46 protein-coding genes are annotated in these 53,298 nt (G+C 73.9%); 20 read left to right on the plus strand and 26 right to left on the minus strand.

Going from position 1 to position 53,298, the window contains the following annotated elements; all coding sequences use genetic code 11:
- Positions 1-130: 130 nt before the first annotated feature.
- The gene (locus tag ABTZ03_RS34220; protein WP_350517054.1) at positions 131-1,063 is read right to left on the minus strand and encodes an AraC family transcriptional regulator; all 933 of its coding nucleotides are present in this window, start codon (positions 1,061-1,063) and stop codon (positions 131-133) included.
- 172 nt (positions 1,064-1,235) lie between these two features.
- Between ABTZ03_RS34220 and ABTZ03_RS34225 the strand changes: the two genes are divergently transcribed.
- Entirely contained in the window at positions 1,236-1,994 is a 759-nt protein-coding gene (locus ABTZ03_RS34225) for an SDR family oxidoreductase (protein WP_350517055.1), read from the plus strand.
- Positions 1,995-2,049: 55 nt separating this feature from the next.
- Here the strand turns inward: ABTZ03_RS34225 and ABTZ03_RS34230 are convergent, their stop codons facing one another.
- The 3 genes from ABTZ03_RS34230 to ABTZ03_RS34240 all read right to left on the minus strand — a co-directional run bounded on the left by ABTZ03_RS34230 (position 2,050) and on the right by ABTZ03_RS34240 (position 4,323).
- Complete coding sequence (locus ABTZ03_RS34230) at positions 2,050-2,739, minus strand: GOLPH3/VPS74 family protein (RefSeq protein ID WP_350517056.1); 690 nt, start codon at positions 2,737-2,739, stop codon at positions 2,050-2,052.
- Between the two features lie 32 nt (positions 2,740-2,771).
- A complete protein-coding gene (locus ABTZ03_RS34235) occupies positions 2,772-3,305 on the minus strand; it encodes a hypothetical protein (RefSeq protein ID WP_350517057.1) in 534 nt (177 codons plus the stop codon).
- Positions 3,306-3,759: 454 nt separating this feature from the next.
- Positions 3,760-4,323, minus strand: a complete 564-nt coding sequence (locus tag ABTZ03_RS34240; RefSeq protein ID WP_350517058.1) for a universal stress protein — start codon at positions 4,321-4,323, stop codon at positions 3,760-3,762.
- Between the two features lie 257 nt (positions 4,324-4,580).
- On the opposite strand from ABTZ03_RS34240, the gene ABTZ03_RS34245 reads away from it, so the two are divergent.
- Positions 4,581-6,371, plus strand: coding sequence for an oleate hydratase (locus ABTZ03_RS34245; RefSeq protein WP_350517059.1), 1,791 nt, complete (start codon positions 4,581-4,583; stop codon positions 6,369-6,371).
- Between the two features lie 130 nt (positions 6,372-6,501).
- Here the strand turns inward: ABTZ03_RS34245 and ABTZ03_RS34250 are convergent, their stop codons facing one another.
- Entirely contained in the window at positions 6,502-6,795 is a 294-nt protein-coding gene (locus ABTZ03_RS34250; protein WP_350517060.1) for a hypothetical protein, read from the minus strand.
- A 150-nt stretch (positions 6,796-6,945) separates the two neighbouring features.
- Between ABTZ03_RS34250 and ABTZ03_RS34255 the strand changes: the two genes are divergently transcribed.
- The 6 genes from ABTZ03_RS34255 to ABTZ03_RS34280 all read left to right on the plus strand — a co-directional run bounded on the left by ABTZ03_RS34255 (position 6,946) and on the right by ABTZ03_RS34280 (position 13,391).
- On the plus strand, positions 6,946-7,293 hold the full coding sequence (locus tag ABTZ03_RS34255; protein ID WP_350517061.1) for a GntR family transcriptional regulator: 348 nt from the start codon (positions 6,946-6,948) through the stop codon (positions 7,291-7,293).
- Complete coding sequence (locus ABTZ03_RS34260) at positions 7,290-8,309, plus strand: DUF1648 domain-containing protein (RefSeq protein ID WP_350517062.1); 1,020 nt, start codon at positions 7,290-7,292, stop codon at positions 8,307-8,309. The genes ABTZ03_RS34255 and ABTZ03_RS34260 overlap by 4 nt, the downstream gene beginning before the upstream one ends.
- Before the next feature lie 197 nt (positions 8,310-8,506).
- Positions 8,507-10,240, plus strand: coding sequence for an ABC transporter permease (locus ABTZ03_RS34265; protein ID WP_350517063.1), 1,734 nt, complete (start codon positions 8,507-8,509; stop codon positions 10,238-10,240).
- 23 nt (positions 10,241-10,263) lie between these two features.
- Complete coding sequence (locus tag ABTZ03_RS34270; protein WP_350517064.1) at positions 10,264-11,586, plus strand: ABC transporter ATP-binding protein; 1,323 nt, start codon at positions 10,264-10,266, stop codon at positions 11,584-11,586.
- Positions 11,587-11,694: 108 nt separating this feature from the next.
- Positions 11,695-12,477 carry a hypothetical protein gene (locus ABTZ03_RS34275; RefSeq protein WP_350517065.1) on the plus strand — a complete coding sequence of 261 codons (783 nt, stop codon included), beginning with the start codon at positions 11,695-11,697 and terminating at the stop codon, positions 12,475-12,477.
- Positions 12,478-12,578: 101 nt separating this feature from the next.
- On the plus strand, positions 12,579-13,391 hold the full coding sequence (locus tag ABTZ03_RS34280; RefSeq protein ID WP_350517066.1) for an SAM-dependent methyltransferase: 813 nt from the start codon (positions 12,579-12,581) through the stop codon (positions 13,389-13,391).
- A 15-nt stretch (positions 13,392-13,406) separates the two neighbouring features.
- Here the strand turns inward: ABTZ03_RS34280 and ABTZ03_RS34285 are convergent, their stop codons facing one another.
- On the minus strand, positions 13,407-14,066 hold the full coding sequence (locus ABTZ03_RS34285; protein ID WP_350517067.1) for a response regulator: 660 nt from the start codon (positions 14,064-14,066) through the stop codon (positions 13,407-13,409).
- Positions 14,063-15,274, minus strand: coding sequence for a sensor histidine kinase (locus tag ABTZ03_RS34290; RefSeq protein WP_350517068.1), 1,212 nt, complete (start codon positions 15,272-15,274; stop codon positions 14,063-14,065). Before ABTZ03_RS34290 ends, ABTZ03_RS34285 begins: the two co-directional genes overlap by 4 nt.
- 125 nt (positions 15,275-15,399) lie before the next feature.
- Here ABTZ03_RS34290 and ABTZ03_RS34295 point away from each other — a divergent pair, with 125 nt between their 5' ends.
- The gene (locus ABTZ03_RS34295) at positions 15,400-16,311 is read left to right on the plus strand and encodes an ATP-binding cassette domain-containing protein (RefSeq protein ID WP_350517069.1); all 912 of its coding nucleotides are present in this window, start codon (positions 15,400-15,402) and stop codon (positions 16,309-16,311) included.
- Positions 16,308-17,129 (plus strand): ABC-2 transporter permease, encoded by an 822-nt coding sequence (locus ABTZ03_RS34300; protein WP_350517070.1) that lies wholly within the window; start codon positions 16,308-16,310, stop codon positions 17,127-17,129. Before ABTZ03_RS34295 ends, ABTZ03_RS34300 begins: the two co-directional genes overlap by 4 nt.
- A 13-nt stretch (positions 17,130-17,142) precedes the next feature.
- On the opposite strand, the gene ABTZ03_RS34305 is transcribed toward ABTZ03_RS34300, so the two are convergent.
- Positions 17,143-18,717, minus strand: coding sequence for an MFS transporter (locus ABTZ03_RS34305; protein WP_350517071.1), 1,575 nt, complete (start codon positions 18,715-18,717; stop codon positions 17,143-17,145).
- A gap of 160 nt (positions 18,718-18,877) precedes the next feature.
- On the opposite strand from ABTZ03_RS34305, the gene ABTZ03_RS34310 reads away from it, so the two are divergent.
- Positions 18,878-20,944, plus strand: a complete 2,067-nt coding sequence (locus ABTZ03_RS34310; protein WP_350517072.1) for an MDR family MFS transporter — start codon at positions 18,878-18,880, stop codon at positions 20,942-20,944.
- A 40-nt stretch (positions 20,945-20,984) separates the two neighbouring features.
- Here ABTZ03_RS34310 and ABTZ03_RS34315 read toward each other — a convergent pair whose 3' ends face one another.
- From ABTZ03_RS34315 to ABTZ03_RS34330, 4 genes are all read right to left on the minus strand, one after another.
- The gene (locus tag ABTZ03_RS34315) at positions 20,985-22,859 is read right to left on the minus strand and encodes a stealth family protein (RefSeq protein WP_350517073.1); all 1,875 of its coding nucleotides are present in this window, start codon (positions 22,857-22,859) and stop codon (positions 20,985-20,987) included.
- Positions 22,860-23,196: 337 nt separating this feature from the next.
- Positions 23,197-23,766: a Uma2 family endonuclease gene (locus ABTZ03_RS34320; protein ID WP_350517074.1), complete on the minus strand. Its 570-nt coding sequence runs from the start codon at positions 23,764-23,766 to the stop codon at positions 23,197-23,199.
- A gap of 77 nt (positions 23,767-23,843) precedes the next feature.
- A complete protein-coding gene (locus ABTZ03_RS34325; protein ID WP_350517075.1) occupies positions 23,844-25,127 on the minus strand; it encodes an MFS transporter in 1,284 nt (427 codons plus the stop codon).
- Positions 25,128-25,195: 68 nt separating this feature from the next.
- The gene (locus tag ABTZ03_RS34330; protein ID WP_350517076.1) at positions 25,196-25,840 is read right to left on the minus strand and encodes a GntR family transcriptional regulator; all 645 of its coding nucleotides are present in this window, start codon (positions 25,838-25,840) and stop codon (positions 25,196-25,198) included.
- Positions 25,841-26,064: 224 nt separating this feature from the next.
- On the opposite strand from ABTZ03_RS34330, the gene lysA reads away from it, so the two are divergent.
- Both lysA and ABTZ03_RS34340 read left to right on the plus strand, forming a co-directional pair.
- Positions 26,065-27,402: a diaminopimelate decarboxylase gene (gene lysA / locus ABTZ03_RS34335; protein WP_350517077.1), complete on the plus strand. Its 1,338-nt coding sequence runs from the start codon at positions 26,065-26,067 to the stop codon at positions 27,400-27,402.
- Between the two features lie 121 nt (positions 27,403-27,523).
- Positions 27,524-28,450: a LysR family transcriptional regulator gene (locus tag ABTZ03_RS34340; RefSeq protein ID WP_350517078.1), complete on the plus strand. Its 927-nt coding sequence runs from the start codon at positions 27,524-27,526 to the stop codon at positions 28,448-28,450.
- Between the two features lie 28 nt (positions 28,451-28,478).
- Here the strand turns inward: ABTZ03_RS34340 and ABTZ03_RS34345 are convergent, their stop codons facing one another.
- Positions 28,479-30,125: an N-acyl-D-amino-acid deacylase family protein gene (locus ABTZ03_RS34345; protein WP_350517079.1), complete on the minus strand. Its 1,647-nt coding sequence runs from the start codon at positions 30,123-30,125 to the stop codon at positions 28,479-28,481.
- 250 nt (positions 30,126-30,375) lie between these two features.
- Positions 30,376-32,793: a hypothetical protein gene (locus ABTZ03_RS34350; protein ID WP_350517080.1), complete on the minus strand. Its 2,418-nt coding sequence runs from the start codon at positions 32,791-32,793 to the stop codon at positions 30,376-30,378.
- Between the two features lie 215 nt (positions 32,794-33,008).
- Between ABTZ03_RS34350 and ABTZ03_RS34355 the strand changes: the two genes are divergently transcribed.
- On the plus strand, positions 33,009-33,890 hold the full coding sequence (locus ABTZ03_RS34355; RefSeq protein ID WP_350517081.1) for a hypothetical protein: 882 nt from the start codon (positions 33,009-33,011) through the stop codon (positions 33,888-33,890).
- A gap of 13 nt (positions 33,891-33,903) precedes the next feature.
- Here the strand turns inward: ABTZ03_RS34355 and ABTZ03_RS34360 are convergent, their stop codons facing one another.
- On the minus strand, positions 33,904-34,941 hold the full coding sequence (locus ABTZ03_RS34360; protein WP_350517098.1) for an aldo/keto reductase: 1,038 nt from the start codon (positions 34,939-34,941) through the stop codon (positions 33,904-33,906).
- Between the two features lie 127 nt (positions 34,942-35,068).
- Here ABTZ03_RS34360 and ABTZ03_RS34365 point away from each other — a divergent pair, with 127 nt between their 5' ends.
- Together ABTZ03_RS34365 and ABTZ03_RS34370 are read left to right on the plus strand one after the other, a co-directional pair.
- The gene (locus ABTZ03_RS34365; protein WP_350517082.1) at positions 35,069-35,689 is read left to right on the plus strand and encodes a TetR/AcrR family transcriptional regulator; all 621 of its coding nucleotides are present in this window, start codon (positions 35,069-35,071) and stop codon (positions 35,687-35,689) included.
- A gap of 124 nt (positions 35,690-35,813) precedes the next feature.
- Positions 35,814-36,491 (plus strand): C39 family peptidase, encoded by a 678-nt coding sequence (locus ABTZ03_RS34370; protein WP_350517083.1) that lies wholly within the window; start codon positions 35,814-35,816, stop codon positions 36,489-36,491.
- An 18-nt stretch (positions 36,492-36,509) separates the two neighbouring features.
- Here the strand turns inward: ABTZ03_RS34370 and ABTZ03_RS34375 are convergent, their stop codons facing one another.
- Together ABTZ03_RS34375 and ABTZ03_RS34380 are read right to left on the minus strand one after the other, a co-directional pair.
- Positions 36,510-37,604 carry a TerD family protein gene (locus tag ABTZ03_RS34375; RefSeq protein WP_350517084.1) on the minus strand — a complete coding sequence of 365 codons (1,095 nt, stop codon included), beginning with the start codon at positions 37,602-37,604 and terminating at the stop codon, positions 36,510-36,512.
- A 112-nt stretch (positions 37,605-37,716) separates the two neighbouring features.
- Positions 37,717-38,928: a cytochrome P450 family protein gene (locus ABTZ03_RS34380; protein WP_350517085.1), complete on the minus strand. Its 1,212-nt coding sequence runs from the start codon at positions 38,926-38,928 to the stop codon at positions 37,717-37,719.
- A gap of 69 nt (positions 38,929-38,997) precedes the next feature.
- Between ABTZ03_RS34380 and ABTZ03_RS34385 the strand changes: the two genes are divergently transcribed.
- Positions 38,998-40,323 (plus strand): pyroglutamyl-peptidase I, encoded by a 1,326-nt coding sequence (locus ABTZ03_RS34385; RefSeq protein ID WP_350517086.1) that lies wholly within the window; start codon positions 38,998-39,000, stop codon positions 40,321-40,323.
- Between the two features lie 36 nt (positions 40,324-40,359).
- On the opposite strand, the gene ABTZ03_RS34390 is transcribed toward ABTZ03_RS34385, so the two are convergent.
- Positions 40,360-40,845: an inorganic diphosphatase gene (locus ABTZ03_RS34390; RefSeq protein ID WP_350517099.1), complete on the minus strand. Its 486-nt coding sequence runs from the start codon at positions 40,843-40,845 to the stop codon at positions 40,360-40,362.
- Positions 40,846-41,013: 168 nt separating this feature from the next.
- On the opposite strand from ABTZ03_RS34390, the gene ABTZ03_RS34395 reads away from it, so the two are divergent.
- The gene (locus tag ABTZ03_RS34395) at positions 41,014-41,832 is read left to right on the plus strand and encodes a hypothetical protein (RefSeq protein WP_350517087.1); all 819 of its coding nucleotides are present in this window, start codon (positions 41,014-41,016) and stop codon (positions 41,830-41,832) included.
- A 47-nt stretch (positions 41,833-41,879) separates the two neighbouring features.
- On the opposite strand, the gene ABTZ03_RS34400 is transcribed toward ABTZ03_RS34395, so the two are convergent.
- From ABTZ03_RS34400 to ABTZ03_RS34420, 5 genes are all read right to left on the minus strand, one after another.
- Positions 41,880-43,748: a CocE/NonD family hydrolase gene (locus tag ABTZ03_RS34400; protein ID WP_350517088.1), complete on the minus strand. Its 1,869-nt coding sequence runs from the start codon at positions 43,746-43,748 to the stop codon at positions 41,880-41,882.
- The gene (locus ABTZ03_RS34405; protein WP_350517089.1) at positions 43,745-44,194 is read right to left on the minus strand and encodes a cupin domain-containing protein; all 450 of its coding nucleotides are present in this window, start codon (positions 44,192-44,194) and stop codon (positions 43,745-43,747) included. Before ABTZ03_RS34405 ends, ABTZ03_RS34400 begins: the two co-directional genes overlap by 4 nt.
- A gap of 139 nt (positions 44,195-44,333) precedes the next feature.
- Positions 44,334-45,125, minus strand: coding sequence for a Mut7-C RNAse domain-containing protein (locus ABTZ03_RS34410; protein WP_350517090.1), 792 nt, complete (start codon positions 45,123-45,125; stop codon positions 44,334-44,336).
- A 95-nt stretch (positions 45,126-45,220) separates the two neighbouring features.
- A complete protein-coding gene (locus ABTZ03_RS34415; RefSeq protein WP_350517091.1) occupies positions 45,221-46,534 on the minus strand; it encodes an MFS transporter in 1,314 nt (437 codons plus the stop codon).
- Positions 46,535-47,131: 597 nt separating this feature from the next.
- Entirely contained in the window at positions 47,132-47,293 is a 162-nt protein-coding gene (locus tag ABTZ03_RS34420; protein WP_350517092.1) for a hypothetical protein, read from the minus strand.
- 28 nt (positions 47,294-47,321) lie between these two features.
- Between ABTZ03_RS34420 and ABTZ03_RS34425 the strand changes: the two genes are divergently transcribed.
- Positions 47,322-49,331 carry a xanthine dehydrogenase family protein molybdopterin-binding subunit gene (locus ABTZ03_RS34425; protein ID WP_350517093.1) on the plus strand — a complete coding sequence of 670 codons (2,010 nt, stop codon included), beginning with the start codon at positions 47,322-47,324 and terminating at the stop codon, positions 49,329-49,331.
- 29 nt (positions 49,332-49,360) lie between these two features.
- The gene (locus tag ABTZ03_RS34430) at positions 49,361-49,825 is read left to right on the plus strand and encodes a (2Fe-2S)-binding protein (protein ID WP_350517094.1); all 465 of its coding nucleotides are present in this window, start codon (positions 49,361-49,363) and stop codon (positions 49,823-49,825) included.
- A gap of 542 nt (positions 49,826-50,367) precedes the next feature.
- On the opposite strand, the gene ABTZ03_RS34435 is transcribed toward ABTZ03_RS34430, so the two are convergent.
- The 3 genes from ABTZ03_RS34435 to ABTZ03_RS34445 form a co-directional block, all read right to left on the minus strand.
- On the minus strand, positions 50,368-50,979 hold the full coding sequence (locus ABTZ03_RS34435) for a hypothetical protein (RefSeq protein ID WP_350517095.1): 612 nt from the start codon (positions 50,977-50,979) through the stop codon (positions 50,368-50,370).
- A gap of 216 nt (positions 50,980-51,195) precedes the next feature.
- Positions 51,196-52,461: an alpha/beta hydrolase family protein gene (locus ABTZ03_RS34440; protein ID WP_350517096.1), complete on the minus strand. Its 1,266-nt coding sequence runs from the start codon at positions 52,459-52,461 to the stop codon at positions 51,196-51,198.
- A gap of 50 nt (positions 52,462-52,511) precedes the next feature.
- Positions 52,512-53,102 carry a TIGR03086 family metal-binding protein gene (locus ABTZ03_RS34445; protein WP_350517097.1) on the minus strand — a complete coding sequence of 197 codons (591 nt, stop codon included), beginning with the start codon at positions 53,100-53,102 and terminating at the stop codon, positions 52,512-52,514.
- Positions 53,103-53,298 lie beyond the last annotated feature (196 nt).

Below are 53,298 nucleotides of genomic sequence, written 5' to 3' on the forward strand. Positions count from 1 at the left end.
GCGCGCGGCGTCGGGGTGCGTGCATCGCAAGGCGGAGGAGGGAGTCCATGCGGAGCATCGGCGACCGACGACAACGCGGCGAGGTGCGTGCCCCGACGTCGCGCGCCCGGCGGGAATTGTCAGACACGCCCTAACGCTCCCGCCCGGCCCGCAGCCCCGCCGGGGTGAGGCCGGTGTGCACCCGCATGGTGCGGGTGAGGTGGCTCTGGTCGGCGAAGCCGCACAGCTGGGCGACGGCGGCGATCGGGGTGTCGGTGGTCAGCAGCACGCGGCGGGCACGCTCCAGCCGCAGCCGGACCAGGTACTGGTGCGGGGACTGCCCGGTGGAGGCGCGGAACGCCCGGGTGAAGTGGGAGGGGCTGACGCCCGCGACGGCGGCCAGCTCGGTCAGCGACAGCCGTCCGTCCAGATAGCCGTTCATGTGGTCGACGACCCGGTTCAGCCGCTTCGGGGTGAGCCCGCCCTCCCGCTCGGGCAGCCCGGGGCCGCCGGTGGCGGCGGTGCGGATCAGATGCGCGGCCAGGGCCTGGAGCATCGACTGGGCGTAGAGCGGGTCGGCGGGCCCGGGGCCCTCGTACTCGGCGACCAGTCGCTCGACCAGCATGCCCAGGAACGGGTCGGTGAGGTGGTAGAGCGGGGCGAGCTCCAGCGGGCCGGGCCGGTCGCCCTCGATGGCGAGCTTCTCCAGCCAGGCCGGTTCGAGGGCGACCAGCATCAGCTCGGCGTCCTGCTCCCAGCGCGGGCGGGAGGCCCAGCCGGCCGGGTTGACCAGGGCCTGGCCGCGGTGGAACCGCTCCCGGCGGGGGCGCCCGTCGGCGCTCCAGCTGAGGTCGGCGGAGCGGCCGGTGTGGACGACCACCACGTGCCGGGTGGGGCCGTCCGCCGCCTCGCCGCTGCCGCCGGCCCGCTCCAGGCCGCGCTCGACCACTCCCTCCTCCAGGTCGGCACCGCTGCCGGAGAGCCGGACCAGGCGCGGCTTGATCGCGGAGGTGGCGCCGGTGTCGGCGTCGGTACCGTTGCCGGGCTCGGGGGCGGATGCGGGGCGTGCGGGGGTTGTTCCCATACCGCCGATTGTGGTCCGTCCGGGTGCGGAACGACGAACGCCCGGAGCCCCGGCCCGCGGATCGTGAGCGGTTCGTTCCAGCGCCCGTCGGATTGTTCAAGCCCCGGAGGGCCCCCGCCCCGGACAGTGGTCGGGCGAACACTTCCACTCTTCCGGCAAGGAGCCGTAGATCATGAGCAACAACCACTCCCTGGCGGGCAAGGTCGTCCTGGTCGGCGCGGGCGCGAAGAACCTCGGCGGGCTGATCAGCCGCTCGGCGGGCGCGGACGGCGCCGAGGTCGTCGTGCACTACCACTCGGACGCGACCGCGCCCGACGCCGAGGCCACCGTGGCGGCGGTCAAGGAGGCCGGCGGCGAGGCCGTGGCCGTCCAGGGCGACCTGACCGTGGTCGCCGAGGTGGAGCGCGTCTTCGCCACCGCGAAGGAGACCTTCGGCCGGATCGACGTCGCGGTGAACACGGCCGGCATGGTGCTGCGCAAGCCGATCACCGAGACCACCGAGGCCGAGTACGACCTGATGCACGCGGTGAACGCCAAGGCCGCGTACTTCTTCATCCGCGAGGCGGGCAAGCAGCTCGCCGACGGCGGCCGGGTGATCACCGTGCTGACGTCGCTGCTGGCCGCCTTCACCGACGGCTACTCGACCTACGCCGGTGCCAAGGCCCCGGTCGAGCACTACACCCGGGCCGCGGCCAAGGAGTTCGCCGGGCGCGGGATCTCGGTCAACAACGTCGCCCCGGGCCCGATGGACACCCCGTTCTTCTACGGCCAGGAGACCCCGGAGCGGGTCGCCTTCCACAAGTCCCAGGCGATGGGCGGCCGGCTGACCCGGATCGAGGACATCGCGCCGATCGTGACCTTCCTGGCCACCGAGGGCGGGTGGATCACCGGACAGACGCTGTTCGCCAACGGCGGCTACACCACCCGCTGACCGGCTCTCCGGGGCCCGGGCCGGGTCGTCCGCCCGGGCACGGGCCCCGGAGCCCTCACCCGGTCGCCGCGACGGTGCTCGCCGCGGTCGCCGCGGTGATCACCGCGACCATGGTGGCCTGCATGTTCCTGATCGCCTCGCGGACCGACTCACCCGCCCAGTCGCCCTCGGCGATCTCGGCGCAGCGCGCCCGGACCTGCTTGGCCTGCTGGCGCGGCAGGGCGGAGAAGGCCGGCCGGTGCAGCCGGGCGGAGTGCAGCAGGGCGATCAGCACGGCGGTGCGCTGGTCCGGATCGGCGCCGTCCAGGACGACCGCGGCCAGTCGGCCGCGCAGGGCCCGCTCCACGCTGCCGTCCGCCTCCGGGTAGAGCCGGACCGGGAAGAGTCCGAGGACCCGGTGCCGCTCCTCGCGCACCAGGCCGCGCTCGCAGAGCCGCTGTTCGGCGTCCCGCACCACCGTGGACCGGTCCTTGGCCAGCCAGTCGGCGGCCTTGGCCCGGCCGGGGCGCCGCTTGCCGGCCCACTCGGCGAGGCGCTCCAACCGGCCGTCCAGCAGCGGGTCCCCGATCGGGGTGCGGTCGGTCACCGTGAGCCGGCCGTCGGCCACCTCGACCCGCCCGGCCAGCACGAGTTCGGCCAGCAGGCCGCCCGCCGCCGCCCAGGCGGTGTTCGTCCCCTCCTTCGACGCACCGGACTCGTCGTCCAGCGAGAGCAGCACCAGCTCCTCGGCGAGGGTCACGGGCATCGGGACTCCTTCCTCCTCCATCGACCCGGCGCTCACCGGCTCAGCGCCTCGACCAGGCGACGGGCCCGGGTCTCCTCCCCCAACAACGCCCGGAGCAGCGGCTCGGTGCCCCCGTCCGCCGCCGCGGCCGTCAGGTAGGCCTCGACCGAGCGCGGGTCGGCGGGCAGCGTCACCGTCGCGGCCTCCAGCGCGGCGAACACCCGGGCGTACCCGAGAGCCAGGCCGTCGAGCAGTTCGCCACCCACCCCCTCCGGAGCCAACTCCGGCTCCTGGAGCGCCACTTCGCGGACGGCCAGCAGGGCCAGCAGGACGTGCTCGGTGCCGGGCGTCCGACGGCCGAGCCGCTCGGCCTGGGCGTCCGCCTCCGACCGGATCCACGCCGGGCTCCCGGCCGCCCCCGGCTGCAGCAGCCGCTTCCAGCGCGGGGCCCGGCGCGCACCGCGGGCGAGCAGCGCCTCCCGGGTGGGGTGCAGCAGCGGGTCCAGGCCCTTCGCCGCGGCGGCGTCCGGCCGCGCGCCCTGCTCCTGCCCGCGCTCCTGCTCGTGCTCCTGCTCGGTCGTCTCCATCGGCCCCTCCCACGGATGCGGCTTTAGGCTTCGGGCTTTACGCGAACAATACTCGCACTTTTCCTGTTCTTTAGTTTTATCTGCGCGTCAAGAACGCGTCAGGAACGGCGGGTGACCAGGCAGAGCCTGAGTCCGGACGACCACGCCCGCGACCGGCCGGTGTCCCGGCCGAACTCTCCGCCGAGGACCGACTCCACGCCGCGCCCGACCGGGCAGGGGCGCCGGCCGGGGCGCGCGGCGCGGACGCGGCGGGACCGCTCCCCACGAACAGTCCCGTTGTCCGAACCGGCGCACACGACCGCGCGCCCCTTCACCTGTCTTCCACCGGTCACCGCGGGCCCCGGTGTACCGGCCGGGTCCGTGCGGGGTTCGGTGCGGTCCGCTCCACACCGGAGCGGACCGTTCATGGGCGGTGCGGGCGGACGGCCCGGACCGCGTCGACGGCTCGTCGGGATCAGCCCTTCGCCGCGAGCAGCTCGGCGGCGGGCAGGACCGGCAGGTGCCAGCGGGCGCGGCGGTGCAGCGCCTCCAGGTCGTGCAGGTCGTGCAGCAGGGCGGGCACCGGGACGGTGAGCACCGGGCAACCGGCCGCGCGGGCGCAGTGCGCCGACACCGAACGCCGGAACCGGCGGTGCAGCAGGCCGCCGCTGCGGCCGAGCACCAGCAGGTCGTCCGGCCGGTCGGCGACGTGCACCAGGGCGGGCCCGGTGTCGCCGCGGATCACCACCGGCTGCATGGTCACGCCCGGCCCGTCCGCGCCGAAGGCCGCTTCCAGGGCCTCGTCCAGACGCCGTTCGGCGGCGTCCCGGGCGGCCGCGAGCAGCGGCGGGCAGGGCGAACGCCGGTAGCCGTGCTCGCCGCCCGGGGGCTCCCAGGCGAGCACCGGCCAGAGCTCGGCGCCGCGGTCCCGGGCCTCGGCCACGCCGCGGTGCAGCGCCGCCAGGCTCCCCAGCGACCCGCTGACTCCGACCACCACCCTGGGTGCCGTGCCGTCCTGGTGCCGCCCGTTGCCGTGCATGGTCCGTCCTCGTGTGGTTCGGTCTTCCGTCGAGCTCCACCCAACCTCCGACGGACCGCTCCCCCGGGCGTCGTTGACGCCTCCCTGACGCCCCGGGCGGCGTTCCGTACGCACTCCATACACGGCGGCCCGCCCTCACCCGTCCGGCTCAGCCGACGGGCGCGGAGCAGGTCCGGATGGGTGGATGGGAGACGCCCACCGGGGACGGCCGTGCCCGGCGGGCCGTCCGGTGTCGGGCTTTCGAGGGAGTGCGGGCTTTGTACTACAGCAGCGGCAACTACGAGGCGTTCGCCCGGCCGAGGAAGCCCGAGGGCGCGGAGCGCAAGCGGGCGTGGTTCGTCGGGGCGGGGCTGGCCTCGCTCGCCGGGGCCGCGTTCCTGGTCCGGGACGGCCAGGTGCCCGGGGAGCGGATCACCGTGCTGGAGCGGCTGAAGCTGGCCGGCGGCGCGCTGGACGGCATCAAGGAGCCGGCGAAGGGCTTCGTGGTCCGGGGCGGCCGCGAGCTGGAGGACCACATGGAGTGCCTGTGGGACCTCTTCCGCTCGGTGCCCTCGCTGGAGATCGAGGGCGCCTCCGTCCTCGACGAGTTCTACTGGCTGAACAAGGACGACCCGAACTTCTCGCTCCAGCGGGTCACCGAGCGCCGGGGCCGGGACGCCGGGACGGACGGGCTGTTCGCGCTCGACGACAAGGCGCAGAAGGACATCGTCCGGGTCTTCCTCGCCACCCGCGAGGAGGTGGCGGGCAAGCGGATCGACGAGGTCTTCTCCCGGAACTTCCTGGACAGCAACTTCTGGCTGTACTGGCGCACCATGTTCGCCTTCGAGGAGTGGCACGGCGCGCTGGAGATGAAGCTCTACCTGCACCGCTTCATCCACCACATCGGCGGGCTGCCGGACCTGTCGGCGCTGAAGTTCACCAAGTACAACCAGTACGAGTCGCTGGTGCTGCCGCTGACCCGCTGGCTGATGGACCAGGGCGTGCGGTTCCGCTTCGAGGTCGAGGTCACCGACATCGACTTCGACCTGTCCCCCGGCACCCCCGACTCCCCCGGGCGCAAGCAGGCCACCCGGATCCACTGGCGGGAGGCCGGGCGGGACGGCGGGGTGGACCTCGGCGTGGACGACCTGGTGTTCACCACCATCGGGTCGCTGACCGAGAACTCGGACAACGGTGACCAGCACACCCCGGCCCGGCTGGACGAGGGACCGGCCCCGGCCTGGGACCTGTGGCGTCGGATCGCCGCCAAGGACCCGGCCTTCGGGCGGCCCGAGGTGTTCTGCGGCGACATCGCCCGGAGCAAGTGGGAGTCCGCCACGGTCACCACGCTGGACCCGCGCATCCCGCAGTACATCCGGAAGGTCGCCGGGCGCGACCCGTTCGGCGGCGGCGTGGTCACCGGGGGCATCGTCACCGCCCGGGACTCGGCCTGGCTGCTGAGCTGGACGGTCAACCGTCAGCCGCACTTCAAGCAGCAGCCCGCGGACCAGGTCGTGGTCTGGCTGTACTCGCTGTTCGTCGACCGTCCCGGCGACTTCGTGCACAAGCCGATGCAGGAGTGCACCGGCGAGGAGATCACCCGGGAGTGGCTGTACCACCTGGGCGTGCCGGTCGAGGAGATCCCCGAGCTGGCCGCCTCCGCCGCCCGCTGCGTGCCGGTGATGATGCCGTACGTGACGTCCTTCTTCCTGCCCCGGCACGCGGGCGACCGGCCGGACGTGGTGCCCGGGGGCGCGGTCAACTTCGCCTTCATCGGCCAGTTCGCCGAGACCACCCGGGACTGCGTCTTCACCACCGAGTACTCGGTGCGCACCGGTATGGAGGCGGTCTACCGGCTGCTGGGCGTCGAGCGGGGCGTGCCCGAGGTGTTCGGCTCCACCTACGACGTGCGCAAGCTGCTGGCCGCCACCACCCGGCTCCGGGACGGCGCCGAACTCGACCTGCCCGGGCCGGAGTTCCTGCGCAGGCGGCTGCTGAGCCGACTGGAGGCGACCGAAGTCGGCGAGCTGCTGCGGGAGTTCGGCCTGATCGAGGACGGGCGTTCCTGACGCCCCGCCGGACCGCCCCTGCCCCGGGCGCCCGCGCCGGTGGCAGCGGGCCCCGGACCGCCCCTGGTGCCGCGGCCCCGGACCGCCCCTGGTGCCGCGGCCCCGGGGGCGGGCGGGCGTTCCGGCCGGGTCAGGGGATGTAGAGGCTCTGCGCCTCGGTGACCCGGCTGTCGTCGCCGGCCTGGATGACGTCGAGGACGTCTCCGGTGCAGTCCGCGCCGGAGTGGATCTCCGCCGCCCGGTCGGTGAGGTTGTCGATGATGCTGGCGGAGTCGTCCAGGGCGTAGCAGCCGGCGGGGTCGGTCTGGGTCGTGCCGTTGATGGCCAGGTCTCCGGTGGCGGCGGCGGCCGGGCCGGCGGTCAGGGTCAGGGCGGCGGCGACCATCAGCGGGACGCCGAGAGCGGCACAAAGGTTGATCTTCATGCCATATGAATAACTGTTCGGCACTGACGCCGCGCCAGGAGCGGGCGGGGATTAGCTCCGGAGGGGGCGATGAGCTGGGCCGAATGCCCGCGCCGACTGCGAGGCCGACCCCTGGCACCACGATTGAATGGTGCTATCGTCACTAGCACCATGTTGCTGAAGCTGGACCTTGGCGACTCCCGCCCCCTGCACGAGCAGGTCGCGGGCGCGATCCGACGGGCCGTCGCGGAGGGCGAGTGCGCCCCCGGCGACAAGCTGCCGCCCGCCCGGGAGCTCTCCCGGGCCCTCGGCGTGAACACCAACACCGTCCTGCGCGGGCTACGCGCCCTGCGCGACGAAGGGGTGCTGGAGTTCCGCCGGGGCCGTGGCATCACGGTCGCCACCGACGCCGGCAGTCGCGCCGAACTGGTCGACCGGGTACGGCAGTTGGTCGCCGACGCGGCCCAGGCCGGCTACAGCAGGAACGATCTCGTGGATCTGATCAGGGGGATGTCGTGAAGGACGAGGAAACCGCCGGAGAACCCGTCTCAGACCGGCCGGTGCGCCTGCGCCCTGTCCGGGGAGCGCGGTGGGCGACGGCGGTCTGGGTCGTCGGGGTGGCGGCCCTGCTGGTCGCCCTGCCGCTGACCGCGCGCGACCGGCTGCCGGAGCAGGTGGCGACCCACTGGAGCGGGAGCCGGCCGGACGGCTCGATGCCGCTGACGGCGGCGGCACTGTTCCCGGCCGGCGTCTGGCTGCTGGTCGCGGCCGGTCTCGCCCTCGGCCTCCGGTTCCGGCCCGGTCGGACCCGCGGCTTCACCGGCCCGGTGCTGGCCGGCACCGGGGTGCTGCTGGCCGGGGCGCAGGCCTCCATCGTGCGCGCCAACCTGGACCGGGCCCGCTGGCAGGACGCCGCGCCGATGGGCGTCGAGGTGGTCCTGATCATCCTCGCCGCCGGAGTGGCGGGCGTGCTGACCTGGCTGGCGACCCGACCGGCCGCCACCGAGACCCCCCGGCCCGGGGTGCGACTGCCGGCCCCGGCGCCGGGCGAGCGGGTGGTCTGGCTCTCCCAGGCCGCCAACCACTGGATGCAGCTGGGCGCCGCCGTCCTCGGGCTGTTCTCCGCGGCCGGGCTGCTGCTCGCCGCGGGCGGGCGCACCGACTCCGTCGACTGGGCGTCGGTCGTCCTCTACGGCCTGGCCGCCGTCGTCCTGCTGCTCTGCTCCTCGGTGCGGGTCCGGGTGACCGACACCGGCCTGCACGTCGGCTTCGGCCCGTTCGGCCGACCCGTCCGACACCTCGCCCCCACCGAGCTGGTCTCGGCCCGGGTCGAGCGGCTGAGCGGCCGCCAGGCCGGCGGCTGGGGCTACCGGATCAACGGCCGGGGCACCACCGTGTTCCTGCGCCGGGGCGAGTGCCTGGTGGTCCGCACCAGGCGCGGTACGGAGTTCACGGTCAGCGTCGACGACGCCGAGCGCGGCGCCGCCCTGCTCAACTCGCTGATCGCCCGCACCGCCGACACCGCGGCGCACTGAGCCCGTCCGCACGCGGCTTCGCGACGCCGCACCCCGCCCGGCCCCTTGGGGCCCGCCACCCGTGAGCAGCCCTCCGGTGGCGGGCCCGGCCGTCTGAGGCGAGGCTGGTGCGCGGCCGGGCCGGTGCCCGGACCCGGTCGCCGAGCAGCGCCGGACGGCAGCGGGCAGCGGCGGACAGCGGACGGACGGTGGTGCGGGTGGCCGGCGGCGGTTTCCCCTCGCGCGGCGTGTGGCGCCGCCCCGAGCTGCGCTGGGTGGACCTGCTGGTCGCCGCCGCCCTGATCGCCGGACTGTACGGACTGCTGCGGCTGGCCCCCTCGCTGGACGCGCCCTTCCTGCCCGACCAGGCCCCCGCCACCGTCTCCACCGACCCGTCGAACCTGCCGTTCTACGCGGTCCGTTCGCTGCTGCGGATGTTCGTCGCCCTGATCGCCTCGGTGCTGTTCACCTTCGTCTACTCGACCGCCGCGGCCCGGCTGCGGCGGGCGGAGAAGGTGCTGCTGCCGATCCTGGACATCCTCCAGTCGGTGCCGATCCTGGGCTTCCTGTCGATCACCGTCACCGCCTTCATCAACCTCTTCCCCGGCTCCACCCTCGGCCTGGAGTGCGCGTCGATCTTCGCCATCTTCACCTCGATGGCCTGGAACATGACCTTCGCGTTCTACTACTCGCTGGTCAGCCAGCCGGTCGAACTCGACGAGGCGGCCCGGGTGATGCGGCTGACCAAGTGGCAGCGGTTCTGGCGGCTGGACGTGCCCAGCGGCATGATCCCGCTGGTCTGGAACGGGATGATGAGCTTCGGCGGGGCCTGGTTCTTCCTCGCCGCCTCCGAGTCGATCAGCGTGCTCAACCACCACTACGCGCTGCCCGGCATCGGCTCCTACGCGGCCACCGCGATCGGCAACGGCGACCTGGACCAGGTCGGCATCGCGATCGGCGTGATGATCATCATGGTGATCGGCGTCAACGTGCTGTTCTGGCGGCCGATGACGGCCTGGTCCGAGCGGTTCCGGGTGGAGGAGTCGGAGGCCGCCGACCGGCCGCGCAGCGTCGTCCTCGACCTGCTGCGCCGCTCCAGCCTGCCGGAGCTGGCCGGCCGCCCGTTCCGGCCGCTCGGGCCGGCGCTGGACCGGGCCACCCGGGTCTTCGGCCTGGCCGAGCACCCGCTGTCCCGCCCGGCCACCCGGGAGCGCACCGGGGACGTGTTCTTCGCCGGGGCGGTCGCCGTCGTGGTGGTCTACGGCGCCTGGCGGGCCTTCGACTACCTGCACACCACGGTCGGCCTCGGCGAGTTCGGCCACGCCTTCGCGGTCGGCGCGGCCACCTTCGGGCGGGTGCTGGTGCTGCTGGTGCTGGCCACCCTGGTCTGGGTGCCGATCGGGGTGTGGATCGGGATGAACCCCAAGGTCACCCGGTTCGCCCAGCCGGTGGTGCAGGTGCTGGCCAGCTTCCCGGCGAACTTCCTGTTCCCCTTCGCCACCGCCGCCTTCGTCGCCCTCGGGATCTCGCTGAACATCGGCTCGGTGCTGCTGATGGCGCTCGGCGCGCAGTGGTACATCCTGTTCAACGTGATCGCCGGCGCCTCCGCGATCCCCAGCGACCTGCGCGAGGCGATGACCGGCTTCCAGGTCCGGGGGCGGCTGCGCTGGCGGGCGTTCATCCTCCCGGCGATCTTCCCGTACTACGTCACCGGCGGGATCACCGCGGCCGGCGGCGCCTGGAACGCCTCGATCGTCGCCGAAGTCGTCGACTACGGCTCGCACCACCTCACCGCCACCGGGCTCGGCGCCTACATCGCCGACGCCACCGGCACCGGCGACTTCCCGAGGATCCTGGTCGGGGTGAGCGTGATGAGCGTCTACGTGGTCGCGCTCAACCGGCTGCTCTGGCGCCGCCTCTACCGGCTCGCCGAGACCCGCTACGCCCTCTGACCTCCAGTCCTCCGAGGAGCACCATGACCGCCGCCGCCACCCGCACCACGATCGTCGAGGCCGCCGACGTCACCAAGACCTTCACCACCCCGGACGGCCGGGCGCTGCCGGTGCTCGACGACATCAGCCTGGACCTGGCCGAGGGCGAGATCGTCGCCCTGCTCGGCAAGTCCGGCTCCGGCAAGTCCACCCTGCTGCGCTGCCTGGCCGGGCTGATCTCGCCCTCCTCCGGCACGGTCACCTACCGCGGCACCCCGCTGCGGGCGGCCAACCCGGGGGTCGCGATGGTGTTCCAGTCCTTCGCCCTGCTGCCCTGGCTGACCGTCCAGCAGAACGTCGAACTCAGCCTCCAGGCGCGCGGGGTGGACGAGGAGGAGCGGCGTGACCGGGCCCTCCGGGCGATCGACCTGATCGGCCTGGACGGCTTCGAGGGCGCCTACCCCAAGGAGCTGTCCGGCGGCATGCGGCAACGGGTCGGCTTCGCCCGGGCGTTGGTGGTGGAACCGGACGCGCTGTTCATGGACGAGCCGTTCTCCGCCCTCGACGTGCTGACCGCCGAGAACCTGCGCAACGAACTGGTCGGCCTCTGGGAGGGGCACGAGGCCCCGGTCAAGTCGATCCTGATCGTCACCCACAACATCGAGGAGGCGGTGCTGCTGGCCGACCGCATCCTGGTGCTCTCCTCCAACCCCGGCCGGATCCGCTCCGAGCTGACCGTCGACCTGCCCCGCCCGCGCGACCGCCGCACCCCGCAGTTCGAGGCCCTGGTCGACACCGTCTACGGCATCCTCACCGGCCGCGAGGAGCACGCCCCCGCCGAGCACCACGCCGCCCGGCCGGCCGCCACCCCGATCACCACCCCGCTGCCGCCCGCCACCGTCGGCGGACTGGCCGGCCTGCTGGAGATCCTGCTCGCCATGGGCGGCGAGGAGGGCCTGGCCGAGATCGCCGACGAGCTGAACTTCGAGGTCGACGACCTCCTCCCGCTGGTCGACGCCGCCGTCCTGCTCGACCTCGCCCGCACCACCGAGGGCCGCTTCGCCATCACCGCGGCCGGCCGCGAGTTCGCGGACGCCGACATCCTCACCAGCAAGCAGCTGTTCGCCCGCAACGCCGCCCACCGGGCGCCGCTGGTGCGCGCCATCGTCCAGGCGCTGGCCGCCACCGAGAACCACAAGCTGCGCGAGGACCTCTTCCTCGACCTGCTGCGCGCGGGCTTCGACTCCGAGGACGCCCGCCGCCAGCTGGAGACCGCCATCGACTGGGGCCGCTACGGCGAGCTCTACGACTACGACGCCGACGACGCCGAGTTCGTCCTCGAACCCGGCGCGGAGGCCGCGCTGTAGCGTCAACCCGGCACCATGGAAAACCACCTGATCCGGTGGTGGTCGATCTCCCCCGGCGGGTACACCAGTTGGCGACCGACCAGCGCGCCGACCTGCGAGGAGGCGTCCGTGACCGACGACCGGAGTGACCGGGGGACCATCGACTCAGCACAGACCACTCAAGCCGATCAGACCACTCAGACCGATCAGAGCACCCAGACCGTTCAGGACGAACGGACCATCACCCTGCTGCGCCTCGGCGTCGGGGCGATCGGCGTGCTGCTGCCACCGGCCCTGCCGCTGGGCAACTGGCTGGCGGCGGAGCTCACCGGCCGCTCCACGGAAGGGTTCTGGCCCGCCTCGATGAGCGCCGCGTACTACGGCAGCACCCGGAACGTCCTGGTGGGCGCCCTGTGCGCGCTCGGGGTGTTTCTGGTCTGCTACCGCTTCGACCGGCGGGACGACCGGTGGAGCACGGCGGCCGGGGCGTTCGCGCTCGGGGTCGCGATGTGTCCGACGGTGCCGTCGGATCCGACCGGGCTGCAGCGCACCGTCGGGGTGCTCCACCTGGTCTTCGCCTCACTGCTGTTCGTCATGCTGGCACTGTTCTGCCTGTTCTCCTTCCGCGATCCGCGCGCGGCGCAGCCCGCCCGGGTCTCCACGGCCTATCTGGCGGCGGGGGTGCTGATCGTGGTCGCACTGCTGGCGGCGGCGGTCAGCGGGCTCTCCGGCTTCGGGGCGGACTGGCCGATCCGGCCGATGTACCTGTGCGAGTGGGTCGCCACCTGGGCCTTCGGCGCGGCCTGGATCGGTGCGGCGGTGGAGGCGGCGGCCGGACGGCGCGGGCGGGGTGCGGTCCCCCGGCAGTCCGGGGCGATCGGGGTGCGGGGGGCAGAGGCGCCACAAACCTGAGCTTTCGTCAGTTCGTCGTACCGGTGAACCGTTACCATGCGCACCGAGGCCGGCCGCCCTGACGGCCGGCGACGGATGCCGACAGCAACGGGGAACGCGCGATGACGAACCAGGACCACCCGTCGGTCGACCTGCGGATGGACGTACCGCACTCCGCGCGGGTCTACGACTACCTCATCGGCGGCAAGACCAACTTCGAGGCGGACCGCACCGCCGCGCACGCCTCGGTGCGGGCCTGGCCGGCCCTGCCGGTCTCCATGCGCACCACCCGCGACTTCATGCAGCGGGCGGTGCGCCACCTCACCCGGGAGTACGGGGTGCGGCAGTTCCTGGACATCGGCACCGGCATCCCCACCTCGCCCAATGTGCACGAGATCGCCCAGGCGATCGCCCCCGAGGCCCGGGTCGCGTACGTGGACAACGACCCGATCGTGCTGACCCACGCCCGCGCCCTGATGTCCGGCACGGCGGTCGGCCGCACCTGCTACGTGGACGCCGACTTCCGCGACCCGGAGTCCATCATCGGCGACCCCCGGCTGCGCGAGGTGCTCGACCTCACCCGGCCGGTGGCGCTGTCACTGATCGCCATCGTGCACTTCGTGCTGGACGAGGACGACCCGCAGGGCATCGTGCGCCGCTTCATGGACGCGCTGGCGCCGGGCAGCTTCCTCGCCCTCACCGTGTTCACCGGCGACACCGACCCGGTCGGCGTGGGCGGCGTCGGCCGGGAGTACAACGCCCGCGGCATCCCGCTGCAGATCCGCGACAAGGCCGAGACCGAGGCCTTCTTCGACGGCTACGAACTGCTCGACCCGGGCGTCGCCCTGGTCCACCACTGGCGGCCGGACGCCGACGCCCCGGTGATCCGCGACCAGGACATCGCGATGTACGCGGGCGTGGCGGTCAAGCACTGACCGGCGGGGGCCGGCTCAGCCGGGGACGGCGACCAGGCCCGTCTCATAGGCCAGGATGACCAGTTGGACCCGGTCGCGGGCGTCCAGCTTGGCGAGCAGCCGGGTCATGTAGGTCTTCACGGTGGCGATGCTGAGCACCAGTTCGGCGGCGATCTCGGGGTTGGACAGGCCCCGGCCGACCAGGGTGAGGATCTCCCGCTCCCGGTCGGTGATCACGTCGAGCCGGTCGGCCGGCGGTGCCGGACTGCTCGGTCGCTGCGCCGCGAACGCGCCGATCAGCCGACGGGTGACGCTCGGCGCGATCAGCGCCTCCCCCGCAGCGACCACCCGGACCGCGGCCAGGATGTCGTCCAGCGCCATGTCCTTGACCAGGAAGCCGGACGCCCCGGCGCGCAGCGCCGCGTACACGTGCTCGTCCTCGTCGAAGGTGGTGAGCACCACCACCCGGGTCGGTCCGCCGGCCGCGGTCACCCGCCGGGTCGCCTCGATGCCGTCGGTGCCTGGCATCCGGATGTCCATCACCACGACGTCCGGCCGCAGTTCGGCGGCCAGCCGGACAGCCTCGGCGCCGTCGCCCGCCTCGCCGACCACCTCGACGTCCGCCGTCTCGGCGATGACCATCTCCAGGGCGGCCCGCACCAGCGGCTGGTCGTCGGCCAGCACCACCCGGATCACACCGTCACCGCCTTGCGGGCGACCGGGGTGACGCCCTCCGGGATCGGCAGCCGGGCGGCGACCCGGAACCCGCCGTCCGGGCGCGGCCCGGCCTCGAACTCCCCGTGCAGCAGGGCGACCCGCTCGCGCAGCCCGGCCAGGCCGAAGCCGGTGCCGGGCGTGCTGCCGCGGCCCCGGCCCCGGTCGGTGATCTCCAGCGAGAGCTCCCCCGCCGTCCGGTCCACCGTCACCAGGCAGTCGCGGACCTCGGCGTGCCGCACCACGTTGGTGACCGACTCCTGGACGATCCGGAACGCCGAGAGGTCGATCTCCGGTGGCAGCGGCCCCGGTTCGCCGGTGCGCCGCACCTCGACCCGGACGCCCGCCGCGGTGGTCGCCCCGGCCAGCCGGTCGAGGTCGGCCAGGCCCGCCGGGACGGTGTCCGACACCTCGCCGTCGGCCTGGCGCAGCGCGACCAGCATCCGGCGCAGCGCGGCCAGGGTCTCCCGTCCGGCGGTCTCGATCTCGCCGAGCGCCTGTTCGGCCCGCTCCGGTCGGCGGTGGATCACCCGGCGGGCCGCGCCGGCCTGGAGGGCGACGATGCCGATGCTGTGGGCGACCGTGTCGTGCATCTCCCGGGCGATCCGCAGCCGTTCGGCGGTGACCGCCTCGACGGCGGCCCGGCTGCTCAGCGTCTCGGCGTGCTCCCGGTTCTGCCGCACCGAGCGCCCGGCCAGCCAGGCGACCAGGGCGAGCAGCGCGGCGCCGTCGGCCTCGCCGATGTGGGTGCCGGTGAAGATGCCGACCGTGTTGCCGCGCACCAGGCCGATGTGCAGCACCAGGAACAGCGCCGCCAGCCCGAAGGCGGCGCGCGAACTGCGGCGCGGGCAGCGGGCGGTGATCAGGAACAGCGCGACGTCCACGGCGAGCAGCGCGCCCGGCGGGACTTGGGTCTTCGCCGAGAAGCCGTCGGTCTCCATCCAGGTGGCGAACAGCAGCAGGGCGACCGAGAGCACCGGCAGCCGCCGGACCAGCGCCGCTCCGACGAAGGCGATCGCGGTGTCGCCCAGGGTGAAGGCCAGGCCGCCGTGCAGGGCGGCGCCCTGGTGCAGCCGGGCGGTGCCGCCGAGCAGTACGGCGGGGTAGGCGACGGCGACGCACCAGGCGAGGGCAACCCAGGCCTCGGGCGGGACGCGCCGGAACAGCGGGGCTCTCGGTGTCGCGGGCATGATCGAGATCGTAGTGACGGCCCGCGGGCCCGGGCATCCACCCCAGGTTGTACGACCCGAGCCGACCTGCGGTGTCGACGGCGGTCCGATGCGGCGGGCCGGGCCGCTCCGGCACCGTGGTGGCCATGATCGAAGTCAATGAACTGACCAAGCGCTACGGCCGCCGGACGGTGGTCGACCGCCTCGACTTCACCGTCCGCCCCGGCCATGTGACCGGCTTCCTCGGCCCCAACGGCGCCGGCAAGTCCACCACCCTGCGGATGGTGCTGGGCCTGAACGCCCCCACCTCCGGCGCCGCCACCGTGGACGGACGGGACTTCCGCGGTCTGCCGCGCGGCCTGCGCGAGGTCGGTGCCCTGCTCGACGCCGGCGACGTGCACGGCGGCCGCACCGGCGGCGCCCACCTGCGGGCCCTCGCCCTCGGCAACGCCATCCCGCGCCGCCGGGTGGACGAGGTGCTCGCCGAGGTCGGCCTCGCCGACGCCGCCGGGCGGCGGATCGGCGGCTACTCGCTGGGCATGAAGCAGCGCCTCGGCATCGCCGGCGCCCTCCTCGGCGACCCGCCCGTACTGCTCTTCGACGAACCGCTGAACGGGCTCGACCCGGAGGGCGTGCTCTGGGTGCGCGGACTGTTCCGCCGGCTCGCGGCGGAGGGCCGGACGGTCTTCGTCTCCAGCCACATGATGGCCGAGATGGAGCACACCGCCGACCGGCTGATCGTGATCGGCCGCGGCCGGCTGATCGCCGACGAGAGCCTCGGCGAGTTCGCCGCCCGGGCCGGACGGACGGGTGTCGCCGTCCGCGCCGCCGAACCCGAGCGGCTGACCGCCGTGCTGCGCGCCGCCGGCGCCACCGTCCGCCCGGGGCCGGACGGGAGCCTGGACGTGACCGGTCTCGACCCCGGCCGGATCGGCGAACTCGCCCTGGAGCAGCGCCTGTTGCTGTACGGACTGACCGAGCGCGGCGCCTCCCTGGAGGAGGCCTTCATGCAACTGACCGCCGACAGCGTCGAGTACCTCGCCGGAGAGCCCCGATGAACGCCCGGACCCCTGTACGCCGTGCCCGCTTCGGTGACCTGCTCGCCGCCGAGTGGCTGAAGTTCTGGTCGCTGCGCTCGATCCCCTGGGTGCTCGCCCTCGGTGCGCTGGCCGTCCTCGCCGCCAACCTCAGGACCGCCCAGTACACCCACGACCACTACCTGCCCGGCGAGGGCGATCCGGTGGTGATGAAGCAGGTCGCGCTGAACGGCTCCTTCGACACCGCCTCCGCCGACATCCTGATGCTGCTGGCCGGCAGCCTCGGCGCCATCGTCATCGCGGGCGAGTACGGCACCGGCCTGATCCGCACCACGCTGGCCGCCGTCCCGGACCGCCGGGCGGTGCTGCTCGCCAAGGCGGCCGTGCTGACCGCGGTGCTGACCGGCTTCGGGATCGTCAGTGCGGGCGGGTCCTTCGGCCTCACCCAGGCGGTGCTGGCCGACCGGGGCATCGGGCAGTCCATCACCGACCCGACGGCGCTGCGGTACGTGGCGGCGGCCGCGCTGTTCGCCCCGGTGTGCGGGCTGGTCGGGCTCTGCCTCGGCACGCTGCTGCGGCACAGCGCGGGGGCGGTGGTGGGCACCGTGGTGGTGCTGTTCTTCCTGCCGTCCCTCGTCACCGAGCGCTACCGCTGGAGCGCCGACCTGCTGCACGCCCTGCCCTTCGCGGCCTGGCAGCGCCTGGCCCGCACCACCCTGGCGGGGATGCGGCCCACCGAGTACCCGGCCACGGTCGCCGGCTCCTGGACCACTTACGCGGCATGGGCGCTCGCCTCGGTGGTCCTGGCGACGGTGGTGATCCAGCGCCGCGACCACTGAACCCGCCGTACGGTCAGCGGACTCGGGCGGTCCGCTGCCGCCGGCCGGCCCACTCGTCGGCGAGTGCCACCAGCAGGGCCACCAGCACCAGCCCCGCCGCCACCGTGACGCCCAGTTGGAAGGCGAGCGCCCAGTCGGGGTGGGGGCCGGTCGCCCGGGCGAAGAAGACCGAGCCGACCACCGCGATGCCGACCGCCGAGCCGACCCGCTGGGCGGTCTGCAGGACGCCGCCCGCGCTGCCCGCCCGGGCGATCGGGACGTGCTGGAGGGTGAGCGTCTGGTTCGGGGCGATCACCAGCCCGCTGCCCACCCCGGCGACCAGCAGCGGGCCGAGCGTGGTCCAGCCCACCGAGGGCCCCGACCACAGCTGCACCGCCAGCGCCGAGGCCAGCAGGCCCAGCAGCACCAGCAGCAGCCCGAGCACCACCAGCCGCCGTCCGAACCGGCTGACCAGCCGTCCGCCCACCGCGGCCGCCACGCCGGAGCCGACCGCGAACGGAGTGATCGCCAGGCCGGCCGTCAGCGCCGAGTAGTGCTGGCCGGCCTGGAGATAGAGCGTGAAGATGAAGAAGATCGCGGTGAACCCGGCGAAGTACACCAGCGACAGCAGCACCCCCGCCGCGTACGGGCGCACCGCGAACAGCGCCATGCTGACCAGCGGTTCGCGCCGCCGCGCGTAGTACCGCTCCCAGGCCACGAAGGCGGCCAGCAGCACCGCCGCCAGCGGCAGCAGCAGCCAGCGGGCCGCGCCGTGCCACTGCTGCTCCTGGACGAAGGGCAGCAGCAGGGCGACCGTCCCCGCGCCGAGCAGCACCACCCCGACCGGGTCGAAGTCCCGGTGCCCGGCCCGGTCGGCGGCCGGGCGGGGCGGCGGGAGCAGCCGGTAGGCCACCGGCAGGGCGGCCACGCCGATCGGCAGGTTGACCAGGAACACCCAGCGCCAGCCGTCCTGCGGGCCGAACAGGTGGATCAACAGGCCGCCCAGCAGCGGCCCGACGGCGGTGGACAGCCCGATGGTCGCGCCGAGCGCGCCGAACGCCCGGCCGCGTTCGGCGCCCTGGAACAGGATCTGGATGAAGCCGGACACCTGCGGCACCAGCACCCCGCCCGCGGCGCCCTGGAACAGCCGGGCCAGCACCAGCCACTCCTGGTTCTGCGCCGCCCCGGCCAGCGCGCTGGCCGCGGTGAACAGGGCGAGCCCGGTGAGGAACACGGCCCGCCGGCTGCGGGCGTCGCCGAGCCGCCCGGAGGGCACCAGCACCAGGCCGAAGGCGAGCGCGTAACCGCTGAGCACCCACTGCAGGCCGCTGTCCGACATGTGCAGTCCGGCCCGGACGGTCGGCAGGGCGACGTTCACGATGCTGACGTCCAGCAGGGTCATGAACCCGGCGACCAGACAGACCGCCAGCGCCCGCCAGCGGCGCGCCTCGGCCCGCCCGCCGGACGCGGCGGAGGCGCCGCCTGTGGCGGGGGTGGTGGGCACGGCAGGGGTGGTGGGCACGGCGGGGGTGCTGGGCACGGCGGGGGTGCCGGGCGGCTGTACGTGCGGGTGCGCCGCGTCGCGGTCGTGGGCGGCTGGGGAGGTCATGGGAGCCTCTTCCCGGTGTCCGGGGACTGGTCCTGGCTCTGCTGCGGCTCATCCTCGCCCGCCCCGCAACGGGCCGCCACCCGGGCCCCACCATCCGCCCCGCTCACTCGAACGGACGAACCGGATCGCGACCGGCCCGCCCGGCCCCGAGGCTGGCGGCATGACTGTCGCCCCCGAGACCCAGCCCTCCGCCCCGCCGGTGCTCGACGTACGGCAGCGGAACGTCGTCTTCGCCACCATCGTGCTCGGCATGCTGCTGGCCGCCCTCGACCAGACCATCGTCGGCACCGCGCTGCCCACCATCGTCTCGGACCTCGGCGGCGCCGCCCACATGTCCTGGGTGGTGACCGCCTATCTGCTGGCCGAGACGGTGGCCACCGTGCTGGCCGGCAAGTTCGGCGACCTGTACGGGCGCAAGATGATCTTCCAGCTCTCGGCGGTCGTCTTCGTCGGCGGCTCGTTCCTGTGCGGCCTGTCCACCAACATGACCCTGCTGATCGCCTGGCGGGCGGTGCAGGGCATCGGCGCGGGCGGGCTGATGGTGACGGCCATGGCGCTGATCGCGGACGTCATCCCGCTGCGCGAACGCGGCAAGTACCAGGGCGCGATCGGCGCGGTGTTCGGCCTGGCCACCGTCATCGGACCGCTGCTGGGCGGGCTGTTCACCGACCACCTGTCCTGGCGCTGGGCGTTCTACGTGAACGTCCCGATCGCCGTCGTGGTGGTGCTCGCGGCGGCCCGGACCATCCCCGCGGTGCGCTCGGCGGTGCGGCCGGTGATCGACTACCTGGGCATCGCCCTGGTCTCGGTCGGCGCCAGCGCCCTGATCCTGGCGACCAGTTGGGGCGGCAACCAGTACGCCTGGGGCTCCGGGGTGATCATCGCGCTGTTCGTCGGCGGCGCGCTGGCACTCGGGCTGTTCTGCTGGGTGGAGACCCGGGCGGTCGAACCGATGCTGCCGATGCGGCTGTTCCGCAACCCGGTGTTCGCGGTCTGCTCGGTGCTCAGCTTCATCGTCGGCTTCGCGATGCTCGGCGCGCTGACCTTCCTGCCGACCTTCCTGCAGTACGTGGACGGCGACTCGGCCACCGTGTCCGGCGTGCGGATGCTGCCGATGGTGATCGGCCTGCTGATCGCCTCCATCGCCAGCGGCAACGTGGTCAGCAAGACCGGCACGTACCGGGTGTTCCCGATCGCCGGCACCCTGGTGATGGCCCTCGGCCTGTACCTGCTCTCCCGGCTCGAACCCGGCACCGGCACCGCGCTGGCCTCGCTCTACATGTTCGTGCTCGGCGTCGGCATCGGGCTGAGCATGCAGGTGCTGACCATCGCCGTGCAGAACACCGTCGACTACGCCGACCTCGGCACCGCCACCTCCGGGGTGACCTTCTTCCGCACCATCGGCAGTTCCTTCGGCACCGCCGTCTTCGGCACCATCTACGCCAACGGCCTGAAGACCGAACTCGCCAAGGGCGTAGCCGCCTCGGCCCGGCTCACCGGCGCCGACCCGGCGGTGCTGGCGCACGCCGCCGAGAGCCCGCAGGGCCTGCACCGGCTGCCCGCCGACCAGGCCGCGCCGATCATCCAGTCCTACTCGGACGCCCTGCACACCGTCTACCTGTGGACCATCCCGGTGGCCGTGGTCGGCTTCCTGGTCGCGCTGTTCCTCAAGCAGGTGCCGCTGCGCGACACCACCCGGGCCGGCTCCACCGACATGGGCGAGGGCTTCGCCCAGCCCACCACCAGCGACTCCGACCCCCACCTGGAGTACGCCGTCTGCAAGATCGTGCGCGGCGTGGACCTGGACACCGTACGGACCATCGTCGGCAACGCCGACACCCGGGTCGACCTGGCCGGCGCCTGGGCCCTGATGGAGGTGGCCCGGCACACCGAGGCCGTCGGCCACGCCTCCCTCGACCTCATCGCCACCCGCAAGAAGCTGCCGCCCGAGGTGCTGGGACCGGTCTTCGACCGGATGGCCGCCGAGGGCTACCTCACCCGCGACGGCGACGGCCTCGCCCCCACCGAGACCGGCCGCCACGAGGTCCGCGCCCTCGGCCGCGCCTGGTCCGACTGGCTCAACGCCCGCCTGGACGCGGACGCCGGCCGCCCCCGCAGCCCCCAGCTGCGCACCGCGGCCGACGCCATCGCCTGGCGGCTGCTGGCCGAGGACCTCGCCAACGGCCTTCCGGCGAAGGCCCGTTCGAAGGCCGGCGCCGAGGTCTGAGCCCGCGCGAAGGACGAGCCGGCGGCCGGGCCGACCCCGCTCAGGCCTTCGCCTCGAACGGGGACGGCACCGGGAAGTAGGAGCGCAGGAACTCGGTGACGGCCGATTCCTGCGCCGGACCGGGGAGGAGCTCGCCGTCCGCGAGGCAGAAGCAGTCGGCCCAGCGCTCGTCCCGCAGTTCCGCCAGCCGGACCAGGTCCTCGGCACTGTCGGTGGCGAAGTAGCCGTCCTGGATGTGCCCCTCCACGCAGCGGGCGGTGGCGTGGGCGTAGTGGACGGCCAGGGTGACCGGCGCGAGGTCGCCGGCGGACCGGAAGGTCGACCGGACCGTCCCGTGCAGCTCCGCCGCGAAGCGTTCCGCGCTCTCCGCCAGGATGCTGCGGCGCAGCGAGTGCGGGGCGTGCTTGAGGGTGCGGGGGTAGGTCTTGCCGACGGCGTCGGCCAGGGTGGCACGGGTGTTCTTCATCGCGGCGACGTAGACGTCGTCCTCGGGGCCCGGCAGGCCGGGCGGGATGATCCGGCTGTCAGGGAAGTAGCGCGGCAGGCCGTTGCCGAGGAAGAAGTCCTCGGGGGTGAGCGGGCGGCCGAGGAAGAAGTCGTCGTTCAGGTAGAGGAAGTGCTCGGCGAGGCCGGGGATCAGGTGCAGTCGGCTCTCGATGGCATGGGAGTTGAACACCGGGCCGGCACCGGTGCCGGCGAACAGCTCGCGGTGCGGGACGACGGTCAGCCCGGGGTGGTCAGTGGCGAGCCACTGCGGCACCTGGTCGTCGGTGACCAGGTGGACGTGCCGGATCCAGGGCGCGTGGGCGGCCAACGAGCGCAGGCAGTACCGCAGTTCGTCACGGTTGCGGAAGCGCAGGTCGGCGTCGCCCTCCAGGCCGTCGGCCGTGCTGCCGTCCGTCTCCGTCGTGCCGGTGAGCCGCTCCCGGGCGGCGGCCCGGCGCTGCTGCCAGGCGGGGTCGGTGTCGTCGACCCAGGTGATCACGGCGTCGACCGGGAAGGTGACCCGGTCCGGCAGGTCGGCGGCGAAGACGTCGACCACCGGGTAGGGCCGCCCGGCGACGGTCGTGGTGCCGGTCGCCGCCAGCGAGGGCACCCACCAGCCCAACGGGGTCTCGTCGATCGAGGCGACCGCGCCCGGCGAGGAGTCGGCGGCGTCCCAGAACTCGACGTCGCACCCGGTGTCGGGGCCGTACAGCAGGTCGCCGATCGCGGCGGGTCGGTAGATCCGCACGCCCTTGACCCGGTCCGGGGGCCAGACCGGACCGGCCTCGACCGGCGCCGGCTCCTGCTCCAGGTCCGACTCGCGCCCCTGTTCCTGCCCCTGCCCCTGCCCCTGCTCCGGCTCCTCGGCGGCCGGGAGTTGCGCGGCCGCCGCCTCCAACAGCTCCACGGCAGTGGGCAGTTGCTCGGCCAGGACGGTGCCGAGCGTCCTGCCGTGCTCCAGTAGGTCGGCGTACACGGCCTGTCCGGCGAATGCGGCGGACAACGCGGCCAGCACCGCCGGCCGGTCGCCGGGGGCTGTCGCCAGCCGGTGCCGCGGCAGCCGGTCGGGCACCAGGCCGTGGTCGATCCCGGCCGCGCCGAGCGCCCCGGCCACCTCGGCGAGGTTGCCGTCCCGACGCTGCCCGGGCAGCAGCGCGCGGTGCGGCTCGGCCAGCAGACCGCCGCAGCGGGCCAGGCCGGTGAGGGTGGTGGCCAGCTCCGCCTCCCGGGCGGACCGCGCCAGCGCCAGCCGCTCGGCCACCGGCGGCGGTTCCTCCGCCCCGGCTTCCGCGCCGCCCTGCGCCGGAGCCTGCACCGGATCCGACGCCGGAGCCCGTCCGGCACCCTCGCCCGTGGAGGGCCAGTGCCGACGCGCCAGGGCGGCGAGCGGGCGCATCGCGGCGGCGAGACGGACCGGGCGGTCGGACACGGAAAACTCCAAGGGGGGGCTGGTGGCCTTATCGCCACATTGGGCATAAGACCGAATTTTTTACCTGGACATCCGATAGCGCCGGTTTCCTCCCCCACCGCTCAGCTGCGGCGGACGGGGCTCGTCGCGTTGCAGGGGATGGTATTCGACTTAGCTGGAAATTTACTGAGAGTATTCTCGGGAGTTACCTTTTTATGTCTGCACCGACCAATTTCCTTGATCACCTGCTGCTATGTCCCGTCCGACCACCGCGACCAGGCGCTCGCCCGTCGGCACGACCGAAAACGGTTCCGCCCCGCCCGAAGCGCGGGCGGGGCGGAACCGTTCGCGCGGGCGGCTACAGGCGCGTGGTATCGAGGGCGAGGTCGAAGGGTGCCGGCAGGTGGACCGGCACGCCGAACGGGTGCGGACCGCTCTCCTCGGCGTAGCCGAGGCGGGTCGGCTCGCTGTACAGCGTGCAGGTGCGGTTCTGCCGGTCGACGAGCAGGTGGAGCGGGGCACCGTACTGGCCGTACCGGCGGCACTTGACGACGCGGTCGGTCTCCGCATTGGAGGGCGAGCCGACCTCGACGATCAGGAGGGTCTGATCGGGGAGCAGGGCTCCCTCGGTCTTCGCGGCGAGGTCGGCGGGCACGACGGCCAGGTCCGGGACGTACCAGTTCTCGCTGCCGGGCAGGTCGAGGCTGCCGGAGCCGGACACCAGGTCGAGCTGGTCCAGCCGGGGGCCGAGCCGGCGGCGGACGACCTCGGCGGCAGCTTCGTCCGCCCAGGACGGCGACATGGGGGTGATGACTCCCTCGATGATCTCGGTGCGGTCGCCCGCGACGTGCCGGATCGCGTACTTCAACGCCCGCTCCGGGTCACTGACGGTGCTGTAGTCATCGGGGCGCCGGGGTGCCGTGCTCACAACGCGTCTCCTTCCCGCCCCGAGATTCTGCCCTACCCCAGCCGGTCGCTGTACCGAATGACCGGTTTCGACCGGTTCTAGCCGTTCAGGCTCCGCGTCATGACCGGGTCCGTCGCCGGGACGCGGTGGCGGGAGGAGAGAGTGATCACGGTGAGGCTGATGAGGGCCAGGGCGGTGAGGGCCGAGAGCATCACGGTGTAGGAGGCGAGGGAGGAGAGCGCGGCGAGCAGCGCGGGCAGCAGGAAGCCGGCGTAGCAGAGGGCGTAGTAGACGCCGGTGAGACCGGCCAGGTCGTCGGCGCCCACCAGGCGCTGGATCTCCAGCAGGCCGGAGACCACGCCGATGCCGTAGGCCGCGCCGAGCAGGACGGCGCCGCCGAGCCCGAGCAGGGGCGAGCGGACGGCGGCGTCGGCGGCGCAGACGGCCAGGCCGCAGGCCATCAGGACCATCGCGGCGATGATGCCGCGGGCGGAGGAGAGCGAGTCCAGACGCTTGGCGAGGGGCTGGACCAGCGCGCCGGTGCCCAGGGTGAGGACGGTCAGCAGGGTCGCGTAGGCCAGTGACCAGTGGCCGAGCCGGTCGCCGACCAGCTGCGGGGTGACGGCGTACGCGACGCCCGCCGAGCCGAACACCCAGGGGGCCATCGGCAGCACCACCCGCAGGAAGCGGCGGTGCCCGGCCGCCGGGACCTTGAGGTCCGCCCACAGGCTCCGCACCGCATCGGTGCGGCGCCGGGTCTCCACCGCCCCCGGCAGCAGGAAGAGCACGGGCACGGTGACCAGCAGATGGGCGAGGTAGGGGGTCACCATCGGCCACGGGCCCCACTGGGCGAGCACCCCGGCCACGCCCGCGCCGAGGCCGAAGCCGAGGGTCAGGGCGAGCGAGGCGCGGCGGGCGCCCGCACCGGGGTCGGCGGCCGGGTCGTGCGGGGCCTGGGAGAGCTCCTTGACCCAGCTGGTGCCGACCGCCATCGCGATGCCGACGGCTATGCCGCTGAGGAACCGCCCGGCGTAGATGGGGAGTTCACCGGCCGCGCCACCGCACAGCACCGCGCTGGCGGCGAGCGAGGCCACCACCGCGCCGGTCATCAGCGGGCGCCGGCCGTAGCGGTCCGAGGCCGCGCCGCCGACCAGCAGTCCGGGGACCAGCCCGAGGACGTACGCCCCCAGGAAGGCGTCGACAGTGACCTCGGAGTAGCCGCCGAGGTGGCGGTACATCAGCAGCAGCGGGGTGAACTGGTTGCCGCCCCAGCCGCAGCAGAGCATGGCGAGGGCCACCACCGGCCAGGACCGGCGGCGGCCGGAGGGCCGGGCGGGGGTGACGGACCGGACGGGACCGGCGGACGGCCGGGTGGTGCTCATGGTGGTGCTGCTCCTTGTCGGATGCGGTGGTCCCGGCGGTCCGTCGGGGCGGTGCGAGGAAGCGGACGTCAGCGGTGGGCGTCCAGGTGGGCGCGCAGCGCCCCGGCGAAGCCCTCCGGGTCCCGGGCCGCGATCCGCTCGACCAGGGCGGTGTGCTCGTCGACCAGCCCGGCCAGCCGTTCGGGTCGCGGTCGCAGCAGCTGGACGGTCATCCGGCGCTGGCGGTCGCGCAGCGTCTCGTAGAACCGTTCGGCGAGCGCGTTGCCGGCCGCGGTGACGATGCCCCGGTGGAAGGCCTCGTCCGCCTCGGCGAAGGCGCCGACGTCGGCCCGTCGGGCGGGCTCGCGCTGGAGGTCGATCAGCCCGGTCAGTCCGCGCACCAGCTCGGCGAGTTCGGCGTCGCCGAGGCGGCCGATCCGGCGGGCCGCGGTGCTCTCCAGCGCCTCGCGCAGTTCCAGCACGTCCTCGGCCTCGCCGGGGCCGACCGGCACCACCACGGCGCCGCGCTTGGGGAAGAGCTGGAGCAGGCCCTCGGCCTGGAGCCGCAGGAACGCCTCCCGGACCGGGGTGCGGCTGAGCGCGGTGCGTTCGGCGATCTCGCCCTCGCTGATCAGCGTGCCGCCGGGCAGGCCGCCGCCGAGGATGAGGTCCTTGGTGAGCTCGTAGGCGCGGTCCGCGGCCGGGATCCGGGCGGGGGGCTGGGTGTCGGGCATGGAGTCACCGTAGCACCATGGATGCAAACATAGATGCAAGATTGGATCCAAGCATGGATCCAACGATGGATTCATCGGCTGCGAACCAGGTCAGAGGCGGTACGGGCGATCCCGGAGCATCGACGGAGGTACCGCTCAGACCCGGAAGAATGCGCTTTCTCGCCCCCTCCCCCAGGACGCAGGATGAGCAGCGCATCCGCCTGTCGGGACGAAAGAGGAAAGCCGTGTCCGCTGTGCCGCCCGTCGAACCGGGTCTGCTGCCGTTCACCACCGAGATCCGGCCCGAGGGCCTGGCGGTCGGGGGCGTCCTGCTGGAGCAGCTCGCCCGCCAGCACGGCACCCCGCTCTTCGTCTACGACGAGGAGCACCTGCGCCGCCGCTGCCGGGAGGCGGTCGCCACCTTCGGCCCGGGCAATGTCGCGTACGCCTCCAAGGCCTTCCTCTGCACGGCCATGGCCCGGCTCGCCGCCGAGGAGGGCCTGCTGCTGGACGTCGCCTCCGGCGGCGAACTGCGCACCGCGCTGTACGCCGGGGTGGAGCCGGACCGCATCGTGCTGCACGGCAACAACAAGGACGAGGCCGAGCTGCGCACCGCGATGACCGCCGGACTGCACCACATCGTGGTCGACAGCTTCGACGAGTTGGAGCGGATCGAGCGGCTGCACCACGTGGAGGGCCTGCCCCCGGCCCGGATCCGGCTGCGGGTCGCCCCCGGCGTCGCGGCCGGCGCCCACGAGGCGATCCGGACCGGCGGCCACGACTCCAAGTTCGGCTTCGGCCTGGCCGACGGCGCCGCCGAGGCCGCCGTGCGCCGGGCCGAGGGCTCGTCGGCCGTCCGACTGGAGGGCGTGCACGCCCACGTCGGCTCCCAGGTCCTCGACCCGGCCGAACTCGCCGACGGGGCCGCCGCGGTGGCCCGCTTCGCGGTGGCCGCCGGGGTCGAGCGGCTGACCGTCGGCGGCGGCCTGGGCGTGGCGTACGTGAGCGGGCAGAGCGCCCCCTCGTTCGAGGTCTGGGCCGAGCGGGTGCACGCGGCGGTACGCGGCGCGGGCTGGTCGGGCGAGGTCGGCGTCGAGCCGGGCCGCTCGATCGTCGCCCGGGCCGGACTGACCCTCTACCGGGTCGGCACCGTCAAGCGGATCCCGGACGTGCGCACCTACGTCAGCGTGGACGGCGGGATGAGCGACAACCTCCGCCCCGCGCTGTACGACGCCCGCTACGAGGCCTTCCTGCCGCGCTGCCCGGAGGCGTCCCGCCCGCTGCGCGCCCGGCTGGTCGGCAAGCACTGCGAGAGCGGCGACGTGATCATCGACGACGCCGCCCTCCCCGCGGACCTGCGGGTCGGGGACCTGCTGGCCACCCCGGTCACCGGCGCCTACGGCTACGCGATGGCGTCCAACTACAACAAGCTGCCGAAGCCCGCCGTGGTCTTCGTCCGCGACGGCCGGGCCCGGCTGGTGGTGCGCCGGGAGACCGAGTACGACCTGCTGCGCCTGGACGTGGCCGGGGAGGGCCCGGCGCGGTCGGCTCCGGAGCTGGTGGGCGCGCAGCAGAGCGCCTGACCGGGATCCCGGAAGACCGGAAGCGGACCGGAGCGGGCCGGAGCGGCGACCGCGCCGCCGTGAAGCGGACCGGAAGAAGCCCGGAAGAGCCTGGAAAAGCCCGGAAGCCTACCCTGGGTCGATGCTGAACAGTGCCCGACTGCTCGTCCTGCTGGAGATCGCCCGCCGCGGCACCATCGTGGCCGCGGCGCAGGCGCTGCACCTGAGCCCGTCCGCCGTTTCACACCAACTCGCCCGACTGGAGCAGGAGTTGGGCGTTGAACTGGTGGAGCGGGGACCGCAGTCACTGCGGCTGACGCCGGCCGGCCACCGGCTGGCCGAGCACGCCCAGGCGATCACCGACCTGATGGCCGTCGCCGAGGACGACCTGCGGGAGCACTCGGCGGCGGCCGCCGGACTGCTCCGGATCGGCTTCTTCGTCTCGGCCGGGCTGGAACTGCTGCCCCGGGCGCTGTCCGCGTTCGCGGCCGGGCACCCGCAGGTGGAACTGGAACTGGTGATGGGCCAGCCGCACGAGGCGGTGCCCGATCTGGAGGCCGGCCGGCTGGACGCGGCGGTGGTCTTCGAACACCCGCTGGACCCGTGGTGCCGCCGGGCGGCGGTGGAGGTGCGGATGTTCTTCGAGGAGCCGCAGCTGATCGTGCTGCCGCCGCGGCACCCGCTCGGCCGACGCCCGGTGGTCCGGCTGGCCGAGCTGGCGGACGAGAACTGGATCGGCACCCACGGCGGCGGCAGCGGCGAACCGGTGCTCGAACGGGCCTGCGCCGCCGAGGGGTTCCGCCCCCGGGTGCGCTGCCGCAGCGACCACTACCAGGTCACCGTCAACCTGGCCCGGGCCGGGATGGGCGTCGCGCTGATCCCGGCGCTCGGCCTGGCGGACTGCACCGGCGTCCAGGTCTGCCGGCTGGAGCACCCGCAGCTGCACCGCCGCGTCGGGGTGGCCACCCGGGCCACCAACCGCAACCCGGTGCTGCGCGCCTTCCTCGCCGAACTCTCCGCCGCCGCACGGGAGATCGGCTCCGCACTGGAGCAGCGCTGGGCGACCTGACCCGGCGGCTGCGAGACCGGCCCGGGGCTCACCGCACCCGCAGCACCTCGCCCGCCCGTACCGCCGTCGGCCGCCCCTCGCGGACCGCCAGGCGCCCGGCCACCACCACCGTCTCCACCCCCTCCGGCGGCAGCAGCGGCCGGTCGAAGGTCGCCCGGTCCAGTACGGTCGCCGGGTCCAGCACCACCAGGTCCGCCACCGCGCCGTCGCGCACCACCCCGCGCCCGGCCAGCCGGAACCGCCCGGCCGGCAGCCCGGTCATCTTGTGCACCGCGAGCTCCAGCGACAGCAGCCCCTGCCCGCGCCCGTACCGGCCGAGCACCCGGGCGAAGCTGCCCGCCCAGCGCGGGTGCGGGCGACCGGGCTTGGGCACCCCGTCCGAGCCGATCATCGACAGCGGGCTGGCCAGCACCCGGCGTACGTCGTCCTCGCGCATCGAGTGGCTGATGATGGTCACCTCGCCGCGCCCCTCCCGCAGCAACTCGCAGACGTAGTCCACCGGGTCGGTGCCGCGCTCGGCCGCCAGGTCGGCGATCCGACGGCCCTCGGCGGAGCGCCGGGCCGGGGCGGCGGCGACCGAGATCAGGTCCCAGCCGCCGTTGCCGACGGTGTTCTCCCAGCCCTCCAGACCGTTCGCGATGTCCGCCCGGATCCGCTGGCGGACATCGGCCTCGCCCAGCCTCGCCAGCAGGGCGGCCGGCCCGCCCTCGCTCACCCACGGCGGCAGCATCGCGTGCAGCACGGTGCTGCCCGCGGTGTAGGGGTAGACGTCGCACAGCACGTCCACGCCCTCGGCCCGGGCCCGCTCCAGCCTCGGCAGGGTGCGCAGAGTGGCGCCCCAGGCATGCCGCCCGGCCGTCTTGTGGTGGGAGACCTGCAGTGCGGCGCCGGAGCGCGCCGCGATCTCCAGCGCCTCCTCCAACGCCTTCTCCACCTGGGACATCTCGTCCCGCAGGTGGGTCACGTACGGCTTGCGGTGCCGCGCGGCGACCCTCGCCAGCGCGACGAGCTCCTCGGTGTCGGCGTAACCGCCGGGCGGATAGATCAGACCGGTGGAGAACCCGGCCGCGCCCTGGGCGAGCGAACGGTCCAGCAGCTCGCACATCGCCGCCAGTTCCCCGTGCCGGGGCGGCCGGTCCTCGAAGCCCATCACCCCGGCCCGCAGGGTGCCGTGCCCGACCAGCGAGGCGAGGTGGTTGCGCCGCAGCTCGGGCCGCTGGCCGGCGGCGAAGGCGTCGAAGTCCGCGGCCGGGCGCACCGGACCGAGGCCGAAGGTGAGCCGCAGGTGCTCGGCCAGCCCGGGCAGCCGGCCGGGCAGCCCGGGGAACAGGCTGCTGCCGCAGTTGCCGCCGATCTCGGTGGTGACGCCCTGGAGCAGCGGGGCCAGCCGCAGTTCCTCGACGGCGCCGTCCCCGGCGCCGTGCTCCTCGCCGTCGAGGGCGGTTGCGGCGGCCAGGGCGTCGGAGTGGGTGTGGACGTCGATGAAGCCCGGGGTGACGACCCGCCCGGTGACGTCCAGCACCTCGGCCGCGTCCGCCGTGGCACCCGGCGGCAGGACGGTCACCCGCCGGCCGACCACCGCCACGTCGGCCCGCCGGGCGACGGCTCCGGTACCGTCCACCAGGGTGCCGCCGCGCAGCAGCAGGTCGATCGGGCCGGACGGCGGGCGGTGCATCGGTGACTCCTCGACGACGTGACGACGTGACGACTTGACGACCCGATGACCCGATCACCCGACGACTCGACGACTCGACGGGCTCCTCGGGCGGGAACGGTGCGCCGATGCTGGCAGGCGACGGCGGGGAACGGAAGACGCTGCAGTCTTTTGCCGTCTCAGCCACCACTTCGGTACCGCTGCTGGCACGGGAAGGCCCCTGCGCCCCGAACAGTCGGGACGCAGGGGCCGTTCGCCGCGCGGGCTCGGATCAGCCGGTGCTGCCGCGGCGCCGGCGGAGCCGGATCAGGGCCGCGCCGGAGGCGGTGAGGACGGCGGCGGCCCCGGCCAGGCCGGCGACCGGGAGACCCGTGGCGGCGAGGCTGCCACCGCCCTTGCCGCCACCACTGCCGCCGGCGCCGGCCGGGTTGGCGGGCGGCGGCGGGAGGGTGCCGCCGTCACCGTCGCCGCCCGTCCCGCCGGTCCCGCCGCTCGGGGGCCCGGTGGGCGTCGGCGTCGGCGTCGGGCTGGTGCTCGGCTCGCCGGTCGGGGTCTGCGTCGGTGCCGGGGTGGTCGGCGTCGGCGTGGGTGTGGGTGTGGGGGTCGGCGTGGGCGTAGGGGTCGGCGTGGGCGTCGGACTGCCGGCCTGACCGCTGTTGTCACCGCTCATGACGGTCAGCCCGTCGTCCTTGTACGACAGCGCCTCCGCCTTCGCGTGCTGGGTGACGTCGTCGAGGTTCGGCTTCGCCGCCTGGAAGGCCGCCTGGTCGATCTTCTGCTGCGGCTGCTGCTGGAAGTCGACACCGCCGACGATGTACGTGTAGACGGTGCCGCCGAGCGGGAGCTGGTAGGTGAAGTCCCCTTCGGTGTAGGACTTCCGCATCTCCTGCCAGACGGTCCGCTTGTCCCAGTCGGCGTTCTTGCCGCGCAACGGCCACTTCGACACGTCGTTGCCGTCGATGAGCTTGGTGAAGGCCCCGCCGAACGCCGTCGGGTCCTTCGCCACCGTCTGGCGGACGTACTCGGCGCCGATCCGGGCCTTGTAGACCCGGCGCAGGTCCGCGTACTTGGGGTCCTCGTTCACCTCCTTCTCCACGATCGGCAGGATCGTGGAGCGGTAGACGTCCATGTTGTGGTCGATCTGCTCCTTGGTCAGGATGCAGCTCGCGCCGGGGCCCGAACTGGTGTAGTTCTGGGCCACCGTCTTGACTTCGAGCGGGCTGTCGACGATGTAGACGCCGTCGTCCTGGACCCGCACCTTGGCTTCCTTGGGCACGATCCAGTTGCGGGTGGAGTTCATGCACGGCAGCCCGTCGACCCGGGAGATGCCGTACCAGAACGTGTTCCCGGCGTCCGTCTTCGGGTCCTCGGCGCGGCCGAAGTCGCGCTTCATCGCCAGGTCGGCCTCCAGCAGCACCCGTCCGGCGTCCGTTGTGTCGAACGGCGGCTGCATGATCGTGCTCGGGTCGTCCGGGTTGAGGTTGACCCAGAAGTGGTCGGGGCTGAGCGCGAGCCAGGTGAAGAAGGCGTCCGAGATCAGCTGCGCCTTCTCCTGGCCGCCGTAACCGGGCTTGTCGTCCTCGTCGGTGTTGCCGGCGCTGTACGCGTACTTGAGGTCACCGGCCTTGGTCTGGCCGATGTAGGAGAGGTCGAGGGTGGAGAAGTCGATGCCGCCGGGCCGCCGGATGTCCTGCTCGGGCTCCTCGATCAGGCCGTTGGTGCGCTGGACCTCCTGCTCCGCCTCCTCCGGCGTCGGCGCCGACCCCTTCACCATGTCGGTCCCGGCGCCGACGGACGGCTTGGCCGGGTCCACCGTCATGGTGCCCGGGTCCTCCCGCAGGTACGGGGTCTGCTCGAACTGCGGCTCCGGGGTGGCCGAGTGCCGGTAGTAGTCGACCCCGGCGCCCTTGTACTTGGCGAGCGTCTTGGCGTCCGGCTCCTGGCCGTTGATGTAGACGACCTTCCAGCCCCGCTCGCCCAGGGCCTGGTCCACCGGCAACTGGGCCTTGTCGTAACCGATGCCGGACTTGATCTCGTAGACCGTCCGGGTCCGCATGTTGACCGCGTCGAACTTCCGGTCGGTCTTCGGGAACCGGTCCCCGAGCTGGTCCTTCAACTCCTGGTACAGCTTCGGGTCGAGGTCCTTCAGGCTGCCCTGACAGATCCAGTCCACCCCGCCGAGGTTGAAGTAGCGCACCACCTCGCGCTCGTAGGCCTCACCGCGCCGGTTGTTGCCCACGTTGCGGGTGTAGACGTTGTTCAACCACTCGTTGAAGCTGCCCTTGTACGGCGAACCGCCCGCCTGCTTCTGCATCCAGGTCGCGACCGCGTTCTCGATCGTCCCCCAGTCGTACTTCTTCGGGTCCGAGCCCTGCGGCAGCGCAATGCTCGACGGGTCCTCCAGCCCGTTGAAGCCCTTGGACGGCAGGTCGTACGGGTAGAGGCGCTGCTCGGCGTCCGGGGTGGCCCACTGGCCGGAGCCGGCGGGCCGGTAGCCGGGAAGCGTGGACCGGTCCGGCGGATTCGGCCCGGTGCCGTACTTGTCCTGGCAGCGCGTGATGCTCGGCGCCGCCTCCGCATGCTCCTGAAGACCGGGCAACCCGGCGAACACGAGCGTGGTGATCCCGAGGACGACGGCCGCGGCCTGGGCCGCCAGCCGTCCCCTGGTGCGACGTAACGGTTGCTGCACGGTGTGGCGATCCCCTTGTGGGAGCCGTGAGTTGGCACGCAAGCACGCCTGCGGCGTGCGGCCCCGGCAGCGTGCGGCCCCCGTCGACGCGCCACCGGCGGGCGCCACCCTAGTCGCGGCACGGCGGGAGTTCGGCGACTTTACAGATCAGGCACAGAAGGCACAATTTTGGCTGAACGAACGGGAGTTGGGGGTGCGGGCGTAGGCTGGCCGACATGAGCGATGATCACGGTCGGGCAGTCGAGGAGTGGCTGCAGGACCTTCCCCTCCTAGTCGCCCGCCTGGAGCAGGTCCACCTGCCGGAGGGCACTGTTCTCGACCACTCCCCCGAGTCGCTGGCCGCCGTGGAACGGGCGCTCGTCGACCAACCCGGCGGCGCGGACGAGGACTTCGCGCGCGCGGCGGCGGCGTACGTGGGTGAGGTCCTGATGGGCGCCTGCGGCGGGCGGTGGGGCTGGGAGGGCGAAGCCGTCGTGCTCCCCGACCCGGCACTCGGCCTCGCGCCCCTACGGGTCGGCCCGCTGGTTCACCTCGCCCTCGCCTCGGGCAGCGGCAGGGTCTTCACCGAGGAGCGCCTGCGGCTCCTGACGGCCGTCGCCACGATCCGCGCCACCGACCCCGACTGGGCGCCCCACAAGGAACCTTCACCCCTGGACCCGCTCGGCCCCCAGCCCGATGACCCGGCCCTCGCCACCTGGCTGCGCGAACGCCGGGCCGCGTTCCCGGCATGGGCAGATGACCTCCCCGGTGGCCGCAGCACGTTCGACTTCTCCCTCACCAGCCTCGACGCCCTGGAACGCGAGGTCCGTCTCCGCCACGCAGTCGCGACCGACCCCTTCCTGACCGGTGCGGTCTGGTACCTGGGCCAAGTGGTCTGCCGCCACAGCGACTCCGAGTGGCTCCACTGGCCCGTCGACCCCACCGCCGAACCCGGCAGCCACCACCACCCCGACAACCCCTGGTCCGGCATCCCCTTCACCCACCAGCCCCTGCGCCGGGACGGCCTGGCCTTCAACCCCTCGGCCGAACTCCACAACCTGGTCCGCTTCGGCGACGGCTACCACCTGCGCAACGTCGTACCCGCCGCCCGAACGTAGGTGTCCTCCCTGGTCAACCGGCCAGTGGCGGATTGAGCCGCGCGAACGCCTCCTGCCGGCGGTACGGGAAGTACGGGTACGGCGCCGTCCGCGCGCTCGCCGCGTCCAGGCGGGCGATCTGGTCGGGCGTCAGCGTCCAGCCCACCGCGCCGAGGTTCTGGCGGAGCTGGTCCTCGTTGCGGGCGCCGATGATGACGGAGGAGACGGTCGGGCGGCGCAGCAGCCAGTTGATGGCGATCTGGGGTACCGTGCGGCCGGTTTCGGCGGCGATCTCGTCGAGGGCGTCGACCACGCGGTAGAGCTGGTCGTCCTCGACGGGCGGACCGTAGTCCGCCGTGTCGTGCAGGCGACTGCCGGCCGGGAGGGGCCGGCCGCGGCGGATCCGGCCGGTGAGGCGGCCCCAGCCGAGGGGGCTCCAGACCAGGGCCCCGACGCCCTCCTCCGCGGCGAGGGGCATCAGTTCCCACTCGTAGTCGCGGCCGACCAGGGAGTAGTAGACCTGGTGGGCGGCGTGGCGGGGGCGGCCGTGGCGGTCGGCGAGGGCGAGGGACTTCATCAGCTGCCAGCCGGAGAAGTTGGAGACGCCGGTGTAGCGGATCTTGCCCGCGCGGACGAGGTCCTCCAGGGTGGCCAGCACCTCCTCGATCGGGGTGGCGGCGTCGTAGGCGTGCAGCTGGAAGAGGTCGAGGTAGTCGGTGTCGAGGCGGCGCAGCGCGTCGTCGACGGAGCGGATCAGCCGGGCGCGGGAGGTGCTGGCCTGCTGGGGGCCGTCGCCGACGGGCAGTCCGGCCTTGGTGGAGATCAGCACCTGGTCGCGGCGGCCGCGGACGACCTGGCCGAGGACCTCCTCGGAGGCGCCGTCGGAGTAGACGTCGGCGGTGTCGAAGAGGGTGACGCCGGCGTCGATGGCGATGTCGAGGAGGCGGCGGGCCTCTTGGACGTCGGTGGTGCCCCAGGCGCCGAAGAGCGGGCCCCAGCCGCCGAAGGTGCCGGTGCCGAGGCTGAGGGCGGGGACCTTGAGGCCGGAGGCGCCGAGCCGGCGGTATTCCATGCTGGTGGATTCCGTGGTCGTGGACATGAGAGTGCTCCCCTCGGAGCCCCTAATGGGACTCTCGTTCCGTTAGGATGACATCGAAGCTAGCAGACTCCACCCAGCTAATGGAACAGGAATCCCGTTAATGGTCGACGAGCCCACCCCTCCCGGCACCGTCCGCCCCGGCGGCCGCACCGCCCGGGTCCGCGCCGCCGTGCTGCGGGCCGCCGAGGACGCCCTGGTCGAGCACGGCTTCGGCGGCCTCGACCTCGGCGACCTCGCCCAGCGGGCCGAGGTCGGCCGCACCACCGTCTACCGCCGCTGGGGCAGCACCGGCGCCCTGGTCGCGGACCTGCTCGTCGACATGGCCGAGCAGTCGCTGCCGCGCTCCCGCAGCGGCTCACTCGCCGAGGACCTGCGGGCCAACGCCCGCCTGGTCCAGCGCACCCTGGCCGACCCCCGGCAGGGCGCGCTGTTCCGCGCCGTCATCGTCGCGGCCAACGGCGACCCGGGGACGGCCGAGGCACTGCGGCTCTTCTACCGGCGCCGGGTCGAGGAGTGGGCGCCGTGCGTCACCGAGGCCGTCGAGCGCGGTGAACTCCCGCCCGGCACCGACCCGTTCGAGGTGATTCGGGCGGTCTCGGCGCCGCTCTACTACCGGATGCTGACCACCGCCGAGCCACTCGACGAACCCGCCGCCGACCGCGCGGCAGCGGCCGCCGAGGCGGCCGCCCGGGCGGGGGCGTACCGGCGGCCGGAGGGGTGAGCGCGCACACGGCGGCGACGGCCGCCGACGGCGGGTCAGGGCCTGATTGCGTACGCTCCGTCACCTGATCGGGGCTCAGCGGCTGCGGAGCGCAACCGGCCTTCGTAGCGTCATGGTCATGATGATGACCTTGAGAACTTCGCTGCTCGCCGTCCTGACCACCGCGACCCTGGCCGCCGGCCTCGGCTACGCGCCGCCCGCGTCAGCGTCCGAGGCGTCGGCCGTCAGCGTCCCGTATTTCCACCAGCAGCTCAGCAACGACTGCGAGGCCGCCGCCCTGCGCATGATCCTCGCCGCCCGGGGCGTGAAGGCCAATGACCAGGACGTCCTGAACCGGATCGGCGTCGACTACGACCACCCCGAGTTCGGGCACTCCGGCCCGCTGTCCGGCGACCCCTACGTGGCCTTCGTCGGCGACCCGGACGGCTCGGAGGTGGACGGGACCGGCTACGGCGTCTACTACCCGCCGGTGGCCAAGGCCGCCCGCGCCTTCGGGCTCACCGTGCGCCAGGACAGCGAGGGCGTCTCCGTCCAGAAGCTGAAGGACGAGTTGGCGGCCGGCCACCCGGCGATCGCCTGGGTGGACTACCTGTGGCGACACCTCCCCAACACCCCCTACACGGCGTACGACGGGCGGAGCGTGCTGTACGCGGGGCCCGCCGAACACACCGTCGTGGTCACCGGGTTCAGCGGCGGCAAGGTGTCGCTCAACGACCCCGCGCGGGGCCGCACGACGGTCTCCGAGGAGGAGTTCGCCGACGGCTACGCCACCTACAAGCACATGGCCGTGGTCATCAGCTGAACCCGCCGGATCGACGGCTCAGAAGAAGGAGTCGTCGTCGTCCTCGTAGTAGTTGTTGACGACCACCTGGGGCTCGTCGTCGCTCAGCGCCTCGTTGAGCAGCATGCCACCGACCAGGCCCGCCGCGCCGGCGCCGATCATCGCACCGGTGCCGAAGCGGCGGCCGCCCTGCTCCTGCTGGTGCTGGGCGGGCACCTGCTGCGGGACCTGCTGGGGGTAGCCCTGCTGCGGGTAGCCCTGCTGCGGGTAGCCCTGCTGGGGGTAGCCGGCCTGCTGGGCGTAGCCGGCCTGCGCCGGGGTGTAGAACGGCGGGACGGTGGTCTGCACCCGCTGGGCGCAGGCGGCGCAGGTCTCGACCTGGCGGGGCACGCCCCACTGGGGCTGCCACAGCACCACGGCCGAACCGACGCCGTGGGTGGGGTCGAAGAAGCAGGTCACGGGTGAACTCCCTGTTGCTGGCTGGGTCTTCGGTACAGCAGGAACAGCAGGAACAGCGGGAAGGACGGCGGGGACGGGCGGGGCGACGGTCGGCGCCGGGGCGGCGGCCGGCGCGGGCTGCAGGACGTCCACGCCGAAGTCGGCGGCGATCCCCGCCAGCCCCGAGGCGTAGCCCTGCCCGACGGCGCGGAACTTCCAGTCCGCGCCGTGCCGGTAGAGCTCGCCGAACACCATGGCCGTCTCGCCGCCCGTCTCCGGCGTCACGTCGTAGCGGGCCACCTCGGCACCGCTGTCCGCGTCGGTGAGCCGGACGTACGCGCCGCGCACCTGCCCGAAGGTCTGCCGGCGCTGCGCCGCGTCGTAGATCGCCACCGCGAAGACGACCTTCTGCACATCGGCCGAAACCCCGTCGAGCCGGATCTCGATCCGCTCCCGGTCCTGGCCGGCGCCCTCACCACCGAGGTGGCGGACGGCGCCGTCCGGGCTCTGCAGGTTGTTGAAGAAGACGAAGTGCTGGTCCGTGGGGACCTTGCCGGACGCGCCGCAGAGCAGCGCGCTGGCGTCCAGGTCGTACCCGGCGCCGACCGTCCAGCCGAGGCACACCCGGACGGACCGCACGCCGGGCGCCTGCCGGTTCAGGGAGACGTTGCCACCCTTCGTCAGGGCCACGCTCATCGGGTTTCCTCCACCGTCGTCCGCATCTCGCCGCACCTCACTGCAACTCGCTGTTCGACCACGACAACGCTGTAGAGCTCGCGCCGGTTCCCTCCCGCCCGGTGTTGTTCGTTCAGAACCGGACGGGGAGTTCCAGCAGGCCACGGGCCCGCATGGTGGGCCGGTGGCGCAGCCGCTCGACCGGGACGTCCAGGGCCAGGTCGGGGAAGCGGCGCAGCAGGGCGGTGATCGCGAGCGCGGTCTCCATCCGGGCCAGCGGGGCGCCCAGGCAGTAGTGGATTCCGTGGCCGAGCGCGAGGTGGCCGTTCTCCCGGCGGCGCAGGTCGAGCCGGTCGGGGTCGGTGAACTGTCCGGGGTCCCGGTTGGCGGAGGCGAGCGAGAGCAGCACCGTCTCCCCGGCCGGGACGGTGACGCCGCCGATGGTGACGGGCTCGCGCGGGAAGCGCCGGATGGCCAGCGGGGCCGGGCCGTCGAAGCGGGCGAACTCCTCGACGGCGCCCTCGATCAGCTCCGGGTCGGCGCGCAGGGCAGCGAGCTGTTCGGGGTGGGTGAGCAGGGCGAGGACGGCGTTGGCGATCAGGTGGACGGTGTTCTCGTAGCCGGCGAAGAGGATCAGGAAGGCCAGCGAGGTGAGTTCGTCCTCGCTGAGCCGGTCACCGGTGCCCTCGGTACCCGGGTCGCCCTCCTCGTCCCGAACCGCGATCAGGTCGGAGAGCAGGTCGTCGGCCGGTTCGGCGCGCTTGCGCGCGATCAGGCCGGTGAAGAAGCCGAGCATCGCCTTGACGGCGTCGCGGGCCTGCTCGGGGCGGGTCGGGTCCGGGGTGATCAGGGTGTCGGTCCAGGCCCGGAAGTCCCGCCGGTCCTCCTCGGGGACGCCGAGCAGGTCGCAGATGACGGTGATCGGCAGCGGGGCGGCGTAGCTCGCCAGCAGGTCGGCGCGGCCCGAGGGTTCGACGGCGTCGAGGAGCTGCTCGGCGACCCGCTCGATCGGTGCGCGCAGGGCGGCGACCCGGCGCGGGGTGAAGGCCCGGGCGACCAGGCGGCGGATCCGGGTGTGGTCCGGCGGGTCCATGTTGAGCAGGTTGGCGTCCAGCGCGGGCGGCAGCGCGAAGCCCCGGTAGTTGCCGGGGGCGGCGTGCGTCCGGTCGAGGGCCAGCCGGGGGTCGGCGAGCGCCTGCCGGACGTCCGGGTAGCGGGTGACCAGCCAGACGGGCAGCCCGTCCGGGCCGACGACCCGGTGGACGGGCGCCTTGGCGCGCAGCGTGTCGTAGGCGCCGTACGGGTCGGTGATCAGGGACTTCACGGTCGGATCGAGGGGTGTCACCCGCTCAGCCTACGGGTAGGGGGCAGGCGCTCTGGCGGGGCGTCAGCCCGCCGCCTATCGTCGGTGGGCATGACAAATACGCACCGCACCGTGAGCCGGACCGCCACCCGCGCCGCCAGACGCGCCACCGCCGTGGCCGCCGCCCTCGCCGCCCTACTCACCCCCGCCGCCGCGACCGCCGCGACCACCGCCCAGGCCGCACCCGCCGGCTGCCGGACCGTCACCACCGCTCCCCTGGACGCCGAACAGTCCCGGCTGCAGGACCCCCGCACCGCCGTCTTCACCGAGCGCTCCGGCCTCGCCGACCTGCTCCACGGCTTCCCCGCCGCCCTGTGCTCGGCCCGCACCGCCCACCGCGCCCGCCACGTCGTGGACGCCTGGGGCCGGGCCCTCTGGCAGGCCGGCCTCGACCGCGCCCAGGGCCGTCGGCCCGGCGGCGAGCTGCCCGCCCTCGACGACCGGCCGCTGTACTGGGCCCGACTCGCCATGACCGTCCAACTCGCCCAGTGGCAGCCCCGGTTCGACGTCGACCACACCGCCCTCCGGGCCCGCTTCGAGGACGCCTCGCGCGGCCTGGAGGACGGTTTCAGCGATCCCCGGAACACCGGCTCCGACGGCGACGACGTCCGGCGGATCTTCATCAGCGGCTTCGACCCGTACGGCCTGGACACCGAGCCCCGCCGCGCCAACCCCGCCGGCGCGGCCGTGCTGCAACTGCACGGACAGCGGATCACCCTCGCCGACGGCAGCACCGCCGAGGTGCGGGCCGTCGTCCTGCCGGTGCGCTACGGCGACTTCGACCACGGGATCGTCGAGCGCGCCTTCGGCCCCCACCTGGAGCCCGGCGGCCCGCAGTCCGCCGACCTGGTCACCAGCATCAGCCAGGGCTACCCCGGCAAGTTCACCCTGGAGGCCTGGGCCGGGCGGGCCCGTTCCGCCGACCCGGCCACCGACAACGTCGGCGCGCTCTCCGGCGGCACCACGGCCCACCCGGTCGACGCCCCGGGCCTCGCCGAGGGACCGCAGTTCATCCGCACCACCCTGCCGACCGACGCCATGACGGCCGTCCAGCAGCCCTACCCCGTCCTCCTCAACACGCCCGTCACCGAGATCCCGGCGGGCGCCACCGCCCCCGTGGTCCGCAAGGACGGGCCCACCCCCGGCTCCCGCGCGGTGGCCGGCGGCGGCGGGGGCTACCTCTCCAACGAGGTCGCCTACCGCTCCAACCGGCTGCGCCTGGACCTCAACCCGGACCTGCCCGGCGGCCACCTCCACACCCCGGTCCTCACCGGCCTGCCGGACCGGCAGGACCAGGTCACCTCACCGGAGTTCGAGCACAACGAGGCCGCGATCGCCGACCAGGTCCGCGCGATCCTCGGCCACGCCCGATTCTGAGCAGCGCCGGGCGCGCGGCGCCGGGGCGGGGCGGGATCAGACCGGGCCGGCGAAGCGGGTCCCGGCCGCCCGTTCCCGGGACCCGGCGATCTCGGCGTACGCCGCGTCCCGCCCCGCCCAGTGCGAGCCCTCGACCGACGCGCCGCGCTCCAGGTCCTTGTACACCTGGAAGAAGTGGGTGATCTCCAGCAGGTCGAACTCCCGCAGGTCGCCGATGTCCCGCAGGTCGGCGTAGCGCGGGTCCCGGGCCGGGACGCAGAGGATCTTGTGGTCCGGGCCGCGCTCGTCGCGCATCACCCACATCCCGACCGCCCGGCAGCTGAGCAGGCAGCCGGGCACGGCCGGTTCGCCGCCGAGGGCCAGGGCGTCCAGCGGTTCGCCGTCGCCGCCGAGGGTGCCCTCCACGTAGCCGTAGTCGGTGGGGTAGCGGGTGGCGGTGAAGAGGGTGCGGTCGAGACGGATCCGGCCCGCGTCGAAGTCCATCACGTACTTGTTCCGCGATCCCTGCGGGATCTCGATCATCACGTCGAACTCGGCGGGTTCCACCGTCGCCTCCTCCTCGACTCCTCGACTCCTGGGCCTGGGCCTGGGCCTGGGCCTGGGCCTGGGGAGATTGTCCGCCGTACGGGCCGCGTAGGCACCCGTCGAAACGGCCCCCGTCGTTCGGGCCCGGCCGATAGCATCCGGGCCATGGGGAGCTGGCAGGCCACGGTCATGGACTACCGTCACGAGCCGGGCGGGCGTCCGCAGGGGCGCCCGGAGGGGCCGCTGGCCCGGCGGGACGGGTGGGAGGTGCACGGCGGGGACGGCGAGCTCAGCCTGACCGACGCCGCCGGCCGGGTCCGCTGGCGGCGGCCCTGCCCGGGGCGGCCGAACGCGGCGCACCTCTCCGCCGACCGGGTGCTGGTCACCACCAGCTCCTTCGAGTACACCGCCTGGGGCCACCTCGGCCCGGCCCTGCTGCTGGACCTCGCCGACGGCGCTCTGGTGACCGAGCTGCGCGGCGAGCACGGTGCGGCGCTCGGCGCCGGGGGCCGCTTCGTCCTCGGGCTGGAGGGCTACGGCGCCTTCGACACCTGGGCCCACGACCGGGACGGCGCCGTCGTCGACGCCTGGCGCAGCTACGGCCACTACGTGGTCGGCGACGGCCTGCGGGTGGTCGAGACGGACCGCCGCCACCCCACCGGGAGCCGGGTGGTGCGGCTGCTGCCCGGCGGGGCGGTCGAGCGCGGCCCGCTGCTGGCCGACGCCCAGGCCCCGGCGCCACTGGTGCTGGACGACGGCACCCTGCTGGTGCTGGACGCGGGGGTGCTGCGCGCCGTCGGACCGGAGCTGGACGACGCCGTGCTCGCCGAGCTGCACCCGCTCCCGCCCGAGCAGCGGCACCGCTACACCGGTGCGCTGCACCGGACGGCCGAGGGCCTGACGGCGACGCTGGTGGAGCGCCACCCGACCCGGATGGGCGGCTACTCCACCCGCACCTGGACCCTCGGCCTGCACCGGCCCTGAACGTCCGTCCTGTCCGTCCTATCCGTCCCGTCCGTTCACGCTCACCCTCACGGCCGGACCACCGGCAGGTCGAGCACCGAGCCGTGCTCCCCGCCGTACCCGATCCGGTAGCTCGCCCGCCCGTCGGCCGGGAGCAGTTGGAAGGAGTCGGGGTTGGCGGCGGCCACGGTGAGCCGGATCCGGTCGCCGGCCCTGAACAGCACCGAGACCGGCTGGAGGTCGATCACCACCCGCTGCGCCCGTCCCTGCGGGAAGGGCGTGGCGTCGTCGGCCGCGTAGCTGCGCGGCGTGCGCAGCCGGCGCCAGTCGGGATTGTCCTCGCGGTCGGCCACCGCCCGCTCGGCGAGAGCGAGTTGACCCTCCGTCAGATAGCTGGCCCGGCCGTCGGGGGTGACGTCCTCCAGGTAGACGTGCAGGGCACCGTTCGCCGAGCCGGCCAGGCCGGTGACGTCCAGGGCGACCTTGCCGTTGCCGGTGACCCGGGTGGGCTCGGCCAGCGGCGCCGTGGTGTAGCTGAGCAGCTTGGCGTCCACGGCGGCGCGGTCGGGGTAACTCACCTCGTCCCCGGTGAGGTTGGTGTTCCAGCGGTCGAGCGGTCCGGTGCCGGCGGTCGGGTCCAGCCGCAGCGCGTCGGCCCCGGCGGGGCCGGCCTGGTCGCCGAGGGTGTTGCCCGCGCCGAGCCGGAGCGGCCGGGTGCGGGTGCCGGGCACCGGCCAGCGGGTGGTGGTACGCCAGACGTCCTCGTTGAAGGTGTAGTAGTGCACCTGCCGCTTGCCGTCGGGGCGGGCACCGTCCCGTACGTAGTGGTCGAAGAAGTCGACCACCCGCTGGTCGTTCACGTCGTGTTCGGCCCGGGTGAGCCGCCGGGCGGGCCGGAACGGGTCGGCGAGCCAGCCCGCGCCGTGGTTCCACGGGCCGATCCAGTCGTCCTGGGTGTTGGACAGGCCGGTGAACTGGGACAGCACGCCGTTGGCCGTCCCCGCGTCCAGCCAGCCGGCCCGGGTCAGCACCGGCACCCCGCCGTCCTCGACCGCGTCGGTCTTCTCCCCGACGCTGCCGACCGTCCAACTCTGCGGTCCGTTGCGGTAGTCGCGGTGGACGCCGGTGTGGGCCAGCTCGACCAGGTTGGCGTTGTCCGCGTGCTCGGCGCGGGCGGCGGCCATCAGCGCCGGGCCGTCCGGGCCGTCGACCGGCCGGGGCGTCAGTCCGGTGAGGCCGCCCTGCGCGCAGAGCTGCCGGGTCTCGGCGCTGGTCTCGCAGGTGGTGCCGCCGGTGCCGTCCAGGATGCGCAGCAGCAGCGCGTACGGGGCGAGCCGGGGCTCGATCAGCAGGCCGCCGGGGCGCACCAGGTCCTCGTACGGGTCGAAGTCGTAGGAGATCGGGGCGGCGGCGGCGATGTGGTGGTCGCCGAGGGCGGTGGCGAGCATCGCGGTGTCGCCGCCGTAGGAGACGCCGGTGGTGCCGACCCGGCCGTTGGACCAGGGCTGGGCGGCGATCCAGTCGCTGAGCGGGCCGCTGTCGGCGACCGCGTCGGAGCCCAGTTCGGCGGTCAGGGTGCCAAAGGAGGCGCCGGTGCCGCGCAGGTCGGCGACGACATAGACGTAGCCCCGGGCGTTCCAGTCCTCGGCCTCGCCGCTGGAGCCGCCCGTCTGGCCGGCCAGGACCCGGGCCCGCCAGTAGCGCTGGGTGACCAGGACGGTGGGGAGCGCGGCGCCGGGTCGGGTGCCCTGCGGGACGTAGACGTCGACGGCGAGGCGGACACCGTCGGGCATGGTGACGTACCGTGACTGGAGGTGCGGTACGACGGCGGCGTCCGCGACGGCCGGGGTCGCGGCCAGTCCCAGCAGGGTGAGCGCGGAGAGCGCGGCCACCAGGGGACGGCGCAGCGTCCCCCGGCCGATCGTCCCCCGGTTCATCGGTCGGTCGCCTTCCAGGGGCCTTCCTCGGGGCGCGCCTCGGTGTCCGTATCCGGCCAGGGCGGCATGGTGACGGCGGTGATGCACAGCGGCCCGGCGCCGTCCGGGTCGGCCCGGAACTGGAAGGCGGTGCCCAGCGGGATCGACACCGCCGTGCCGGGGCCGAGCCGGTGGATCTCCTCCCGGCCGTCCTGGCGCCGCCACACCTCGCCGCCGCCCGCGGTGACCTGCCACAGCTCTTCCACGGTGGCGTGCGAGACCGCCCGGGTGACCTGCCCGGGGGTCAGCTCGAACACGGCGAGGCTGCCGCGCCCGTCCAGGACCAGCAGCGGGCGGACCAGGGCGCCGTCCGGGGCGGTCACCACGGGGGCGTCGCCGGTCTCGATGCTCTCGAAGGGTTGGTGCGCCGCTCGTTCTCTCGACTGATCGTTCGACTGATCGTTCATCCGACGACCCGGCCTCTCTCGTACGACGGAGTTCCTGGGCTCGTCCCCCGCCGACGATCAGACCATGCGGCTCGGAGCGCCCGCCATCCTCAGCGGTCCGTATCCGACCCCGAGACAACCCCGAGGGATTCCGCGGCCGCTACCCCGAGACAGCGCCCCCGACGCCCCCGACGCCGCTGCCGACTCCCCCGTCACCGTCCGGGCGTCCGACCGTACCGAAGTCGCGCACGGCCTCGCTGACGATCGCCTCCAGCCGGGCGTGGTGGGCGCCGCGCCAGTACGCCTGCCCGCAGTCCGCGCACTGGGCGAAGGCGTCGTAGGAGCGCTCGGTGCCGTCGTGCAGCTGCTCGCGCACCGTGGTCTTGTGCACGGTGCGCAGCGTGCCGTTGCAGGTGGTGCAGCGACTCCAGGGGGCGAGCGGCGGCGCGAACCGGGAGAGCACGTCCCGCAGTTGCTCGGCCGGGCGGTGGCTGTAGACGTACGCGCCGGCCCACAGCTCGCGTCGGCGCAGCAGGCCGCGGTCGCGGGAGAGCATGATGCGCTGCTCGGCGGCGGAGCGGGCGGCCAGTGCGGCGTCGCCGATGTCCGGGTTCTCGTAGGCGGCGTCGATGCCGAGCAGGCGCAGCCGGCGGGTGAGGGTGCCGAGGTGGACGTCCAGCAGGAAGCGCGGCGGGGTGGGCGAGGGCTGCGGCCGGGCCACCGCCGCCACGCTGATCAGCTCGGCGTCGGCCGGGACGTACGAGTCCGGCACCGGCCGGCCGTCCACCAGCAGGCCGCCGACCTCGGTGAGCGGGACGCCCAGCGACTCGACCACGTGACCGAGGCTGGAGGTGCCGTCGGTGCGCAGCGCGGTACGGCCGGCCCGGCGGGGCGCGGAGACGAAGAGGTGCAGCTCAGGGGCGAAGTCAAGCCAGATCTGGGGTCGGTCCACGCGGCCAGCATGCCAGCGGGCGGCGGGCCGGGGCCAGTGCTTTCCGCCGGGGCCGGTGTTTTCCGCCGGGGCCGGTGGGCCGCCTGCGGAGCGGCCTACGAAGCGGCCGACGCCGGGGTGCCGGGCGCCGGGGTGCCGGGCGCCGACGCGGGCACGGCCCCGCGGTCGCCCGCCGCCGCCCAGCGGGCCACCGGGCCCATCGCGTACCCGGCGGCGAGGAACACCCCGCCGAGCACCAGCCAGCCGACCGGCCCGCCGTCCAGCAGCAGCGTGGTGAGCAGCAGCGGCCCGAGGGTGCGGGCGACGGCCACGCCGGTGCCGAAGAAGCCCTGGTACTGGCCGATCCGCTCGGGCGGCGCGAGGTCGAAGCCGAGCTGCCAGGAGCCGGCCGACTGCCGCATCTCGCCCGCGACCTGCAGCACGGCGGCGGCCGTCAGCAGGGCGGCGAACACCCACACCGGGACGTCCAGCGCGGACAGCCCGCAGACCACGCAGGAGGCGAGCAGCAGCAGCCCGGCGGCGCGCACCGCCCGGACCGCGGATTCCAGCCCGCTGACGCCGCGCGCCGCCCGGACCTGGAAGGCCAGTACGGCCAGGGTGTTGAGCACGAACAGCGCCGAGCCGAGCCAGCCCAGGCCGGGGGCGCGCCGGGCGATCCACAGCGGCAGGATCAGGCTGAGCAGCGGCATCCGCAGCAGCAGGACGGTGTTGACCAGGGTGACGGCGGCGTAGCGCCGGTCCCGCAGCACGGCCAGCTTCGGGCCGGTGCCCGAGTCCGGTGCGGCGGGCGGGACTTCGGGCAGTCGGCGGAGCACGAGCGCGCCGATCAGGAAGCCGAGTGCGGTGACGGCGAAGGCGCCGAGGTAGCCGGCCCGGGTTCCGACGGTCAGCGCGACGCCGCCGACCGCGGCGCCGACGGCCAGTCCGCCGTTGAGGGTCGACTGCAGGTGGGCGAGCAGTCCGGTGCGTTCGGCGGGCGGCACCAGGCCGGCGACCAGCGCCTGCCGGGCGGCGGTGAGGCCGGACTGCGCGGTGGCGTAGAGGCAGACGGCGAGCAGGAACGGTCCGTAGGAGCGGATCACCAGGAGCGCGGCGACGGTGACGGTGGCGGCGAGCGCGAGGGTCACGGCGGTGCGGCGCGGGCCGCGGCGGTCGGCGAGGTGGCCGAGCGGGACGCCGGCCAGCGAACCGATCGCCCAGGCGAGGGCGAGGCCGAGGCCGAGGGCGGTCGGCGACATGCCGACGACCCGGGTGAAGTAGAGCGCGGAGCAGGTGTAGTAGGCGCCGTCGCCCACCGAGCTCGCCAACTGGGCTGCGGCGAGGGTGCGTTGGGGGCCGGCCGGGGGCAGCAGGGTGCCGCCGTGGGCCGACGTCCGGCTCCGGTTCGACGCTGCTGTGACTTCTCTCACTGCTCTCACTGCTCTCCTGACACTCCGTCGACCCCCCGGCGGACGGGCGCGCGGGCCGGACCTTCGCAACCACCCGGGGCGGCCGTCGGTGGGACGGCGTCCAGCCTAGGGAAGAAGTGGACCGGCCGACAGGTCCATTGATCTTGCGTTTGCATGGGCCACTTCCGGGCCCCGCCGCACCCTCCGGCCGACCCCCCGCCGCACCGTCGGACGACCACTGAACTCCCGTACGACGGCCCCTCGTTGATCCACCGGACAGGCCCGAAACCGCGCCGCTCCGGCCCCGCCCGCCGGGCCGAAGCGCCGTCCGTACCCGCTCCGACTCCCCCGCCGGAAGCGGATCGGACACCTCCACCACCCGACCGGAGGGCCAAGATTGACCGTGTTGACCCGTCAGTAGCACCCTCCATATGCTCAACGGCGTTCGCGATCCGGCACCGGGGCCGGGGCCGTCCGCGCCCGCCCGATCCGGCGCCGTCTCCGGCTCGAAGGGTTTCCTCCCATCAGCACCTCCATCGCGCCCTCGGGCTCCTCCGGCCACCCGGACGAGGCGGCCGGACCCACCGCCGGGGACACCGGGCGGCGCCGCTTCCTCACCTATCTGCTGGCCGGCCCGACGCTGACCGTCGCCGCCCGGCTGGGGCTCGACGCCGCCGCCCCGGCCTCCGCCCAGGCCGCCGAGCGCACCGCCGCGGCCGCCGCCGCGGCGACCGCCCGCGCCGCCACCGCACCCCCGCAGCTGTTCGGCCTCCCGGGCATCCCCGACGTCCTCGACCTCGGCGACGCGATGATCCTCGCCGGGCTCCCGACGTCACACCTGCTGGTGCTCGAAATCACCCCCGCCGGGCGTGCCGCGCTGTACCTCCCCCGACTGGAGGTCGGCCAGGGCCTGACCACCGCGATCGCCATGCTGGTCGCCGACGAGCTCGACGCCGAACTCACCGACGTGGACGTGCCGCTCTCCGACGGCCGCCCCGAACTGCTCTTCAACCAGCTCACCGGCGGCTCCAACTCGGTGCGCGCGCTGTACGACCCGGTGCGGGCCGCGGCCGCCGCCGCCCGCGCCCGGCTGGTCACCGCCGCCGCGCGGCGGTGGAACGTTCCCGCGAGCGGCCTGCGCACCGCCGGCTCCGCCGTCCTCGCCCCCGACGGCCGCCGCCTCGCCTTCGGCGAACTCGCCGCCGACGCCGCCGCCGTGATCGTGCCCGCCGTCCCCGCCACCCCCAAGCCGGCCGGGCAGCGCCGCCTGGTCGGCCGGCCGACCGGCCGCATCGACGCCCGCGACATAGTGACCGGGCGCACCAAGTACGCCGGGGACCTCCAGGTCCCGGGCGCCGCGCCCACCGTGGTCGCCCGCCCGACCACCGTCAACGGCACCCTGAAGTCCCTGGACGCCTCGGTCGCCCGCGCCATGCCCGGCGTGCTCGCCGTGGTGCAGATCCCCAGCGGCGTCGCCGTCCTCGCCGAGACCTTCGACCAAGCGCTCAAGGCCCGTGACGCGCTGCGCACCACCTGGAACCCCGGGCCGGTCGCCGACCTCTCCACCGCCGACGTCCAGGCGAAACTGCGCGCCGCCCACGCGCCGTTCCTGCTGCCGCCGCTGCTCACCCCGTACCTGGACGGCGAGTTCGACTTCGCCTTCGTCAACCACGCCCCGATGGAGGTCCTGACCGCCGTCGCCGACGTGCGGCCGGGCCGCGCCGAGCTGTGGTTCGCCGCCCAGAGCCCGATCATCGCCCAGCAGACCATCGCCGCCGAACTCGGCCTGCCGCAGAACGCCGTCACCGTCCACGTGGTGCGCGGCGGCGGCTCCTTCGGGCGCCGGCTGTTCTTCGACGCCGCCCTGGAGGCCGCCCAGATCTCCAAGGCCGCCGGGCGTCCGGTCAAGCTGATGTGGACCCGCAACGACGACATGCGGCACGGCCGGATGCGCCCGGCCAGCCACCACCGGATCCGCGCCACCTACGGCCTCGGCCAGGTGCTCAGCTGGGAGCACCGCGCCGCCACCGTCCGCACCGACCTCTCGCACGGCCTGGGCGAGGCGCTCACCGGAGCCGGGTTCAACCTGTCGATCGCCGGGATCAGCCTCGCCCAGGCCTTCTTCCTGCTCACCGAGAAGAACCCGTACAACGTCGGCATCCCCACCCAGCTGCTCGCGGAGGTGCCGCTGCAGCTGCACACCGGCAGCTGGCGCTCGGTGTACTCCGGCATGGTGCGGGTCGCCGACGAGATCATGATGGACGAACTCGCCCGCCGGATGGGCCAGGACGAGGTCGCCTTCCGCCGGGCCCGGCTGCGCGACGCGTCCGGACAGGCCGTGCTGGACACCGTCGCCAAGGCCGGCAACTGGGGCCGGCCGATGCCGGCCGGCCAGGCCCAGGGCGTCGGCTACCACGACGAGAACGGCGCCCGGGCCGCCTACCTGGTCGAACTCGACGCCACCGACCGGGCCAACCCCCGGGTCACCAAGGCCGTCGTCGCCGCCGACGTCGGCCAGGTCATCAACCCCACCGGACTGGAAGCCCAGTTGACCGGCGCGCTGGTCGACGGCATCTCGGTGATCCTCCAGGCCGGCAACCACCTCGACAACGGGGCCTTCCGGGAGGGGAGTTACGCCGATTTCCACTACGCCCGGCAGCGCAACACCCCGCCGACCGTCGAGATCCACCTCATGCCGCCGAGCGGATCCCCGGGCGGCGCGGGCGAGTTGGGCGTTCCGGCGGCCTCCGCCGCGGTCGCCAACGCCTACGCCCGCGCGACCGGCACCAGCCCGCGCTCCTTCCCGATCAACTTCTGACCTCCCGGAATCAAGGACCCCAACTCCCCATGCCCACCCACACCTTCGTCCTCAACGGGCAGCCCGTCACCGTCGAGGCCCCGGACGACATGCCGCTGCTCTGGGTCCTGCGCGACAAGCTCGGCGTCACCGGCCCCAAGTACGGCTGCGGCGTGGGCGTCTGCCGGGCCTGCACCAGCCACCTCGACGGCCAGGAGTTCCAGCCCTGCACCCGCTCCGTCAAGGAGTGCGCGGGCCGCACCGTCACCACCATCGAGGGCCTCGCCGACGGCGACACCCTGCACCCGGTCCAGGAGGCCTGGATCGACTGCGACGTCGCCCAGTGCGGCTTCTGCCAGCCGGGCCAGATCATGACCGCCGTCGCCCTGCTGCGCCGCACCCCGAATCCGACCGACGCGGACATCGACCAGATCCAGAACATCTGCCGCTGCGGCAGCTACCCGCGGATCCGCGCGGCCATCAAGCGCGCGGCGGCCGGCGGGCAGGTGCACTGACGCGGTGTTCGAGGACCCCGGAGTCGAGTACACATCGTTGGCGACCTTGGGCGCCCCGGGGTCCGGGTCCCGGTAGACGCCCACGCCGTGGCCGGTCGGGTGGACCCCGAGTACGTACCAGCCGTTGGCGGAGGCGCTGCCCGCCGAGACGCCCACCGCACCGGCCGCCATCGCCAGCACCACTGCGGCGGTCGCCCCGCGCCGCCCGATCCTCTTCATGACGTTCTTGATCACGGCGACTCCCTGTCCGGTCGAAACGCTCCGAGGCCGCCCCGTCGATCTCGGCGGCGGAGCCAGCTGACCCGATCACCTCCCCTGTTCGGTACTGCCTGACAGGAACTGACAACAGCTGCCACCGTCCGCCGAAGTTCGACGCCGACCGGTCCGACCCTCCCGTCCTTCAGCTCTCCTCCTACCGGCTGACCACCGCGCACCGGATCGCCACCGCCCCCGACCGCTGCACCGGCAGCACGACGGCCCGCCCGCCCGGACTCCGGGTGGGCGGGCCGTCGCCGCGCGGCTGCCATCGCCGTGCGGACCGGTCAGTTGCGGAGGAGTATCCAGGCGCCGCGGCCGTCGCAGGCGGAGGCCTTGTAGGCACCGAGACGGTAACCGGCCGGAACGGGCGTGCCGGGACAGACCCAGAGCCCCGGCGCCGCCAGTTGCTGGAACCAGGAGCCGAGACCGCCGCAGCCGACGTAGGAGTGCCGGGTGACGACGTACCCGGTCGGGATCGGTGAACCCTCACAGGTGTCGATCCCGTTCCGCACCGCCCGCTGGTACCAGGCGCCGCGGTTACCGCAGGCGCTGCTGGTGGTGGTGTGCGCGGTGAGCACGTATCCGTCCGGGATCGGCGAGTTGAAGCAGGCCCACATCCCGTCCTGCGCGGGTTGCTGGAGCCAGCTGCCGTTCCCGTTGCAGCCGCTGCTGTTGTAGGCGGTCAGGATGTAGCCGGGGGTGACCGGGGAGCCTTCGCAGATCCACGCGGCCGACGCGGGCCGGGCGGCGGCCGCGGGCGCGGCGCTCGCCGTCCCGGCGGTGGTGCCGGCGAGCACGGCGGCGAGCAGCGCGACCACGCCCGCGAGTGCGGCAAGTCTTCTCAGCGGCAGGATGGTTGACGAACGGTCCAGCAGTCGCCGAGGTCTTCTGATCACGTCACACCAGTCCAATCGGCAGGTCCGTGCGGCACCGCACGACGACCGTACGGCGCCGGTTCGTGGAGCTGGTGCGACCCTAGCGAGAGAACACCGGGGCGAACATTCACATCATGTGCACATCAATAACTTGTCCGGAAGCATTCGAGGGATGCCTTCAATTGCTCCCTGTCAGGGAACCGTTACGGTCCGCACTCCCGGGCCCTGTCCGAGCGGCTACCGGTGCCCGGCCACCCACCCCGCGACCTCCGCCACCACCTCCGCCGCCACGTGCCCGGGCCGGGCGTACTCGGCCGGGGTGGCGGGCCCGCTGCCCGGGAAGAACAGGTGGTCGGCCTCCGGGTGGATCCGGACGGTCACCCCCGGCCGGTCGCCGAGCCCGTGCCGCCAGCGCGTCAGATCGTCCTCGACGGTCACCTGGTAGTCCCGGCCGCCCTGGAGGATCAGCATCGGCAGGGCCAGCCCGGCCGCCGTGGCGACCTGGTCGTAGCCGCGCAGGTCGAGCCAGTAGGCGGCGGAGAGCCCGAACGGCAGCGACTCCGCCGGGGTGTCCGGGGTCAGCCCCGGGCCCGCGACCGTCGCGGCCTGCCGGGCCGTGGCCTCCGCCAGCTGCTCCGTCTGCGGCCCGGGCATCAGCTCCGCCAGGTACCGGGCGACCCGGACGGCCGCCTCGTGCATCGGCTGGGCGTCGGCGGCCAGCAGCACCAGACCGGCGACGGGCGGTTCGGCGGCGGCGGCGATCCGGGGCGCCACCTTGCCGCCCATGCTGTGGCCGACCAGGTGGACCCGGTCCGGGTCGATCTCCGGCCGGGCCCGGAGCAGCGCGAGGGCGGCCAGCGCGGGCGGCAGGTACTCGTCGGCCATGGTGAAGCCGGCCGGCAGCCGCTGCGGGTGGACGAAGGTCGGCTTGTCGAAGCGCAGGACGGCGATCCGCCCGGTGGCCAGGCCCCAGGCGAGGTCCTTGAGCGGCTTGTTGGGGCCGCTGCTCTCGTCCCGGTCGAAGGCGCCGCCGCCGCTGAGCAGCACCACGGCGGGCCAGGGCCCCGGCCCGACCGGCAGGGTGAGGGTGCCGGGCACGGCGAGCGGTCCGTCGCCGAGCAGCACCTCGGTCTCGGTGAACCGCGCCGGGTCCGCGTACGGCGGCGGCTGCCATCCGCCGCCCTCGCCCGGGTCGAGCCGCAGCCCGTGCAGCAGGCCGTCCGCGCCGACCGAGGTGACGACGGTGAAGCCGCCGTCCGCACAGCCCACCGCGATGCGCACGCGCACCGGTTCGCCGTCGGGCTCGGCCACCGGCTCGCCGACCGCGGTCACGCCGCCCCGGCCGTCGACCTCGGTGCTCCAGGCGAGCCGGAGCGTCCCGGCCGGGACGGCGGCGCGCAGCGGTGGCGCGAACAGCTCGACGGCCTCGGCGAAGCGCTCCGCCCGCAGATGTGCGGCGAACGCGCGCGCCGCCTCCAACACTCGGTTCCGGTCATCCCCCATGGCCGAAGACCGTACCAGGAAAGGGAGTTCCGGCCGTCAGGGCCCGACCGTCAGGAGCCCGGGTGGCGCCCGAAGAACGCGGCGAGCCGGTCGTACGCCGGGGCGTCCGCCGGGGCGGGGACCTCGGGGCCGAAGGCGTGCTGTCGCTCCTCCTCGCCGCGGTACTCGGGTTTGAGGGCGCCGTGGGCCCAGTCGAGGGCGGCGAGCGCGACCTCGTGGTCCAGGCCCTCGGTGGACTGGCCGGTGGCGTGCGCCAAGTCCCAGGCGTGGACGGCGAATTCGGTGGTCTGCTGGTCGACCGGGAAGCGGGCCGGGAGGGGACCGCCGGGGGTCTCGACCGTGCCGGTGAGGTCCCCGGCGGCTCGCCAGGCCTCGACCAGCCGCTCGGCGCCGGCCTCGAAGGCGTGCAGCCAGTCCTCCTCGACCCGGTCGAAGGGCCGCGACCGGTCCGGCTGTCCGCCCTCGGCCCGGAGGGTGAACTGCCGCAGGTCGTCCAGGAGATGGCTGACCAGGTCGCCGACGTCCCAGGAGCGGCAGGGGGTCGGGTGGCCGGCCAGTTCGACGCCGGTGCCGTCGATCAGCCCGGCCGCCTGGGCGAGGGCCCGGGCGAGCAGCTCGATCGGGTCGTCCACCGCGGTCATGGCACACCTCTCGGTCGGGGGGGCGCACGGGTCGTGCCGGGCGATCGTAAGCGCGCCCGCCCACGCCCGCCCGGCACGACACCGCCGCCCCGCCGACCGTCGGGATGCTCTTATGGATGTCAAGCAGCGGTGGTGAGCTGCTCGGCGGTGATGGATGTAGTGCTGGGTGTGGTCAGGACCTGGTAGATCTCGCGGG

Source organism: Kitasatospora sp. NPDC096077 (assembly GCF_040303245.1).
Lineage (GTDB): Bacteria > Actinomycetota > Actinomycetes > Streptomycetales > Streptomycetaceae > Kitasatospora.

Excerpts from the sequence above, each read along its gene's own strand:
- ABTZ03_RS34405 (WP_350517089.1), bottom strand. The coding sequence starts at position 44,194 with ATGAACGATCAGTCGAACGATCAGTCGAGAGAACGAGCGGCGCACCAA.
- ABTZ03_RS34290 (WP_350517068.1), bottom strand. The coding sequence starts at position 15,274 with ATGCCCGCGACACCGAGAGCCCCGCTGTTCCGGCGCGTCCCGCCCGAG.
- ABTZ03_RS34355 (WP_350517081.1), top strand. The coding sequence starts at position 33,009 with ATGAGCGATGATCACGGTCGGGCAGTCGAGGAGTGGCTGCAGGACCTT.
- ABTZ03_RS34240 (WP_350517058.1), bottom strand. The coding sequence starts at position 4,323 with ATGCACGGCAACGGGCGGCACCAGGACGGCACGGCACCCAGGGTGGTG.
- ABTZ03_RS34235 (WP_350517057.1), bottom strand. The coding sequence starts at position 3,305 with ATGGAGACGACCGAGCAGGAGCACGAGCAGGAGCGCGGGCAGGAGCAG.
- ABTZ03_RS34400 (WP_350517088.1), bottom strand. The coding sequence starts at position 43,748 with ATGAACCGGGGGACGATCGGCCGGGGGACGCTGCGCCGTCCCCTGGTG.
- ABTZ03_RS34340 (WP_350517078.1), top strand. The coding sequence starts at position 27,524 with ATGCTGAACAGTGCCCGACTGCTCGTCCTGCTGGAGATCGCCCGCCGC.
- ABTZ03_RS34425 (WP_350517093.1), top strand. The coding sequence starts at position 47,322 with ATGATCCTCGCCGGGCTCCCGACGTCACACCTGCTGGTGCTCGAAATC.
- ABTZ03_RS34255 (WP_350517061.1), top strand. The coding sequence starts at position 6,946 with ATGTTGCTGAAGCTGGACCTTGGCGACTCCCGCCCCCTGCACGAGCAG.
- ABTZ03_RS34310 (WP_350517072.1), top strand. The coding sequence starts at position 18,878 with ATGACTGTCGCCCCCGAGACCCAGCCCTCCGCCCCGCCGGTGCTCGAC.
- ABTZ03_RS34440 (WP_350517096.1), bottom strand. The coding sequence starts at position 52,461 with ATGGGGGATGACCGGAACCGAGTGTTGGAGGCGGCGCGCGCGTTCGCC.
- ABTZ03_RS34250 (WP_350517060.1), bottom strand. The coding sequence starts at position 6,795 with ATGAAGATCAACCTTTGTGCCGCTCTCGGCGTCCCGCTGATGGTCGCC.
- ABTZ03_RS34305 (WP_350517071.1), bottom strand. The coding sequence starts at position 18,717 with ATGACCTCCCCAGCCGCCCACGACCGCGACGCGGCGCACCCGCACGTA.
- ABTZ03_RS34345 (WP_350517079.1), bottom strand. The coding sequence starts at position 30,125 with ATGCACCGCCCGCCGTCCGGCCCGATCGACCTGCTGCTGCGCGGCGGC.
- ABTZ03_RS34420 (WP_350517092.1), bottom strand. The coding sequence starts at position 47,293 with ATGCCCGGGAGGCCGAACAGCTGCGGGGGTGCGGTGGCGGCGCGGGCG.
- ABTZ03_RS34360 (WP_350517098.1), bottom strand. The coding sequence starts at position 34,941 with ATGGAATACCGCCGGCTCGGCGCCTCCGGCCTCAAGGTCCCCGCCCTC.
- ABTZ03_RS34330 (WP_350517076.1), bottom strand. The coding sequence starts at position 25,840 with ATGCCCGACACCCAGCCCCCCGCCCGGATCCCGGCCGCGGACCGCGCC.
- ABTZ03_RS34295 (WP_350517069.1), top strand. The coding sequence starts at position 15,400 with ATGATCGAAGTCAATGAACTGACCAAGCGCTACGGCCGCCGGACGGTG.
- ABTZ03_RS34430 (WP_350517094.1), top strand. The coding sequence starts at position 49,361 with ATGCCCACCCACACCTTCGTCCTCAACGGGCAGCCCGTCACCGTCGAG.
- ABTZ03_RS34395 (WP_350517087.1), top strand. The coding sequence starts at position 41,014 with ATGGGGAGCTGGCAGGCCACGGTCATGGACTACCGTCACGAGCCGGGC.
- ABTZ03_RS34270 (WP_350517064.1), top strand. The coding sequence starts at position 10,264 with ATGACCGCCGCCGCCACCCGCACCACGATCGTCGAGGCCGCCGACGTC.
- ABTZ03_RS34230 (WP_350517056.1), bottom strand. The coding sequence starts at position 2,739 with ATGCCCGTGACCCTCGCCGAGGAGCTGGTGCTGCTCTCGCTGGACGAC.
- ABTZ03_RS34280 (WP_350517066.1), top strand. The coding sequence starts at position 12,579 with ATGACGAACCAGGACCACCCGTCGGTCGACCTGCGGATGGACGTACCG.
- ABTZ03_RS34445 (WP_350517097.1), bottom strand. The coding sequence starts at position 53,102 with ATGACCGCGGTGGACGACCCGATCGAGCTGCTCGCCCGGGCCCTCGCC.
- ABTZ03_RS34365 (WP_350517082.1), top strand. The coding sequence starts at position 35,069 with ATGGTCGACGAGCCCACCCCTCCCGGCACCGTCCGCCCCGGCGGCCGC.
- ABTZ03_RS34375 (WP_350517084.1), bottom strand. The coding sequence starts at position 37,604 with ATGAGCGTGGCCCTGACGAAGGGTGGCAACGTCTCCCTGAACCGGCAG.
- ABTZ03_RS34390 (WP_350517099.1), bottom strand. The coding sequence starts at position 40,845 with ATGATCGAGATCCCGCAGGGATCGCGGAACAAGTACGTGATGGACTTC.
- ABTZ03_RS34385 (WP_350517086.1), top strand. The coding sequence starts at position 38,998 with ATGACAAATACGCACCGCACCGTGAGCCGGACCGCCACCCGCGCCGCC.
- ABTZ03_RS34370 (WP_350517083.1), top strand. The coding sequence starts at position 35,814 with ATGACCTTGAGAACTTCGCTGCTCGCCGTCCTGACCACCGCGACCCTG.
- ABTZ03_RS34225 (WP_350517055.1), top strand. The coding sequence starts at position 1,236 with ATGAGCAACAACCACTCCCTGGCGGGCAAGGTCGTCCTGGTCGGCGCG.
- ABTZ03_RS34220 (WP_350517054.1), bottom strand. The coding sequence starts at position 1,063 with ATGGGAACAACCCCCGCACGCCCCGCATCCGCCCCCGAGCCCGGCAAC.
- ABTZ03_RS34300 (WP_350517070.1), top strand. The coding sequence starts at position 16,308 with ATGAACGCCCGGACCCCTGTACGCCGTGCCCGCTTCGGTGACCTGCTC.
- ABTZ03_RS34325 (WP_350517075.1), bottom strand. The coding sequence starts at position 25,127 with ATGAGCACCACCCGGCCGTCCGCCGGTCCCGTCCGGTCCGTCACCCCC.